This window comes from Bacteroides mucinivorans, assembly GCF_034654355.2.
Taxonomy (GTDB): Bacteria; Bacteroidota; Bacteroidia; order Bacteroidales; family Bacteroidaceae; genus Bacteroides; species Bacteroides nordii.
On record NZ_CP178179.1, the window covers coordinates 4498376 to 4556046 of the forward strand.

A 57671-nucleotide genomic window follows, 5' to 3' on the forward strand; every position below is an offset into this window, starting at 1 on the left:
TTCTTCACGGGTTACTACATTTTCAGTAACACCGCCAAAATTCATTTGTGCCATTTTTGTTTTCAGTTTTAAATGGTGGCATAGCCACCTGTTCATTATTTATAATCTAATTTTTTTCTATTCAAACAGTACTTTAGAACGACAAACGACCTCGTTTCCATTCTTTTTTACCTCTACATGATATTCATTTTCATTCACCTCTTCCTGAAAGAAAGAGAGTTCATCACCGTAATAACTTTCGGCAACATAAGCCATTTCAAAACGGCGAATATGCTTCGTCTTATACAATTCTATCGGAAACAAATCCAGAATATGCTCAATATAACGAATACTGTTTACATGCCCGTTAATATCGATATCACTATATTTAGCTGTAAGCGTAGCCGCAGGTTCTGTAACGGTCACCTTAATACGTGAAGGCTTTTCTATCGGACAAGGTTCATCACAAACATAATCCACAATACTTCCCCCATGTAGCGTAAGCAAGTCGGCCGGTTTACGGGTATTCAGATTTATCATAGCCCATACAGAACGGGCGTATCCGATTTTCTTTCCGTCTTTATTGATTATTGCAAAATTACGATCTGTAAAAAGGCGGTATACATTTTCTACCCATGTCTGAACACCAAATTCCTCATACTGATAAGGCATTTCATCCAATTCAATAGCTAAGCGGGAAAGCACCCAGGTATAATTATCCTCATTTAAAGTTGCGATTCCAAACCCACGGTCACTGGCATGAAAACCTGCACAGTTAAGCAAATGATTCCCCAGCACCCCCATTGTCAGACGCCCGTTAAAATCTACATGAAACGGCTCTGCTATGAATTTATAGCTTCCAATTTTATTATTCTCACTCATTTTCCTGCTGATTCTTACTTAGGTTATATCTTGCCTCCCGATCCGCCAGAAATTCATTTACCCGTTCAAAGCAGCTGGTAGTAATAGCTACACGTCCCGAACGTACAAATTGCAATACACAACCCAATGTACGTAATTCATCATAAAGAGCTGTGATATCTTCTCCCCGTCCATTCTTCTCAACAATAGCAAATACAGGGTTTACCTCCACAATACGTGCATTGTATTTTCTGATTATCCGGGAAGCATCCGGATTGGATTGAAATTCCGGAATAGATACTTTATACAAAGCAATCTCATGAAAATATATCTCATCATCAGTAAAATAATGTGCCTGCAGCACATCTATCTTCTTTTCAATCTGCTTGACTACCTTCTCTATTGTATCCTTATCCGTCCAAGCGGTAATCGTATACTTATGTACCCCTTTAATGGAAGAAGCAGAGACATTTAAACTCTCGATATTAATCTGACGGCGTGTAAATACAGCCGTTATCTGATTCAACAAACCGGCAATATTCTCCGAATGAACAATCAGTGTATATAATGTCTTATCACTCATAATCTTATTTAGTTAATTGAAAGTTGAAAATTGAAAGTTGAAAGTTTTTAATTAAAAGTGAGATTACGCTATCAGACTGCATAGCCATTTTCAACTTTCAATTTTCAACTAATTCAGCACTCCAACAGCATCTGATTCACCGAACCACCCGGAGGGGTCATTGGCAATACATTTCCCTCTTCAATCACACAAGCTTCCAGCAGATACGGTCCATCGGTTGCAATCATTTCTTCGATAGCCTCTGCCAGTTCTTCACGCGTCATTACCCGCCGGGATGGAATATCATAAGCGGAAGCAATTTTCATATAGTCCGGATTCAACATCGGCGTAAAAGAGTATTTACGGTTGAAAAACATCGCCTGCCATTGACGTACATTTCCCAAAAAGTTATTGTTCAATACGATAATCTTTACCGGTGCCTTCTGTTCCATGATAGTACCCAACTCCTGAATATTCATTTGAAGACCACCATCTCCCATAAAAACACAAACCGTACGGTCCGGACGTCCAAAGGTAGCACCAATAGCTGCCGGAAGGCCAAATCCCATCGTTCCCAATCCTCCGGAAGTAATAATACTACGATCTTTCGTATATTTAAAATACCGGGCAGACATCATTTGATTCTGGCCAACATCGGTTACAAGGATCGCTTCATTATTAGTAGCTTCGCTCACAGCACGTACCACTTCACCCATAGAGAGTGTGTCATTCATAGGATGAAGTTCCGGACGAATAACTTTTTCCTCTTCCATCCGTTCATAATCCGTGAAGCTTTCCAGCCATTCAGTGTGTGTATTGGGCTGAAGTAGTTCTGTTACTGCAACCAACGTTTCTTTGCAATCGCCTAACACAGCTACATCTGCATATACATTTTTATTAACTTCAGCCGGATCAATATCAAAATGAATCACTTTTGCCTGTTTGGCATAGGTAGCAAGATTACCTGTTACGCGGTCGTCAAAACGCATGCCCACGGCAATAAGCACATCGCATTTATTTGTATTAATATTAGGCCCCAAATTTCCATGCATCCCCAACATCCCTTTATTCAGAGGATGTTCAGTAGGTAAAGCAGACAATCCGAGCAACGTACATCCAGCAGGTATTCCAGCCTTTTCGATAAAAGTGCGCAATTCCTGTTGAGCATTTCCTAGCTCCACACCCTGCCCAACAAGCACCAACGGACGTTCTGCCTTATTAATCAAATCGGCAGCCATCTTCACAGATTCCGGATCGGTATCAGGTACAGGAACATAACTACGAATATAATCCAGTTTAGCAGGAGCATATTCAGCTTTTTCTACCTGTGCATTTTTTGCAAAGTCAAGAACAACAGGACCGGGACGTCCACTTTTTGCAATATAGAAAGCACGTGCCACAGCCCATGGGACATCCTCTGCACGACGAATCTGATAACTCCATTTGGTTATAGGTTGGGTAATACCAACAAGATCTACCTCCTGAAAAGCATCTGTCCCCAAAAATGCAGTTCCTACCTGACCAGCTATCACAACAACAGGAGTACTGTCAATCATGGCATCAGCAATACCTGTTATAGTATTAGTAGCACCAGGACCACTGGTTACCAGGCAGACCCCTACTTCACCCGACGAGCGTGCAAAACCCTGTGCTGCATGAGCAGCCCCCTGTTCGTGTCGAACCAAAATATGGTTCAATGTTTCTCTATGATCATACAGAGCGTCGAACACCGGCATAATAGAACCTCCCGGATAACCAAAAATGGTTTTCACTCCCTGATACTCAAGAGAACGCATCAATGCCTCTGAGCCTGATATTAGTTCTTTCATCTATATATTTACGATTAGACAATTTACTATTTACGATTGAAATTACTTCAACTCTCAATCCTAAATCCTAAATCTAAATTCATACTTCTAAATCATTCTTACAGCTCCCTTATCAGCGGAGCTTACCATACTGGCATAAGCCTTCAAACTTTTCGGAACATTACGTTCGCGGGTCACAGGAGTCATGGGACGAGCAGCCAACTCTTCATCGGTCAGTTTCACATTAATGGTACGTTCCGGGATATTGATTTCAATAATATCTCCATCCTGAATTTTTCCGATATTCCCGCCGGCTGCAGCTTCGGGAGAGATATGCCCGATACTCAGTCCGGATGTACCACCACTAAAACGACCATCCGTAATCAAAGCACATTCTTTTCCAAGATGACGGGATTTAATATAAGAAGTAGGATACAGCATTTCCTGCATACCTGGACCACCTTTGGGACCTTCATTCGTAATAACCACCACATCACCACTCACCACCTTGCCTCCGAGGATACCCTCACAAGCTGCCTCTTGCGAATCAAACACTTTAGCCGGTCCCGAAAACTTCCAGATACTTGCATCCACGCCTGCTGTTTTCACTACACAACCATCCTGAGCTATATTTCCTTTCAGTACTGCCAGACCACCATCTTTGCTATAAGCATGTTCCAAGTCACGGATACACCCTTCGGCACGATCCGTATCAAGCTCTTTATAAGATGCATGCTGAGACCCAAGTACAAGATTAAATTTGCCGGCTGCAGCACTTGAATATTTTTTTATCGCTTCATCACAAACGTCAGAACTGGTTATACTGTATTTATCAATAGCCTCAGCCAATGTCATTCCATCTACACGCAGAACGGTTGTGTCTACCAATCCGCCCTTAGCCAATTCATCCATTATAGCAATGATACCTCCGGCGCGATTCACATCCTGTATATGATATTTCTGTGTATTAGGAGCTACCTTACAAAGACATGGACTCTTACGGGACAACATATCAATATCATCCATCTTAAAATCCACCTCTGCCTCATGGGCAACAGCAAGCAGATGGAGTATTGTATTAGTAGAACCACCCATAGCAATATCCAGCGTCATTGCATTCAAAAAAGCTTCACGCGTTGCTATACTTCGCGGCAATACACTTTCGTCGCCTTCTTCATAATATTTAAAAGCATTCTCTACTATCAATTTTGCTGCATCTTTAAAGAGTTGCTTACGATTCTCATGTGTAGCCACAATGGTACCATTGCCGGGAAGTGCCAAACCAATCGCCTCATTCAGACAGTTCATTGAATTGGCCGTAAACATACCCGAACAACAACCACAGGTAGGACAAGCATGTTGTTCTATTTTAGCAACTTCATTATCGCTCACACTCTCGTCGGCCGATTTAATCATAGCATCAATCAAGTCAAGATGCTGGCCATCCCATTCACCGGCTTCCATCGGACCACCCGATACAAAAACAGTAGGAATATTCAATCGCATAGCAGCCATAAGCATACCTGGAGTGATTTTGTCACAATTACTAATACAAATCATTGCATCTGCCTTGTGAGCATTCACCATATACTCAACACTATCAGCTATAATATCACGGGAAGGAAGTGAATAAAGCATACCATCATGTCCCATTGCTATACCATCATCAATAGCAATTGTGTTGAATTCCGCTGCAAAGCATCCCAACTTCTCTATTTCAGTTTTCACCTGTTGCCCTATCTCATGCAAGTGTACATGTCCCGGAACAAATTGTGTAAACGAATTGACAATAGCTATAATGGGTTTTCCCATTTGTTCTTTCTTCATGCCATTGGCTGCCCATAAAGCGCGGGCACCCGCCATACGGCGGCCTTGTGTACTGGATGAACTGCGTAACTGCTTTTTCATTTCCTGTTTTCCTTTTAATTAAAGAGCCTTCCTCACTGTTGTGAGAAAGGCTCTAATATTATCTTTTATGATACGAATACATACACAACCTTCCTCACGCTCTTGATGGAACCACCACGACGCGAATAATATGCAGGACTGTTAGGTTTATAGATGTATGGATATTCATATCTTAATTTTCTCTGTTTATTGTGCTGCAAAGGTAAGGGCTTTTTTATTATCTCCAAACAAATTGAAGAAAAAAATCATCTAAAAACGAACAATCGTAAGAAAACAAAGGAATAATATCCTTTTTTATCACTTAAATAACACTTTTCACCACAGAGTAACACTGAGTTTCACAGAGAATTAACCATTAAATTCATCTATAAACAATAAACTCTGTGAAACTCTATGCTACTCTGTAGTGAAATTCGTATCTTTGCAGCTACGCGGATTATGCGTAAGTACTAACTATATACAAAAAACAAATGGAAACAGTAGAAAACAAGTACATCACTGTAGCGTACAAGCTGTACACAATAGAAGATGGAGAAAAAGATTTAGTAGAAGAAGCAAAAGCAGAAAATCCATTCCAGTTCATTTCCGGTTTGGGTACTACGCTCGAAGCTTTCGAAAGCCAGATAGCCTCACTCAACAAAGGAGATAAATTTGAATTCATCATCCCGTCACAAGAAGCTTACGGCGAATACAACGAAGAACATGTACTGGATTTGCCGAGACACATCTTTGAGATTGATGGTAAATTCGACAGCGAACGTATCTACGAAGGTAGTGTAGTACCTTTGATGGACGCCGAAGGTCATCGTATGAACGGAACTGTAGTAGAAGTGAAACCCGATACAGTAGTAGTTGACATGAACCACCCGTTGGCAGGAGCTGATTTAAACTTCGTAGGTGAAGTTACAGAAAGCCGCCCGGCTACAAACGAAGAAATACAGGAAGTCGTAAATATGATGGGCGGTGGCGGCTGTAGCTGCGGTTGTGGAGACTGTGGCAGTGACTGTGGTGACCATGAATGCGGAGATGGCTGCGGATGCCATTAATTTAGTTGAAAATTGAAAGTTGAAAATTGAAAGTTAGCTGCGCTATAACACTGCATAGTAATTTTCAATTTTCAACTTTCAATTCCCTAACAGTTCTTATGTGTCATTATGTCCAATACCACTCTATCCGTTTCATTCATTCCCTGCGAACCAATACGGGTTAGGTTACGAATACTTTGATCCACATCTTTGTCTATAATACCCTCTACAGATGTAACACAGCGATTCTCCATTGCCATTACAGCAGATAAAACAGCAGTAGAAACTCCCGTTGTCACTTTTAATGCACAACTGGGTTTTGCACCATCGCAAATCATTCCGGTTAAGTTAGCAATCATATTTTGTACAGCGAAAGCAACTTGTTCATAGCTTCCTCCCATCAGCCATGTTATACCACAACTGGACCCCGTTGCAGCTACTACACAACCACAAAGAGCTGATAAACGCCCCAGACTTTGCTTTATATAGATCACCGTGAGATGACTCATCATCAAGGCTCTGATTAATTCCTCTTCTGATTTTCCATTCTCTTCAGCAAAGACAAGTACAGGTAAAGTAGCCGAAATACCCTGATTACCACTTCCCGAATTACTCATTACAGGAATCATAGCCCCTGCCATACGGGCATCACAAGCTGCCGAAGTATAAGAAAGAATGTGAGAAAACACACTATCGCCCATAATCTGATGTTCATACCTCCCCCGGAGCATTCTTCCCAATGCATGTCCATACTCTCCATGAAAAGATTGCTCGGCAGCAGCCTTATTTAGACGGGCAGTCTCAAGGATAAAGCGAATTTCATCCAAGGGAGCTTCCAAAGCAAAATCATACACCTTTCTCAGATTTAGTTCCAAAGGTTCTTGTTCGTCTTCCTCTGTTCCGGATTGTTGTTTATCAAGCAATACTTCTTCACCACGCGCTATATATATAAAGGTAGTATGCCCCCCGGCAATAATTGCTGTAGCAGTTTTATCTCCCGCCTCACAAATTACTTCAATATAAAGTTTCTCCGCAATATCCTCTTTTAATGAAATACAAATACGTTTTTCATCAATAAATCGCTTACCTTGCTCCACAGCTTCCGGTGTACTATCTCTCAACACTTCAAGCTGGTATTCTGATTTTCCGATAATAGCACCCAAAGCCACTGCAATAGGAAGCCCGATCATACCTGTTCCCGGAATACCCACCCCCATTGCATTCTTTAAAATATTAGCACTCAAAAGAACTTTTATATTTTGGGGGATTGCGCCAAGTGTTTCTGCTGCTTTCGATACACATAATGCTACCGCAATGGGCTCCGTACAACCAATAGCCGGAATAACTTCGCGTTGTACTAAATCTATTATCTGTTTCCTTTCTGACTCAATCATGAATTTTCTCTTTTTTAAAATTTCTACAAAAGTAAAGAATATACTTATAAACATGAATTATATTTTCAAGTTTTACACAAAATATCGAGATATTATATACCTATACCAAAGCCCCCTTAATTTCTTTTTTATTCAACTGCTTTCTTGCTAACAATGAAAGGCTATAACATACAAAATAAACTTAGGTATTTAACTATACGTTAAATACCTAATTAACAAGCTATTAAATACGTACTTTTACATACATAAAGTACGTACTTTTGTAAAACACTATAGTACAAATACATACATAATATTTTATATCTTTTGTGCCTATACATCTTTTAGTATACTCACATATATTATCCCCGATCATTTACTATAATAAATTCGAGGTTATTTTAGGATTAGACCACAAAATCAAAAGAATAGACCTGCATTTAATCCGATTCACAGGCATTATTTTAAGGAATAGTACAAAAAGAACATAAAATAAGGAAAGCAAGATTTGATATATGAAATTTTAAACTTAACTTTGCACCAAAGTTTTCTCAAAATAGTCTATATTATAAATTTATAATCAATAATTTAACGGAATGAGATTTAGAACTATAATAATAAGTATGTGCATTTGTCTAAGTTTTAGCTCTTGCATACGTGAAGAAGCGGCTAACACTGAAGCTGATATCGAATCTTGTACAGTTTCCGATCCCTCAGTGTTGAAAATGCAGCCAATTATTACTAATAATACGGTAATAATCATGGCACAATCAACCATTGACATCACGCACTTTGCTCCTGAATTCACATTAACAAAAGGGGCCACTATTGAACCGCCCAGCGGAACAGTAAGAGATTTCTCAAATCCACAAACTTATATAGTAACATCGGAAGACAGACAGTGGAAAAAGGAATATACTGTCTACGTTGATATTTCTGATATTAAATTGGATTTTAATTTTGAGCATTGGGAAATAATAGAAGGAGCCAGAGGTAAACAATGGCACGGCTTTTATGAAATCTCAGAACAGGAGCAGAAACAGTTTATTTGGGCAACAGCTAACAGTGGATATGCCCTGACTGGTTATGTTACTCCCGAAGGAGAAAAACTCACTAATCCTCTTATTTACCCAACTACCTCCTATGAAGCCGGACATTCCGGAAAAGGGGTGAAACTTGAAACCAAACCGACCGGTGCATTCGGTGATATGGTAAGAATGCCGTTAGCTGCCGGAAATTTATTTATAGGTTCCTTTGATGCCACAGTAGCAGGTCAAGGTCCTGAAGAGGCATTAAAGTCAACATTATTCGGACTTCCTATCGCTTACAGTCCTAATAAAAAACCTAAAGCTTTTAATGTATGGTATAAGTATACTCCCGGAGAAGTATTCAGAAATGAACAAAAAGAAGAAGTACCAGGTAAGGAAGATATATTCGATATGTATTCAATTCTTTATGAGCCAACCGATGGTAAAATCCTGGATGGTTCTATTCAGTTCGATGATCCTTGCATTATAGCTATCGCCCGTATTAAAAATGCCAAACCCGCTTCTGACTACACATACCGATCAATACCTTTTGAATACCGTAAAGAAATTGATCCATCCAAACTCGTAACAGGCAAGTATTATACAGCAATTGTATTTTCGTCCAGTCTGGAAGGAGCATATTTCAGAGGTGCTATCGGAAGTACCCTTATCATTGATGAGGCTACAATTGAACTCGAAGACATAGAAAACATAGAAGATCATCTTAATTAAAACTATCAATGAACAAGAAAATAACCTTTATACTTCTGTGCCTAATTGTAGCTAATATTGCTCAAGCTCAGGAAGATCGTAACAAGAATATTCTTAAATCACTGACAATAGGACTTGAATATCGTTTAAAAGCCGGATTTAACATAGGTGGGACATCTCCTATCCCCCTACCTGTTGAAATAAGAAAAATCAATAGTTATAAGCCTACAACAGCCTTCTCTATAGAAGGAGATGTAGTAAAAACGTTCGATAATAAGTGGGGAGTTAGCGCAGGGATCCGTTTAGAGACAAAAGGTATGGAAACGGATGCTACTGTGAAAAACTATCACATGAAAATGATTGCCAGTGACGGCGGCGAAATGGAAGGACAATGGACAGGAGGTGTAACAACGACCGTTAAACAATCACTGTTAACTGTCCCAGTTTTAGCTCTTTATAAAGTGAGTAAGCGTTGGGAATTAGAGTTAGGACCCTGGTTTTCTTACGTTCTATCAGGTGAGTTCTTTGGAGAAGCCTACGACGGTTATCTCAGAGACGGTGATCCGACAGGAGAAAAAGCAAATGTAAGTTCTGCTACCTACAACTTTAATGATGATTTAAGACGTTTCCAATGTGGTATGCAATTAGGTGCGCAATGGAGAGCCTTTTCTCATCTAAATGTAACCGCCAGCCTTACCTGGGGGGTAGTACCTATTTTCAAAAAAGATTTTGATACCGTTACATTTAATATGTTTCCTATTTACGGAAACATTGGTTTCGGTTATGTGTTCTAAAGAATAAACGATAAAAGAAAAAATTATGAAGAAAAAATTACTTACAGCAATTATTGCGTTCATAGCAATCACAATGTCCTCATCGGCTTACGCACAAGTAAGTCAGACAGCAGCAGGAACTTACGCAGGTACATTAGAAGTCTATATGATGGAACCTAATAAGATTCCTTTGGGAAGCAGTGCAGAGAATATATATCTGACTTCTACAGATGCTAATCATGTTACATTAGAAATCAGGAATTTCTCATTCCCATTAGTGGGAGAATTAGGAGATATAGTTATCCCGGATGTAGCTTTAGAAGAAGAAGGAGATGTTATTAATATTCTTCCCAAAACAGTAAAAATTACTCTAAAAGTAGTAGGTGAAGTTAATGTGATCTTGAATAAATCAACCATTAAAAATAAAGAGATAACATTGTCTCTTAATGTAGAAACAACACCTCCTTATCCGGATATGTATATTTATGTAGACTTCAAAGGAACAATGAATGCAACTGGTATCTCAGACGTAACTATAAATAAACCTACAGTTTATTATAATCCTTCAATAGATGCTTTAATGGTGCAAGGTGCAGAAAATCAAAAGTATGATATATATAATGTCACTGGTATGCAAATCCTATCAGGAGTTTTAAATACAGAAGAAGTTAGTGTATCTACTCTATCCAGAGGTTTGTATCTTATAAAGATTGGTAATACTACGGTAAAGTTTATAAAAAAATAAACTCAAAATATCCCTAAAATAAAAGCTCCCTACAGATTTAGAAAAATAATCTGTAGGGAGCTTTTATTTTGGTTCATTACTTCTCATTGCGTTAACACCGTTAACGAAGTTTTTAACATTCAAATTCTTACCTTACAAGATTGTACACTTTAATACCACAAGAATGTACAACCTTATATGTTAAAAGTGTACATTTAACACTAACATAAATGTACACTCTTACAAGTCTGAAAGCAGGAGCTTATTGCCCTCTGAAAAACAAGACATTAAGTATTCAATCAACAAATATATTCTATTCCGGATTTTCTTCCTATCAATGTCTATAATTGCTTTTTGAACAACTATTCATATATCGAAGAAATTAGAATGCCCCCTTCTTTCACTATCTGCTTTAGATAAAACTACGGTATTACACAAAAAACACAAGTTATATAGAATAGCGTAGTTCTTTTATTTATTCGAACCACCGCACTACACTATATAACTTGTGCCAAAGTAAGATAGCAGCCAGCTCTTTTATCGCGCCAGCTGCTATTTCAATTATCTAACAACTATTTTAGCTACATAAGATCCAACACGTACCACATACATAACATCTTTATCGATATTAGTAGAAATCACGTTATCTGTTCCTTCGTAAACCTTCACACCTTGTGTTGTATACACTTCAATTGTTTCAGTAGCTTCATTATTAGCTACACAAATCGCTCCGTTTTCACTATATACGCGAACATCAGAAAGCGAATTGTTATCAATTCCGGTAGGAGCCGTTATCTTCAGTACACCATTTACATAAGTAACTTCATAATTGGCAGCTGTACCTTTGGTTATAGCAATTGCAAACTCGTCACCAACTTTCGCATCAGATGGAATTTCCTTTTCAAGAGCAGCAACAGGAACTTTTGTACCAAATGCTTTTGCTACATCTTCATCGTAAACAAATCCATCGTATGTCAACTCAAAGGTTTCAGGTGCCGGACTTCCAATAAGTAAAGCCACATCTTTAGCTGTAACTGTAAGCGGAGCTTTAGCAATAGGAATGTCTACACGTTTTGACAGAGCCATATATTCATCATTAGCAGCAACCTTAATGGTTACATAAGTAGATGCATATGCAGATTTAATAGTCAAAGTTTTACCAGACACAGTAAGTCGGCTGGTACTTGAAGGAGTAATGGTATAATCAACAGATTCACCCTTATCATTCTTCACGATAAAAGGAGCTTCAAAAGGAGCATCACCATATACTTTCTCTATCTTTTCCGCGTTTTCTACTGTATATGCCTTTAAAGCTTTTACAGTCAATCCTGTATAAGTCTTGAATTCATAATTATCCAATACCTTTTGAGGGAATTTCACTGTCAGAGGAACAACTTCTCCAACTGCTGCAGTTTTAGGTGCTTTGTCAAATACTACATTAACCGTATCATTACCTAATGCTTCCATCACAGCAGCATCCTCTTTATATACAAATCCACTATAAGTAATTCTATAGTCAATATCAGACCCATATACGAAAAGCCCCTGAGCATCATTCTTGTTCAAATTAACTTTCGTACCATCCAAGTCATAATAAGGATAGACTGTCAGGAATGTTTTCCGGATTTCGGCACCATTATTGACAAAAGTTACATTATAGTTATTAGTTGAAACGGTTGTCAATGGATCACTTGAACCGGTAAATGAGAAGACAATGGGACGATAGTTTCCTATAACCTCATCCGTTGCCTCTTTTCCGGCAGCACCACTTGATATATAAATATTCTTTGTATCAAATATCTTATGTACCACATCGACTATCGTACCCTCACCATCATCATTTTTCAGTCCTTCATATTCAAATTCAACCCCATAGTCCGTACCATTGGCAGCTACTGACGAAGAAGTATTGAAGCTTATCGTCTTACCACGCTGACACCATGCCTTCAAAGTCATAGTCAATGATGCTTTTTCAATGGTCACCGTCACTGGGTCAGAAACAGCAGGTAATGCACCTTCTTTCTCCTGATGTGCCACTACAGTAGTAGTACCTGCACCAATAGCATAGAATTTCTTCGTTTCGGAATCATACTTCAGCACTTTGTCACTTCCAATTGTATAAGTGAACGGCACCTCTGTATTGGTTGATGTAAATGGTATTTCAAACCCATCACCATATACTTGAGACATATCAGCAGGAGCGGTTATATCGCCCACATAACTTCCTTTAAAGGTCAACGTATAGACATACGTCTTATTCACATCAGAAGTAGCATTGTCAGCACAAGTCACAGTCAGAGTCTTTATTACTTCATTAGCATCTTCCTTTGTTGTAGCTTCAGTTACCACTGCATCTTTACCAAAGGCTTTAGCTACAATCGCTTTATTGTGCTCGTTATAAGCCAGGTTATATTCAAACTTATCCGGATCGAATCCCGTAAGTTCTTCGCCACCCAACGTTACCGAACTCAATTTAGCATTATAAACAAGTGCAGCATCGTCTACCCACAATGTATTTTCTTTACCGATATCAGCACGTACCCAATAGTTACCTCCTGAGAATACTATATTCATCTTTTCAGGAACCAATTTTCCGTTTTCACCCTCTACATAGTTGACCGGAATAGAAAGACGTACCCAACCGTCTCCTTCAGTTTCTTTAGTAATGGTGTATTCAGTACTGGCAATCAAGACACCATCACCTTTTGTTTCGGCAGGGATAATTTCCTTTCCTAATATAGCCCGATCCTGATCGTCCACCTCTACATAGGTAACATCATTACCACTATGAGAATTAATTATTTTAGATTTAAAAGTTCCCTTCCACAGGTATACCAATACCTTAGCTGTCTCATTGGGCTTTTCTGTTCCTAATTTACGTTTATAATACACAGTCAGAGAATCCGGACGATAAGTGAAATCAATACCACCGTTTACTCCACCATTACTCATATCATTCCCCCCCAGCATACCGGACATATCAGCAAAAACCCACATTTTGCCTAAAGTGACAAAAGCAGGAGCATTAGCACCCAGTGTTCCAAAACCAACAAAATCATTCATAATTTTAGCACCGGTTCCTGTACGGCCTGCATCAGGAAATACAAACTCCTTACCTACTATAATCTGGTATACATTTGAAGCGGTCCACCCTACAGGTTGTTTACCTACCAGCTTTCCCTCAGCAGGATAGCAATCTTCCCACTCTTCAAAATCTCCTTTAATTTGCTGTGCCAACGCACTTCCTGCGTACAACACAACACACATCATTAAAGTAATAAATTTCTTCATACACTTCTCTTTTTAATATAAATACAATCTTTCGTGAACCATAAACCGGAAATCCCCTATTGATTCACATCATTCATAAAAACGTTGCAAAGTAACAACCGTTTTTGTTTTCAGTCAAGGTCTATTTCTGTAATCTTATATCCTATTACTAAGGTATTTTATCATTTTACCCTATAAATCACTAAAATAAAGGTGTCTATTACCACTTTTTTATGTCCTATAACTAAAATAAAAATACCTATTCATAAAATACTTGTATCTTTGGACTGTAAAAAAGAGAATAGACATGAAAAAAGAGTTACCCAAAATAGATATTAATGAAGATTTTGTAATAGGTAGTAATGCCGATATAGATCCTAATATACTAAATCTCTACACCAGCTATCCATGCCGACTTAAAGCCGAAGTCTTTGTACTTTGCATGGGCGGGAGTATTGAAGCCAGTATAAACCTTTCGGACTATACCATAAAGAAACATGATTTCGTAACGCTCTCTCCAGCAAGTATCATTCAGATTAACAAGATAGAAGGTGATTTAAAACTCTATTTCATGGTATTTTCTTCCGATTTTATTAACGGGATAAGTAAAACCAAAGCTATTATTGACCTTATTTATATAACTAAAAATCACCCGGTATTATCTCTGCCTCAGGAGTTTGCCAATATTTATGAAGAGTTCTTTCTACTCATGATGAAAGTATATTATAAGAAGCGGTCCCCTTATAACCCGGAGATACTAAAATGTATGTTGTTATCTATTCTATACAGGCTGAGTGATATGTATCATGAACGCCCTGTTCGGAACGAAAGCAGTTTAAACAGAAGTGAAGATATATGTAAAGCATTTGGAAATCTGGTAATTCAACACTACACACAGGAAAGAAATATTTCATATTATGCACAACAACTAAACATAACACCTTCCCATCTGAGCAATACCGTAAAACATGTCACAGGGAAGACCGTTATGGATATCATTTCAGAAGTGGTCATTGTTGATGCACAAGCACAGCTAAAGTCAACCAATACACCTATACACGAAATTGCAGATTCATTAAACTTTCCGAATGTATCTTTCTTTGGGAAGTATTTCAAACGACTCACAGGAATGAGTCCTCAGCAGTACCGAAACAGCGATAAATAGAGACTATATCCCCAAAAGAACAAATACATACGGTTTATAAATAACAACAGAGAGTAAAGTTAACTTTACTCTCTGTTGTTATAAACAAATGATATTGATCAACTTAATTACTCTGCAATCAATTTAGCCACATAAGAGCCGATACGTACTACATACATGGTTCCCTTTTCGATATTTGCAGTAATCACGTTATCTGTCCCTTTATACACCTGCACTCCCTGAGTTGTATATACTTCAACTATATCAGTAGCTACATTATTAATTACACAAATAGCCCCGTTCTTACTATATACACGAACATCAGACAGAGAATTAGTAGTAATACCTACATTAGTAGTAATTGCAAGAATGCCATTTACTGCCACTAAATCGTAATTATCCGATTTACCCGGATCAACAACAATTGAAAACTCATCACCTACTTTTACATCTGACGGAATTTCTGTTCCAAGAACTGCTGATGGTGCCGTAGTAAAGACTTTGGCCGAATCATCCTCATTGACAAACCCCGTAAATTCAAGCTCAAATGTCTTTGGAGTTTCTTCTCCTAAAGGTAAACTTACGTTTTTAGCTTTAACAGTAAATGGAGCTTTTGCTATATCTATATTCACAATTTGCTCTTTTCCAGCCAACGTTTCCGTAGGTGTTACATATAGAATAAGCGTTTCTTTTCCGGCTTTTGTCATCGTAACAGTTCCCTCGTTATCAACTGCCGTTGAATTATAAGTTCTCTCAATACTATATTCAACTTCCTCGTCTTTTGTAACAGTCAGCTTTCTTTTTTCTCCATAAGTAGCATTCAAATCCTTCTCTGTTACAGAGAAATTCGGTGCAGGAGCTGTTTTTACAATTCCACCTTCTGTCAAATCACTCACCAATTCATGATTTGGGAACGTACTTTCATCAGGCAGAGTTACCGTCAATGATGAAGTAGTACCCGCCGGTGAGTTCTTCGTAATGTCAGGACATTGGAAAACTGGCAGATTTGATTCAACAATAGTCGCATTTTCACCTGATAAGAATCCTGAGAAATAAGGACGAATACAGCTTGCATCTTCACCTACAGGAATTACTATTTCCTTTGCTCCGGAACTGGCCCATATAAACTTACCTGCATATTTTGCAGCTACTTTCACCAATGTTTTTTTGATTAGCATCTTCTGGTCCGATAGAAATTCCATGTCATAATGAGCGGTTGTATTTCCACCAGATCCCGTTAGTTTCAACGTTGCAGCACGATATCCCCCTACCACTTCAGCTTTTCCGGTAGGTGCACTCACACTGATATTACGATCACCCAAAGCAGCGCTCAAATCATCCCCGTTTTTTAAACCCTTTATAGAGAATTCGGCATCACAGCTATTTCTTTTCAGCCTCTCTGCCGGATCCGCATACCATGTAGCATATTGTCCACGACGACACCAAGCTGTTCCTTCTTTAAACGACACTGTGAGTTTTGCTTTAGAAATAGTTACATTAAAAGGTTCCGAAGTAGCGGGAGCAAAGTTTGCATCAGCAACCTGCTTAGCCACAATCGTTGCACTACCTACCCCAATCATTTTAAACTTCTTGGTATCACTATCATATTTTAAAACGCTTTCATCTGAAATTTCATAACTCATCTCTGCCGGATTGTTAGAAGTAAAGTTTAACAATGCCTCATCTCCATATACATATTCATGCGAAACCTCTGTTGGAAGACCGATAATAGCCTGAGCTCCCTGGAAAGTAACTGTATAAACATATGTTTTCGTAACATCCTTTGTAGTATTGTCCGTTACTGTAATTTCCTTTACAACCTTTGTGGCTGTTTTCTCTTTTTCAACAATTGATACTTCTGCATCCTTGCCCCAAGATAATACCTCAAATCCCTTAGAAGCTTCAGCATAAGGCAGTACGTAATTATACACATCAGACTTAAACCCTGTGATCGAAGTTCCGCCAACAGTGATATCCTTCAATTGAGCATTATACACCAAAGCAGCATCATCTACCCACAGAGTATTGCCAGCACCAATTTCCGAACGAATCCAATAGTTGCACCCCGAAAATACAATATTCATTTTTTCCGGAATATCTTCCGTAATATAAGTAATAGGAATAGAAAGACGAACCCATTCGCTTTGAGCACCTTCAATCGTATATTCTGCACTTCCGATCAACACTCCATTACTACCCCCTAATATTTCAGCACCTCCTTTTCCCAAAACAGCTCTATCCTGATCAACAACCTCTTTATAAGTTGGCTCCTCAAAACCTGTCTGATCTTCCTTTAGTACATGTCCAGCAATAACCTTAGATTTAAAAGTACCTTTCCACAAATAAATCAAAATCTTAGCTGATTCATTAGGGTTTTCGGTTCCTAAAGCACGTTTATAATATACAGTAAGCGAATCTGGTCTATTAGTAAAAGAAATGCCACCTGTAACCCCTCCATCACTCAAATCTTTTGCATCAGGATAAGCTTCAGGATTCAGACTCGCCATCATTCCTTGCACATCAGGAAATACCCATGTATTTCCTAAAGTAATAAAAGCAGGAGCATTGGCTCCCAAGAAACCTGGTATACCAACAAACTCGTTTGTAATCTTAGGGGCAGAACCCATATGTCCTGCGGCATCGATTGTCACAAACTCTTTGGTCATTCCCATCTGAGAAACGTTTGAAGCCGTCCAGCCTTGCGGTTGCTTTCCTACAGTGGCCCAATCAGGACCGTAAGCACCAACAGCATCCCATGCAATACAATCTTCCCAAGCTTCGAAATCACCCTTAATTTGCGGACCCTTCATAACTTCTCCGGTAGGAGCAAATTTCAATATATAAGTATGCTGGTTCTCTCCACCATCATTACCAGTAACAATAATATTAATATTGTTACCATTTGCTTGAATTTCTACTTTAGCTCCCTTACCATCAGATACAGCTACGATGTCACTTATAGCAGGTACTTCGCCCCGAATTCCATAGGTATATGTATTTTTATCAAAACCGGCCAAAGCCACTCCATTAATGGTAATTGATTCAAGCTTGGAGTTATAAATCATTTGAATATCATCTACACTTAAAGCATCACCGGCTGTACCCACTCCAGGAGTCTTATTGGTAGAAAAAGAGGTTAACATATACTTCTGATCTGTATATGTTTTATATAAGTCATTATCATTATATTCAAAAGGTATTGTGTACTGAGTCCACTCAACATTAGGAACAATTTCAGAATACGCTTTGGCAATGCGAGCAGCTTTCTCAGCATCTTCACCCATAATAGTCGAAGGATCCTTATATTCTGTACCCGTGTGTAATATCATACTAACAGAAGCATTTCCTTTAGATGTATCTTTGGACTCAAACTTCAACCAGACCTTTACAGAATCTGGCATACCAGCAAACTTACAATGCCCGTTCTCATTATCCATTTCTGAATAATTATAATTACTTTTATCTGATGCCGTAGTAGACCCCATATTTACAATACCAGTAGTAAGATTACCATTAGAAATAGTACCTATAAAATTCTTTCTACCAATAATTTGGGCTGCATATCCTACTCCATCTCTCCCAGCAATCTGATCCAGTTTACCTGTTTGATCTGCAAGCACAAAAGCGGCACCAACAACATCGCCCTTAGCATCATAAAATGAATGCCAAAAATCAGGTGTCATTTCTGTATACATAACCTTTCCAAGCCTATTTTTTTTCTCATTCTTAGTCCAATTGGCTTCAAAATCAGAATTTGGAATCTGATAGTTCTGTGCCATAACAGATCCACCAAACACCAATGCACAAATACATGCAGTAATTGTTCTCTTCATTCTTTTTTTTGTTTTTTAAATTAACTGTTTCAATTCCATTTTTATCTCAAAAAAAACATTGCAAAATACGGTATTTCTGAATATCCCTACAAGGTCTATTCCTTCTAATTTATGTCCCATTACTTAATTCTTTTATTTACCTCTCTATATATTACACAAATACAATAAATATATCCTTTTTTCATGTTCTATAACTTAAATACCTGTACCTATTCATAAATTATTTCTATATTTGAGCGCACATTAAACAAATTAAATAATTATGGAAAAGATATTGCCCAAAATAGATATAACCGAAGACTTCGTAATTGGGAATAATGCAGACATAGATAATAGTATATTGAGTCTTTATACCCAATATCCTTGCCGGCTTAAAGCTGAAATTTTTGTGCTTTGTATGGGAGGAAGTCTGGAAGCTACCATCAACTTAACAGATTATACTATCCGGGAAAATGATTTTATCACACTTTCTCCGGGAAGCATCATCCAGATAAATAAGATTGAAGGCAAATTAAAGCTTTATTTCATGGTATTCTCTTCCAAATTTATTGAAGGAATAAGCAAAACAAAATCAATTATTGACCTTATCTATATAACCAAAAACCATCCGATACTATCGTTACCAAAGGAATTCGCCTGCATTTATGAGGAATTTTTCACACTCATGATGAAAATATATTATAAAGAACATTCTCCTTACAACCCCGAAATATTGAAGTGTATGCTTCTTTCAATTCTATACAGACTGAGCGATATGTATCACGAACGTCCCATACGGAGTGAAACAGCATTAAGTAGAAGCGAAGAGATATGTAAAACATTCAGTCATCTGGTAATTCAACATTATACCACAGAAAGAAATATCTTATATTATGCAAAGCAGATGAATATAACACCTACTCATCTGAGTAACACTGTAAAACATGTTACCGGAAAGACTGTCATGGATATTATATCAGAGGTTGTAATAGTAGATGCCAAAGCACAACTAAAATCAACCAATATACCCATACATGAAATTTCAGACTCCCTGAACTTCCCTAATGTGTCTTTCTTTGGAAAATATTTTAAGCGCCTTACCGGTATGAGCCCTCAACAATATCGAAACAGCGATAAATAAAAGTAAAGTTATCAACTATAGTGTTAGATAAATTGTTATATTTGCAATATACAATCTCTTAAATTACACAACATCATGTTCAATTCATTCGGAAACATATTCAGACTCACCAGCTTTGGAGAATCTCACGGGAAAGGCATCGGAGGCGTTATTGACGGCTTTCCGGCAGGTATCAGGATTGACGAAGAGTTCGTCCAAAAAGAACTCAGTCGTCGTCGTCCGGGACAATCGGCCATTACCACCTCACGCAAAGAAGAAGATAAAGTAGAGTTTCTTTCAGGGATCTTCGAAGGGAAATCTACCGGTTGCCCTATCGGATTTATTGTATGGAATCAGAATCAGCATTCCAACGATTACAATAATTTGGAGTATGTATATCGTCCATCGCATGCCGATTATACTTATAAAGTAAAATATGGCATTCGCGATCATCGTGGTGGCGGACGATCTTCTGCACGAGAAACTATTTCACGTGTTGTTGCAGGTGCATTAGCTAAATTAGCATTAAAGCAATTGGGCATTCATATCACAGCTTATACATCACAAGTGGGCCCCATCAAGCTGGAAGGAAATTATACTGATTATGATCTGGATCTGATTGAAAGTAATCCCGTACGTTGTCCTGACCCGGAAAAAGCAAAAGAGATGCAAGACCTTATATACAAGATAAAGGGAGAAGGGGATACCATTGGCGGAGTATTGACTTGTGTAATCAAGGGCTGTCCCATCGGATTGGGACAACCGGTATTCGGAAAGCTACATGCTGCACTTGGAAACGCCATGCTGAGTATCAATGCTGCCAAAGCTTTTGAATACGGTGATGGATTTAAAGGCCTAAAGCAAAAAGGTTCGGAACAGAATGATGTGTTTTACAATAACAACGGACGTATTGAGACACGTACGAACCATTCGGGAGGTATCCAGGGTGGTATCAGTAACGGACAGGATATTTTCTTCCGCGTTGCGTTCAAACCGGTAGCGACAGTATTGATGCAGCAGGAAACCGTGAATATAGACGGTATCGATACTACTTTAAAGGCACGCGGACGCCATGATCCTTGTGTATTACCCCGTGCAGTACCTATCGTAGAAGCAATGGCTGCTATGACAATACTCGACTATTATTTACTGGATAGAATGACACAGTTATAGTTTAGCAGTTAGAATAAGAAGTTAGAAGTTAGTAGTTAGTAGTTAGAATCCTTTCGGCATATCAACACTTACATGCTGCATAGATTCTATCTACTAACTACTAACTTCCAACTTCTTATTCTAACTACTGACTACTAAATTCCAACTCCTTATTCTATCTACTAACTACTAAATTCTAACTTCTTATTCATATGAGTTATATTAAAGACTATATTGCGGCTAATGAATCGAAAATGATGGAAGATTTGTTCAGCCTCATCCGTATCCCAAGTATCAGCGCTTTGCCGGAACATCATGATGATATGTTGGCCTGTGCACAACGCTGGAGTCAACTATTGCTGGAAGCCGGGGCAGACGAAGCTATCGTTATGCCTTCAAAAGGAAATCCAATGGTATTCGGACAGAAAATTGTAGATCCGAATGCCAAAACAGTACTTGTGTATGCGCACTACGACGTAATGCCTGCTGAGCCACTGGAGCTTTGGAAGAGTGCTCCCTTTGAACCGGAAATACGTGACGGTCACATCTGGGCAAGAGGTGCAGACGATGACAAAGGACAAGCATTCATTCAGGTGAAAGCCTTCGAGTATCTGGTCAAAAATGAGTTATTGAAAACGAATGTAAAATTCATTTTTGAAGGAGAAGAAGAGATTGGTTCACCAAGCCTTGAAGCATTCTGTGAAGAGCATAAGGAGCTATTGAAAGCAGACGTCATATTGGTATCCGACACCAGCATGTTAGGAGCTGATCTGCCTTCACTTACTACCGGATTAAGAGGCCTTGCTTACTGGGAAATAGAGGTGACAGGCCCCAATCGTGACCTCCATTCCGGACACTTTGGGGGTGCGGTAGCCAACCCTGTCAATGTACTTTGTGGCATGATCAGTAAAGTAATAGATGCCGACGGACGTATCACAATCCCAGGTTTCTATGATGATGTGGAAGAGGTACCTCAAGCCGAACGGGAAATGATTGCACATATTCCATTTGATGAAGAAAAATATAAAGCAGCTATCGGCGTAAAAGAATTATCCGGCGAAAAAGGATACAGCACGTTGGAACGCAACAGTTGTCGTCCTTCATTCGATGTTTGTGGTATATGGGGAGGTTATACTGGCGAAGGTTCAAAAACTGTTCTTCCTTCAAAAGCATTTGCCAAAGTATCCTGCCGACTGGTTCCACACCAGGATCATCATAAAATATCAGAACTATTTGCCAATTACATCCGTGCTACCGCTCCGGATACTGTTCAGGTGAAAGTAACCCCCATGCATGGCGGACAGGGATACGTATGTCCCATCTCTCTCCCTGCTTATAAAGCTGCCGAAAAAGGATTTGAAATCGCATTTGGGAAAAAACCACTTGCAGTACGCCGCGGAGGAAGTATCCCCATTATCTCTACATTTGAACAAGTGCTTGGCATCAAAACAGTACTGATGGGATTCGGACTGGAATCGGACGCTATTCATTCTCCCAATGAAAACTTCTCACTGGATATCTTTAGAAAAGGTATTGAAGCAGTGGTGGAGTTTTATAAGGAATATGGGAAATAGTGATTAGTGATTAGTGATAAGTGATTAGTGATAAGTGATTAGTACCATGCGGAGTATGGCGCAGCCATTAATCACTTATCACTACCCCGTTAATCACTATTTCTCACGGCAATCTGAACAGGAAGGTAAATGACTTACCATTCTGGAAATCTTTATAAGCATCTCCTGCATAAATCTCTCCATTGGTCAATGACAATTTCTTCACACTTGCTTTCGGACTAAAATCTACTTTCTTCAAGTCTACCCAGAAAAGATTGGGAGTCAAGGTTGATTCAAAGTAATATACTTTATCTTTCTGATCGGATACAGAACGCCAGCGGGTAGAAGAAATATGAGGTTTATCCGGGGTAGAAATACCAAAAGGAACAGATACATTTCTCATTATGCTTAATACACTGGGAACGGCAATTTTCGGATCAGCTGTTTGAGGAATGGCATGTACGTAGAATGAGGCACGTACAAAACGATCACTCGAACGATTTGTACCGGGTAACATCTGCAGCCCTCCCACTTCTTTCCAGTAATCATTGACAGCTAACTGAAGATCATAACGTGGAGAATTCGTCATCACCTGATATTCTTTACCTTCGTGAATGATAAGATTCCCATCAATATATTCCAACACAGCACTATTTCCGGTTTCATCCGTAATAGCCATATGCAAAGTAGAAGCTGAGCCATTGGGCAGATTAGGTGCATCAATACGGAAGGTTTCTTTCTTTAACTCTTCCACAGCTTCACGTACGGTAGCAAAGTTATCAAGTATATATTGTGTCCAGATGGCAATTCCCATTACCGGACGGGTATCATTCGGGCGAATGTAGTTAGATTCCGGCAAAAATAACAAGCTGGCTACAAGCCCCTTCTCATTCATTCCATCACAGGCACCCATATCATAGGCAGAGGCAACGATGCTTCCATATTTGGAGGTCCAATTCAAAGCCTCTCCCCTATCATAGCTCACCCGCTTAATGCCACGAGGAAACAGATAAAGATTGGACATTATATCCTCCTTCCAATCCATTGTTCGCCCGGTCACAACCATATTTTCCGGACCGATATATACAGCACGGGTACAAGCTTCGGACTTCTGCATTCCTATTGAGAACGCAGCAACAAGTGCCGTCAAGGCAACCATTTTCTTTGTTACTTTCATCATTATTATCTTATTAAAAAGTTATAAGCCGGATATAAAGTCGCTTTATTTCTGTACGGTATTTCACCACAGAGTAGCACAGAGTTTCACAGAGTTTTAAATCTTTATCGAAACGCAGATGAACGCAGATTTTCGCAAAGGGAAACAAATGTATGATAAAGAACTACAGCCTTTTAATCTGCGTTTCATCAGATAAATAAAACTCTGTGCCCTCTGTGTCCTCTGTGGTGAACTCAATCTTATATCTACTTCTTCAATAAGAACAATCAATAAGAAGAACTGGTTTATCAAAAGACAGGTTTATTTATACAATCCGTAGGTAGTACGCAATACCTGGAATTCGGTACGGCGATTGATAGCATTACAAATTTCCTGCTGCTCCGGAGTAAGAGTCTTTATGAATTCCTCTGTCAGCACATTACCTTCTTTAAGGAAAGGAGCCGATTTCATAACTGATTTATTCACCACTTTCGGCTTGCTCTCTCCATATCCTTTCGCAGTAAGTCGGTCTGTAGAAATTCCTCCCTTAATTAAATAACGGACAACAGACTCCGCCCGACGCTGAGAAAGGCGCTCGTTATAAGCATCATTTCCTTTATAATCACAGTGAGCAGCCAATTCAATAGTCACATTCGGATTATCATTCAGCAGACGAATCAGTTCATCAAGTGCAGTTGCTGATGCAGGAGTAAGATCGGCACGGTCAAATTCATAAAAGATATTTTCGATAAGTACCGGGCGGGTAATAGAAGCCAATGGAAATTCAACTTCATAACTGCGGTCTACCTGAGCAGTATCTGTGATAAGTTCCTGTTTACCATTCAAGTATCCACGGCAAGAAGCTAACATTACATAGCGTTGTCCCGGATTAAGGCGTTGGACAAACGAACCGTTTTTCTTCACATCTATTTTCAGATACGTACCATCGTCACCCACCAGTGTTACTACTGCTTCGGGCAATGCATCCCCCTCCTTGTCATACACCCATCCGGTGAGGGTATGATTAACTTCAGGGAGCTCAAAACTATAGATATGATCCCAACCACGGGCATCTCCACGATTGGAAGAGAAAAAGCCCCGCTGACGTCCCGGTTCAAAGGTCATACCAAAATCATCTCCCATGGAATTAACCGGGAAACGCATATTTTCTACTTTCCACCTACCGGATACAGAATCCAGATCGGCACGGAAAATATCAAGTCCTCCCATACCGGGATGACCATTAGAAGAGAAATACAACTCTCCTTTAGGGCCAAATGTAGGAAACATCTCGTCACCCGCTGTATTAATATCAGGTCCCAGATTGTCTACATACCCGAAACCGTCCTTAACTACATTGATCCGCCACAAATCGAGTCCGCCGTATCCTCCCGGCATATCAGAAACAAAATAAAGAAAATCTCCCTGCGGAGACATAGCAGGATGGGCCACAGAAGAAAGCGAATCATTCAGGATGGCACATTTAGTAGGCGTTCCCCAATTGGCTCCGGTTCGTGAAGAGGCATATATCTCAGCATATACCGGTGCCTCTGGCGATGTGCGGCAACGAGTAAGATACATGGTTTTACCATCCGCAGAGAAGGAGCAGGCACCGTCTTCAAATTCACTGTTTACTTCTGATTCCAACGGTTCCGGCTTCTGCCAGTTCTTTTTTTCATCCTGTTTAGAATAGAATATATCTGCGCTTTTCATGCCGGTGATTCCATTCAAATCATTTCCCTTTGCTTCGTTTCGGGTAGAAGTAAAATAGACAACATCGGCATCTTCACCCGCATACATGGGAGAATAGTCACTACGCCGGGAGAAAAAGATGGGTTCCCGCTTTACGATGTGCCGCGTAGGATGCTCTTTCCACTCTTGTGCCTGTTGGCAAGAAAAAAGTCCGTTCAACGCCAATGTGTCATTGGGCTGATATTGAAGATAAGTTTCATAAGAAGAAACAGCAGGTTTATACTCTCCATTCTTACGCTGACTTTCAGCAAGATAAAAGAAAGTAACTGAATCCGGATAATGATAACGGATTGCATTCATATAAGCTCCCTTTGCCCGGACATTATAGTTTATCAGACGATAACAGCCTGCCATCTTATAAGCGATCTCGCCTCGGAGTTTTCGTTGTTTGGGAGGAGTACCGGCATAAGCTTTCCGATAATATTTAGCTGCATCAAAATATTCGCCACGAGCATAACTCTGCTCGGCTTTCTTCAAGCTACGCCCTGCTCCACAGGAAGCAAGCAAGAAAAGGGCAAGTATATAGATGAGTTTACGGTACATAGACATTATATATAAACAGAATAAAGGGAGAAATATTGTATTAGTGATGAGTGATTAGTGATAAGTGATTAGTACCATGCGGTATATAGCACCGCCGCTAATCACTTATCACTAATCACTCATCACTAATCACTCATCACTTATCACTAATCACTCATCACTAATCACTCATCACTAATCACTTATCACTAATCACTCATCACTATTCCTTAATCACTACCCTATATCCACATCCATTCTTCCATTCAGAACATCCGTAAGCTGTCTTACCTTTTATAATTGTTCCTTTGCCACAAAGAGGACAAGGCTGACCGATCAAAGAATCATTGTTTGCAACATTACCGGGAGTGACTGCCGGAGTTGAAGGAACATCTGTAGACACAACGGACGGTTGTTGCACGGATGACGCCCCGGTATTTGAAACCGCTTTCGGTTTCTTTTCTTTAGGAGCAGCAGGCTTACGTTCTCTTTTCTTTGGCTCTTTCTTTTTAGCCGCCTCCTCTATCTGAACCGCTTCCTGAATGGTAATACGCCGATTGGTATTGTCAGACAGCACACTCGTCACAATCTCCGAAACCATCTGTTTCAGTTCCTCCAGAAACTGGCGGGCATCATAAGTCTTTTTTTCTATCTCACGAAGTTTCTTCTCCCAAATTCCGGTTAGTTCAGCCGATTTGAGAAGTTCCTCATGAATAATCTGTATCAATTCTACACCTGTAGGCGTAGCTATCAGATTCTTCTTTTCCTTACGGATATAGTTACGTTTGAACAATGTCTCAATGATAGCAGCACGGGTAGACGGACGTCCGATGCCATTCTCTTTCAATGCATCCCGAAGTTCGTCGTTATCTACCAATTTACCAGCCGTCTCCATGGCACGAAGCAGAGTAGCTTCGGTGTAAGGACGAGGGGGTTGAGTCCATTTCTCATTCAAATCAGGGATATGAGGGCCATTCTCACCTTTTACAAAGGCTGGAAGTACATTCTCCTCTTCTCCTTCTTTCTCTTCGGTAGGGTCTTTCACATCTTTGGCAAAAACAACCCGCCATCCAGGTTCCAGAATCTGTTTACCGGTTACCTTAAATTCAATTCCGTCTACTTCACCCATTACGGTGGTAGTAGATATTTTACAATCGGGATAAAACACAGCAATAAATCGACGTGCTATCAGATCGAACACCCGGCGTTCCATATCCGTCAGGTTCTGTGGAGGTACCCCGGTCGGGATAATAGCATGGTGATCAGTCACTTTCGAGCTATCAAACACCTTCTTAGATTTGGGTAAAGTAACACCAGCCAAAGGAGCGGTCAGCAACTCATAGTCACGAAGCCCTTTTAGAATGTTAGGACACTTCGGATAAATATCATCACTCAAAAAAGTAGTGTCTACACGCGGATAGGTGGTCACTTTCTTCTCATAAAGTGATTGAATCAGTTTCAATGTTTCGTCAGCCGAATAAGCAAATTTCTTGTTACACTCTACCTGCAACGAGGTCAGGTCGAAAAGACGGGGAGCATACTCTTTACCATCTTTTTTGACTACGGAAGTCACTGTGAAAGGCAGATTTTTAATACGTTCTACCAAGGCTTCCCCCTCTTCGCGATTGGCAATGGGATCAATGCCCGGATTCTCTGTCCGCTTTACTTTCCCTCCTGATTTTTCTTCTTCTGCTGCCAGTTCTTCATCACTTTTCCGGATAAGAGCCGAAAAAACAGTATCCCGATAAGTTGTTTTCAGTTCCCAATACTGTTTAGACTGGAAGTTCTCGATCTCCAATTGCCGATTCACAATCAGTGCCAGTGTAGGTGTCTGTACGCGTCCTATAGATAATACTTGCTTGTTCTGACCATACTTGATCGTGTACAGGCGGGTAGCATTCATGCCCAGAAGCCAGTCGCCTATAGCACGGGACATTCCGGCTTCATAGAGCGATTGAAACTCCGACTGATCCTTTAATTTAGCAAATCCCTCTTTTATGGCCTCCTCCGTCAATGAGGAAATCCAAAGACGCTTCACCGGGCAACGGGCTCCTGCTTTTTGCATCACCCAGCGCTGAATAAGTTCTCCTTCTTGTCCGGCATCACCGCAGTTTATGATTTCATCTGCGCTTTGCATCAGCCATTCAACTGTACGAAACTGCTTTTCATAGGTAGGATTACTTATCAGTTTTATTCCAAAACGCGGTGGAATCATCGGAAGACTACCCAGACTCCATGATTTCCAGTTAGGCGTATATTCATGTGGTTCTTTCAGTGTACAAAGATGACCAAAGGTCCATGTCACCTGATATCCGTTTCCTTCTATGTATCCGTCTTTCCGTTCTCTGGCACCCAAAATATCAGCTATATCACGTGCCACTGAGGGCTTTTCGGCAATGCAAACTATCATCCTTTTATCTTTTTTAGTGATGCAAAGGTAGACAAATTTAAGGTATAGCCCAAAAGAGTGTACACTTTTGTCTGATGAGAGTGTATACTGAAAAAATTTATTTTTTACTAGGGACATCTTTATCTTATCTGCTTTACTAAAAGACGAGGAGTAGCTTTACTTATTCTCCAACCGTCTATTATTAAAGACAACCTTTTCTTAAAAACCACCCGTACCATGAAGAATATCCTTTTATTCACTCTATTATTGTGTTGTGTTACACTCAGGCCACAAACGTATAGCATCTATCCTATCCCACAAAAAACAACCATGAATGGCAATAGTATAGAAATGACCCGGGAAGTAAATCTTATTAAGGAATCCGGAATAAATGAAATTATCAGTAATCGTATTCAAGAGGTTCTGACTAATGCCGGAATCAATTTTACGATCAGTGATGTACTTACTGATGATAAAACAAATATTCTTATAGGAATCAACGGTTCTAAAGAAACTGCAGACAATTATGCATCTACCCATTCACTCTCTGAAGATGTTTTCAACGTTACATCCAATAAATTCGATCCTTATCTGTTGCAGATAAATAAGAACCATAGTAAAGGCGATATACTCATTCTGGGTGATAATAACGGATCAGCCTATTATGGTCTGGCCACATTGGAACAAATACTGGAACAAGCCGATAACAACCACTTATCAGCCGCCACTTTTGAGGATTATGCCCATACCCAATACCGGGGTATTGTTGAGGGTTTCTACGGACATCCATATAGCGTGGAAAGCAGACTCAGCCTGTTGGATTACTGCAAACGATATAAAATGAATATGTTTGTCTATGGTCCTAAAGCAGATCCTTATCATGCAGGAAAGTGGCGGGAAGACTATCCATTAACCCTGACAGATCAGCAACGCTATATGGGATTGGTCACACAAGATGATTTACGCAGACTGGCTGCCAAAGCCAAAGCCTGCAATGTGGATTTCGTATGGTCTATTCATCCGGCATTGGAAGGTGGAGGTATAAATTTCAGTAATTTAGATCCTGGAATCGAAGACATTATACACAAATTTGATGCTTTGTATAAGTTAGGAATACGACACTTCGGTGTATCTATCGATGACATGAGCGGCCATCCGTACAATCAATCGGAATTGGCAGATAAGACTCAGACAAAACTATATGAGAAGTTCAACAAAACCGGAGTCACTGAAGACGACAAAGTGGGGCCTTTATTATTTGTTCCCACCCAATATGCATTGAATTACGGTACCGGAACACTTTCGGCCTTCAAAAACATACATAAAGATGTGGTGGTAGCCTTCACTGGTTACGACTGTTTTTCTAATATCCGGGGCAGTGCTTGCGATCGGATGGCAGATCTGATAGGACGCAACCCGGTCATGTGGTGGAACAATCCGGTAAACGATGATTATGACGAATTTCTTTATATGCACGGACTCACTGCACGCTGGAGCATAGAGGATAAAAGCCCGGTCTCTTCTCTGCAAGGACTGATATTAAACCCCATGAATCAGGGACAAGCTTCTAAAATAGCCTTATTCGGTGCAGCAGATTACTCATGGAATCCTTCAAAATTCAACGGATCCGATAATTGGGAAGCTTCGCTTGCTTCTATAGTGAAAGAACCGGAACTGCAAGATGCACTTAAAACCTTTATTAATATAATAAGCGCATATACCACTCATGATACGCGAACACCGGAAGGCGAAAAGTTCGCACCTCTTTATACAGCCTTTCAATCATCTTATTCCAAAGGCAATGTACCTGACGCTACGGAACTAATAAATGAGATGAAAAAAGCGAATGCTGCCTGCAAACTATTAGCATCATTAAAAGAGAGTGAAAACCAGGAGTATAACCTGTTTTATGAAGATATAAAAAGTTGGCTTGCCAAGGTGGAATCAATGACAGATATTGTTGTCAAGTCAATCAGTTTTATGAAAAACGATGCAGGGCTTTCTGCATGGACAGACTTTGCTGAGATTCAGGCAAAAGCACAAAAGATACACACTGATTCTGCCTTTCTGTTGAGTGTGTTTGAAGGTAAAGGTACCAGCACATACGAGGTGTTTAAAGAGGTTCAGCCAACTCCCAAATATCTGGACCCGTTTGTAGATTTCCTGGCTGATAAAATAAAGGATTATGCTCCGCGACTTCCGGACAGATCACGCGAGATGGAAATTATCACCAATATCTACAATTTATCGGGGGTATCCATTGAAACGAATGACATGACAAGATTATCCGGTCTGAACACTGTTACATTAAAACCGGAAGAATACGTAGGCATCTATTTTAATGCAATCAAAGAAGTGGCAGTCGAGTTTCTGCCCACAAATCTTACAAGTACGCTATCTACAGAGTATTCTATGAATGGAAAAGAGTGGAGTACTTTTATACCGGACCATAGCATTGCTCAGGAAATGGCTTATTTCCGCATCAAAAACAAAAGTAAATCCACACATGCTATTCCAATAAATGAAATCTCATTCAGAATGCCAGCCTCAGAAAGTTCAGTTCCTATAAACGTAACAACGAATATGGGAACTTACCAAACATACAATATAAAGAATGTAATAGACGGAAATTACTCCACAAAATTCTGGAGTGATAAGGCACAAAAGGCAGGTGAATATATCCAACTGGACTTTGGTTCGTCCGCAGCCCGTTATCAGATCACCCTGCATTTTACTGAAGGAGATACGCCTACAGGAGAAGCACAGATTCAGATCTCTGATGATGCACAAAGCTGGACAACTATAAAAGCATTCACTTCTTCGGATATTTCAGATAAGATATATACTTGTAATGCCAATGGCCGGTTTGCCAGATACGTTCGCTTGTATCTGCAATCTGTGGGAGGAGGAGACTGGTTTCAATTAGCAGAATTTGAAGTGACAGGTGCCCGTATCACTCCTGTCGCGGAAGACAATGAAGGAAATCCGGTGGCTTTACTGGACGACCGTAACCTTTCGTCGGGTTATAAAGGCAGAGGAGAAGGGCATATTATCTATCGTTTTATTGAGAACCTTGCGATAGATGAAATTCAAATCTTTCATAACAGCATGTTCACGTCCGCAAGCACTAAGCCTACCATAATGATATATGCCAATGGAAAATGGATTGCCAAAGGAGAACTGGATGCTCCCTGTACTTCCGTTCCAGTCTCCGATTTGAAGAATATCTTGCAACTAAAGATTAGTTGGAATAAAGACAATATACCGGTTCTTTATGAAATAATGCCTATCGGAGAACCGTATGTGGAAGAAGTATCCCCTCCTACCGGTATCCTTTCTGAAACAGGTTCTGCAAATGCTTCAATTTTCATTGAAGGAAATCATGTACGGATAGCATCCCGGATATTAATAAAAAGGATCATTATTACAGATCTATCAGGACAAAAAATAAAAGATATAAGCGTAAATCAGAACTCCATAGAAATTCCTATACATGAACAACAGGTTTTGATAGTAAACGTATATCTCAATAATAATGAGACGGTAACAGCCAAAGTAGCACGATAAAGCACTTTTATTGATAAACTTTTATCAAAGATATAGTCTTTATGCGAATCAGTAGTTGAAATTCTATTTTAACCCAATCAGCATTGAGCTTAATAACCTCTGCTGTTACCATCAGGCTCTTACACCGTATCAATAAAGTCCTGTCTTATAGAGTATCGTAGGAAGCCTCGGTGTGTAACATTGTTTTAGATGTACATGTAAAGCAGTACGACATGCACATGTGGGACAGCACGACATGTACATGTAAAACAAGGCTGCTCACCAGGGAAAGGAACGTTCCTTCCTGAGAAAGCCAAAGTACAACACCGAGCGGTGATGTGCTTCCCGCACGGGGAGGTACGCCAGGCAATGGTTTATAGAAACGCAGATGAGCGCAAATTCACGCAAAGCATATCATCGCTCAAATATAGTACAGCCATTTAATCTGCGAAAATCTGCGATCATTTGCGTTTCAATAAAACGCTGTCACATAGTATGAACTAAATTTGAAGTACTGCTTAGAAAAGATACACACTGTTAATTTATCGTTTTCAGTCAGGTATTTTCATCTGAATATAATATTTGTAATCACCGTAGCTCCCACCTTTTGATTCAGATTACGGACTAATAATTCACGTCCCATCATCAATTCCTGACGGAGTGCAGCAGAGGTAAGATGTACATAAAGTATTTGATTACGAATGTATAACTCTTTTGTATAAGAAGCGATTGCCGGCCCCAATATCTGTGGCCAGGCATCCAATAACCGTTGTTCATTCAGAGGAGACTCCAGACTTTCCTGGCGGAGAAACTGCTGAATCAGTTTTCCGATTGGCTCGGCATTATTTCTTTTCATACTTCCCTGTCTTTCATTTCACTGATTTCACCTTGCTCTACCCGGAACATTTTATAATCACTGCCTACTTTATATAATATACGATCCAGATGTTCCCGGTTCGTATCCGTTATAAATATTTGTCCAAAACTGTCTCCTGCCACCAATTTTACAATCTGCTCTACGCGTGATGCATCCAGCTTATCAAAGATATCATCCAGCAACAACAAAGGAACAGTGCTACCGGTACGTTTCAAAAAATCAAACTGCGCCAGCTTCAATGCCACAAGATACGTTTTGTTCTGTCCCTGAGAGCCTTCTCTTTTTATAGGAAAATCGCCCAATAACATATTAAGTTCATCTTTATGAATGCCACGCAAAGAATATCCCATAATCCGATCACGCACCCGGCTCTCTTTCAATACTTCCAGCAAAGAGGCATCACGCGCATGAGAATCATATGACAATCCTACCTTCTCCTTATCCTGTGAAATATAAGAATAAAAAGACTGGAAAATCGGGATAAACTCCCGGATAAACTCTTCCCGCTTGCGATACACTACCTCACCTGCCTGCGCCATCATCTCTTCCCACACCAGAAACAATTCCTCTTCTACCGGAAGTTCGCTTTTCAATAGTGTGTTACGTTGTGCCAATGCTTTATTATAACGGATCAATGCTTCCAGATATTCCTTATCATATTGAGAGATAACCACATCCATAAAACGACGACGTTCATCACTCCCTCCCGCAATAAGTTCCGAATCAGCAGGCGAAACCATCACCAAAGGCAAAAAGCCAATATGATCGGACAAACGGCTATATTCCTTTTTATTACGTTTAAACTGCTTTTTAGCACGGCGCTTCATACCACAGTAAATCTCTTCAGGCGTACCATCCGGTGCCTCATAAAATCCCTGTATTACGAAAAAGTCCTGTTCATGCCGTATGTTTTGCGAATCAATCGGATTGCCGGCACTCTTACAGAAAGAAAGAAAATAAACAGCATCCAGCAGGTTTGTTTTCCCCATTCCGTTTTGTCCGAAAAAGCAATTCAGCTTAGCAGAGAAATTCAGTTCTACCTGCTCCAGATTCTTATAATTCAGTATGGATATACGTTTCAGTATCATGTTTACACATTAAGTTGGTTACAAAAGTAGAAAGATTTTCGTGGTTTTAGGGTGTAAAACAAAAAAAGATGCCTCTAAATTTCGTTTGTAGATATAAAAAAACTACTTTTGCGAGTCGAAATATCAAAGTCAGAATAATAACAAAAAAGAATCATATAAAAATGGCAGAACAAAAGCACCACAATGAACAAATGAATGTGGAAGATGCACTGACACAGTCGGAAGCATTTCTTATCAAAAACAAAAAAGCAATCATCGGCGGAGTTGTTGCCGTGATTATTATCGTAGCAGGTTTCATCATGTACAAACACCTTTATGCCGAACCTCGTGAAGAGAAAGCACAAGCTGCTCTTTTCAAAGGTCAAGAACTGTTTGAACAGGATAATTTCGAGCAAGCATTAAATGGTGACAGTATCGGTTACACCGGTTTTCTGAAAGTTGCCAGTGATTTCAGCGGAACCAAAGCTGCCAACCTGGCTAAAGCCTATGCAGGTATCTGCTATGCACATATGGGCAAATATGATGAGGCAATTAAATATCTGAATGATTTTGACGGAACAGATCAAATGGTGGGTCCTGCTGTTCTTGCTGCTGCCGGTAATTGCTACGCACAACTGGATCAGCTTGACAAAGCAGTTTCTTCTTTATTGAAAGCTGCCGACAAAGCAGATAGCAACACATTGAGTCCTATCTACTTGTTGCAAGCCGGAGAAATCCTGGTAAAACAGGGAAAAGCAGAAGAAGCGATCAAAGCATATACAACCATTAAGGATAAATACTTCCAGTCTTATCAAGCAATGGATATCGATAAATATATCGAGCAGGCTAAATTGCTGAAAAAGTAAATAAAGTATCAACCAATAGTGAAGAGTGAAAAGTACTCTGTAGCCTTGTAGCGCAGTAGCTTTTCACTCTTTATTTTTAACTTATAATGATTATGGCTACAGCTTATCACAATTTATCAGACTATGATTTCAATTCTGTTCCTAATGCAGAAGAGATGAAATTTGGTATTGTTGTTTCTGAATGGAACGATAAAATTACAGGTGCATTGTTGGATGGTGCAGTAAATACATTAAAGAAACATGGTGCAAAAACTGAAAATATTCTGGTAAAGACAGTACCCGGAAGTTTTGAACTTACTTTCGGAGCTAACCAGATGATGGAAAATTGCGACGTGGATGCAATTATAATAATCGGTTGCGTAATAAAAGGAGATACCCCACATTTTGATTATGTTTGTATGGGAGTAACACAAGGAGTTGCCCAATTAAATGCAACAGGCGATATACCAGTTATTTACGGACTTATTACTACCAATACAATGGAGCAAGCAGAAGATAGAGCCGGTGGTAAGCTGGGTAATAAAGGAGATGAATGTGCAATTACTGCAATAAAAATGATCGATTTTGTTTGGAGTTTAAATAAATAGTTGTATCTTTGCACCGCAATTGAGAAACAAACCTGCTTAAGTGAAAGTAAAAGGTGCTCAAAAGCAAAAAAGGGCAAATACCAGAGTGGCCAAATGGGGCAGACTGTAAATCTGCTGTCTTTCGACTTCGGTGGTTCGAATCCATCTTTGCCCACAAAAATTGCGGAAGTAGCTCAGTTGATAGAGCATTAGCCTTCCAAGCTGAGGGTCGCGGGTTTGAGCCCCGTCTTCCGCTCTCAAGAAAAGAGAATCTGAGATATCAGGTTCTCTTTTTTATTTAACTTCTTTCAGCATGAACACACGCACTCCAAAATCATGTACTTCAACCGGCGCATCCACCCCTATTGTCTGACTCAGCTTTACAGGTTTAGACAACAGAGGTATATTATCTCAAACGTTATCTACAGATTGAAGAAACAGAGATCAAGGCTCTTTACGAACACAGAGTAGGAAATCCGGTCATAAGTGAAAAGCTCATACTAAATGGTAGTTCACCAGTAGAGCTTCCCTACTTCACACGAGATAACCGGCAAAAATTAGGGAAACTCACTTTTGCAAAATAAGTATTACTCTTCTTCTTATAGTCCCAAATACAATGCAGTCTCTTCCGAGAGAAAAATTACAGAACATAAAAGGTATAGCGCGTAGCCAATCAACCACATTAGTACATTTCCCACATTGGTAGATTGGCACATTATCACATTGGCAATTACCCCCCATTTTCTCAAATTCCCGTTATTTTGTCTTAAAAGAGCAGAGAAAAAACCGTGTATAGATTTGTAACTTCCTATATTTGTAAGCATATTCATTATTTATATTGTTTCAAAAGAAATACATGGAAAACATGAAAAAGAAACTGTACTACCCCCTTGCGGGTATTCTTTTTGGTATCTGTAGCATGCTATCTTCCAACTTGCAAGCAACGGAAATTAACCCTGACAAACCGTACTGGCAAGATGTACAAGTAGTATCTGTGAACAAGGAATATCCTCGCTCATCATTTATGACTTATGACAATCGCGCGGATGCACTTACCGGTAAATTCGAAAACAGTCGCTACTACCAATTGCTCAATGGTACATGGAAGTTCTTTTTTGTAGATTCCTATAAAGATTTACCAGCCAACATCACCTCACCGGAAACAAGTACCACTTCGTGGAATGATATACAAGTGCCCGGTAACTGGGAAGTACAGGGACATGGTGTAGCTATCTATACCAATCACGGATATGAGTTCAAAGCACGTAACCCGCAACCTCCATTGTTACCGGAGGCCAACCCGGTGGGTGTTTATCGCCGGGATATCGAAATCCCTGCCGATTGGAACGGACGGGATATCTACCTGCACATAGCCGGAGCAAAATCCGGAGTCTATGTTTACATCAACGGAAAGGAAGTAGGATATAGCGAAGATTCCAAAAACCCGGCAGAGTTTCTAATCAACAACTACGTGCATCCGGGCAAGAATGTACTTACTCTGAAAATATTCCGCTGGAGTACCGGTTCTTATTTGGAATGTCAGGACTTTTGGCGTATCAGTGGTATCGAACGCGATGTATTCCTGTATTCGCAACCCAAAGCGGCGCTCAAAGACTTCCGTATAAAATCAACTCTGGACGATACATATAAGAACGGTATCTTTGCATTAAGTACTGATCTGCGTAACCATCGCCCGGAAGGTAGCAACCTATCGGTAATATACGAACTACTGGATGCTAACGGAAAAGTGATCGCAACGGAAGAAAAAACAGCCTATGTACCTGAAGGCGAATTCCGCACTGTAAACTTTACCCGGACACTGCCGGATATACGTACCTGGACATCAGAGCAACCTAATCTGTACAAATTATTAATGACCGTAAAAGAGAACGGAAAAGTAAATGAAATTATTCCTTTTAATGTAGGCTTCCGCCGAATAGAAATAAAGCAGAGCGAACAACTTGCCGGAAATGGCAAGCCCTATACTTTGCTATATATCAACGGGCAACCTCTGAAACTGAAAGGAGTCAATATTCATGAGCACAATCCCAAAACAGGACATTATGTAACGGAAGAATTGATGCGTCGTGACTTCGAACTGATGAAGCAGAATAATCTGAATACAGTCCGCCTTTGCCACTATCCTCAAAGCCGCCGTTTTTATGAACTCTGTGACGAATATGGAATTTATGTATATGACGAAGCAAATATTGAAAGCCACGGTATGTATTATGACCTGCGCAAAGGAGGATCATTAGGCAATAACCCCGAATGGCTAAAACCCCATATGGACCGGACTATCAACATGTTCGAACGTAACAAAAACTATCCTTCACTTACTTTCTGGTCATTGGGTAACGAGGCGGGAAACGGTTACAACTTCTATCAGACGTATCTGTGGGTGAAAAATGCAGATAAGGAGCTGATGAATCGCCCGGTCAATTATGAACGTGCACAGTGGGAATGGAACTCTGATATGTATGTTCCACAATATCCGGGAGCAGAATGGTTGGCTAAGATAGGCAAACAAGGAAGTGACCGTCCGGTAGTTCCCTCCGAATATTCCCACGCTATGGGTAACTCCAACGGAAATTTATGGGATCAATGGAAAGAAATATATAAATACCCTAACTTACAAGGGGGATACATCTGGGACTGGGTAGATCAGGGTATTTTAGAAACTGATAAGAACGGACGGGAATACTGGACATATGGTGGCGATTATGGTGTGAATGCCCCGAGTGACGGTAACTTCTTGTGCAACGGACTTGTTAACCCTGACCGTGCTCCCCATCCTACTATGGCAGAGGTAAAATATGTTCATCAAAATGTAGGTTTTGAACCAATCGATTTAAACAGTGGTAAAATTCTGGTAAAGAATCGTTTCTACTTCACTAACCTGAAAAAGTACATGATATCCTATACTATATCTGCGAACGGAAAAATTGTAAAAGGCGGTAAAGTATCATTAGACATTGAACCGCAAGCCTCCAAAGAGCTGAGTATTCCAGTTAGCGGTCTGAAAGCCAAACCGGGAACGGAATATTTCGTAAACTTCGTAGTAACCACTACCCAACCGGAACCTCTTATTCCCGCAGGGCATGACATCGCCTACGAACAATTCCGCCTCCCTATCGAGCCTCTGCCCCGGGAAGCATTTGCCACAAATGGTCCGGCACTGAAAACAGAAACTGAAGGCGAAAATCTAATAGTAAGTTCTTCTAAAGTTAATTTCGTCTTTGATAAAGCAACCGGGCTTGTCACTTCATATAAGATAAATGGCACAGAATACTTTAAAGACGGGTTTGGAATTCAGCCTAACTTCTGGCGGGCTCCAAATGATAATGATTATGGCAATGGTGCTCCTAAACGCCTCCAGATATGGAAACAATCAAGTAAGAACTTCAAGGTAGCGGATGCAAGCATAGCTATGGATAACAAAGTCGCTGTACTAACAGCCAACTATCTATTGGCCGCCGGTAATCTTTATATAGTAACCTATAAAATCTATCCTTCAGGGGTTGTCAAAGTTAATGCACGTTTCACTTCTGCCGATATGCAAGTTGCAGAGTCAGAAGTATCCGAAGCTACCCGTACAGCTACTTTCACTCCCGGCAACGATGCTGCACGTAAGGCAGCAGCCAAGTTGAATGTTCCCCGTATCGGTGTTCGTTTCCGTCTTCCGGCCGAAATGAATGTAGTTGAGTATTTCGGACGTGGACCGGAAGAAAACTATATAGACCGGAACGCAGGTACTCTCATCGGGCTCTACAAAACTACAGCCGACAAGATGTACTATAATTATGTTCGCCCGCAAGAGAACGGTCATCATACAGATACCCGCTGGCTGTCTCTTAGCAAAAAGGGAGGTAAAGGACTAACGATTGTAGCCGATAGCATTATCGGATTCAACGCTTTACGCAATTCTATTGAAGACTTTGACTCAGAAGAAGCCCTTCCTCATCCACGTCAATGGAATAACTTCTCTCCGGAAGAAATTGCCAATCACGATGAAGAAGCAGCCCGGAATGTATTAAGAAGAATGCATCATGTGAATGACATTACTCCACGTGATTTCGTAGAAGTATGCGTAGATATGAAACAACAAGGAGTAGCAGGATACAATAGTTGGGGAGCCCGTCCGGAGCCCGGCTATATAATTCCTGCCAATCAGGAATACAACTGGGGATTTACACTGATCCCTGGTAAATAATTTACCAATGTGCTAATATGCCAATGTGCCAATGCCTTTCGGCGATACAGCGCAGCACATTGTTATATTGGCAAATTAGCACATTGACAAATTAGCACATTGCCACATTATTAAATTGGCACATTGGCACATTATCAAATTGGCACATTATTAAAAATTCATCAACTTTAAAAATAAAAATCATGAAAAATCTATTCGACATCGTTTCGCATTTCGAAACCAAAGGCACTATCAGCGAAATAAAACCGCTGGGTGCCGGACTTATTAACGACACATACAAAGTGAGTACTGCTGAAGCTGACGCACCGGACTATGTACTCCAACGTATCAACCATGCCATCTTCCAGAATGTGGAGATGCTGCAAAACAATATAGCAGCTGTAACCAGTCATATCCGCCGAAAACTGCAAGAACAGGGAGAAACAGATATCGATCGTAAAGTCCTGACTTTTGTAAAAGCCGACGGAGGTAAAACATATTGGTATGATGGCGAAAACTACTGGCGTATCATGGTTTTCATCCCTCGGGCAAAAACCTATGAAACAGTTAATCCGGAATATTCTTATTATGCCGGAGTGGCTTTCGGTGATTTCCAGGCAAAATTAGCTGATATTCCGGAAACATTGGGAGAAACTATTCCCGATTTTCACAATATGGAGTTCCGGTTGAAACAGCTTCGTGATGCCGTAGCTGCCAATGCAGCCGGCAGATTGACTGAGGTTCAATATTATATCGACGAAATAGAAAAGCGTGCCGATGAAATGTGCAAAGCAGAACGCATGTACCGTGAAGGAACCCTTCCTAAACGTGTATGCCACTGTGATACCAAAGTAAACAACATGATGTTTGATGAAGACGGAAAAGTACTCTGCGTCATCGACCTGGATACAGTAATGCCGAGTTTTATCTTCTCCGATTATGGAGATTTTCTACGCACAGGAGCCAATACCGGTGATGAAGATGATAAAGACCTGAATCGCGTGAACTTCAACATGGAAATTTTCAAAGCATTTACCAAAGGGTATCTGGAAGGAGCACATTCATTCCTGACTCCGGTAGAGATAGAAAATTTACCTTACGCAGCCGCTTTGTTCCCCTATATGCAATGTGTACGTTTCCTTGCCGATTACATCAACGGAGATACTTACTACAAAATCAAATATCCCGAACATAATCTGGTACGCACCAAAGCCCAATTCAAGCTATTGCAAAGCGTAGAGGAACACACTCCGGAAATGGTAGCATTTATTCGCGAATGCTTAAAGAGTTGAAAGTTGAAAATGGAAAGTTGAAAGTTACTATGCAGCGCAACTTATTGTTCACTGTCAATTGTCAATTATCAACTGTCAATTGAAAAACCTCCTTCTTTCCAAATATAAACAATAGGACGGCGGATAAACGGTTTCAGTTTTTCCGCTGTTTCTTTTTCCATGTATTCAGGAGTGGCCAATGTGAAAGTAAGCGTATGATCCGTTGCCGACAAATCGGCTTTCATAAGCAACATATCAGCCTGCAAACGAGCCTCGCTGTATTCATAAGATGAAGCCGAATCAGGGGTATTTAGAAAATCATCCATTACTGGTAGTCCCGTAATAAAATCAGATAAAGGAAGCTCTTTCCAGTCGGTGGTGTAGAACTGAATGCTGCTATCACATGCCGGAGCACAAGCAGTAGACACCGTACAGATAACCTGTGTAGAATCGTTAACAGCCAACAGTTTCATTTGCCAGGTACTTTGCGGAGACATCTGAATACGAATATAATCTTTGTTCAGCTCAGTCATCTCTGACTCACCCCCGAAACGATTCTCTACCTTTGCTTTCATTTTACTCTCCAGAAAATCAATAAAATCAGCACGATTCACTGCCGTAAGCAGTGGAGAAAGAGAATCAGGCATACTGACAAATACTGCCTTAGCCTCCTGCTGCGCCCGAAGCGGAGCAAACAAAAACAAACCCAAGCCTAAAAGAATCATTCCTAAACTGACTTCTTTTTTACCAAAGCCCCATCTTCTATCTATCTTTTTCATCCGTCACCATCTATTAAATTTAATTTTAAACCATCGCCTATCGTACCTCCCCGTGCGGGAAGCACCTATTTCGTTCCCAAATATAGGAAGAACATTCCAATCAGCACCAGGATAAGGTCAATTGCTTTACTTTTTAAATTCTTTTCACGGAAGAACAATGCTCCGAAAAGGAAAGACACAACAACACTACCACGGCGAACCATAGAAACAATAGAAATCATGGAATCTTCATAACTCAGTGCATAGAAATATACAAAATCGGCAGCACATAGAAAAACAGAAATCAAGATGATCGTCCAGTCCCAGCGGAAAGGCGTGGTAGTTTTACGCTTCGGCCACCAAAGCAATGCCAGAATAGGACACATGATAAACACTTGATATACATTGTACCACGACTGTACTAACATCGGATTGAGATGTTTCATCAGGTATTTGTCATACAAACCACTAATGGCACCCATCACAGCAGCCAGAACAATAAAAAAGATCCACTTATCGTGTTTAAAGTCAATACCTTCTTTTTTCCCGGACCGGCTCAGCATAAAAAAAGAGATAACAGCCATTAGCACTCCAATCCATTGATAGAGGTTCAGACGTTCTCCGAATATCAGCATCGCTCCTACCAATACCATCACCGGACGGGTGGCGTTAATAGGTCCCACAATGGTCAATGGCAAGTGTTTCATTCCGAAATAACCGAATATCCACGAAGAAAGAACAATAAACGACTTTATTACAATATACTTGTGCACATCCCAGCCGGCAACAGGAACTTCGAACATTGTCCCACCCAATACACCAGGAGTATATACAGACAAGAGTATAAAAGGCAAAAAGATCAGACTCGAGAAAATCGTATTCAAAAACAACACCGGAAGTACAGCATTGTCTTTGAGAGACTGCTTCTTGAACACATCATAAAATCCCAGTAAAGCAGCTGAGAGGAAGGCAAGTAATAACCACATGAATTTATTTACAATTAAACGGTTTACAATTTACGATTGAGGCAGCTTTTCTCATAAGAGGAAAAGGTCCTGAGGATATTCTACGTCAACAAGAAAGAGTGCATTACCGGGAGCAGAAGTACCCGCTTTGCAACGGTCTTGCTGTTCGATGATCTGGCAGAAACCTTCAACAGTAAGTTTACCACGACCCACTTCAAGCAGAGTACCTACTATCGCGCGCACCATGTTACGCAAAAAACGATCTGCCCGGATAGTAAATACCCAGGTGGTATCATCTTCCTGTGTCCATTCTGCATGCATAATCCTGCAAAGGTTAGTTTTCACATCCGTATGAAGTTTACTGAAGCTTGTGAAATCCGAATAGTCAAACAAGGTTGCAGCCGCTTTATTCATCAGCTCAAAATCCAATGCACCATAGACGCGGCAACGATACTGCCGATTGAAAGGATATTTGGTGGTAGTGACGTAATACTTATAGGTACGTGCCGTTGCATCAAAACGTGCATGTGCATCGTTCTTCACCCTGCAAACTTTGAAAACCGAAATATCCGGAGGTAACAAACGATTCAGTTTATCGGCAACAATCAGGGTATCGAGTTCTTCTTCATTATCAAAATGCGCCACCATCAATGAGGCATGTACACCTGCATCGGTTCTCCCGGCTCCTATCACTTCTACTTCTCTTCTAAGAAAAGTAGACAATGCTTTCATCAGACACTCCTGCACACTGCTTCCATTGGGTTGAATCTGCCAACCGTGGTAGTTGGTTCCGTCGTAAGCCAAATAAATGAAATATCTTTGCACGCTCTTATCCGGTTATTGGTTTTCGCGTGCAAAGGTAATTATTTTAATCGAGAATCAGGAATTATCCGTTGAATTCGCATAAGTAGAGGGTGTCGAACCAAATGTATCCACAAAGTGCTTACGGAAGGTAGGTATGTCATTATACCCTACCATCTCGGCCACTTCCTGAACAGCATACACCTTCTGTTTCAGCAGTCCAGCCGCTTTTTTCATACGTACCCCTCTTATCAGTTCTATAATCGTAAAATCGGTACTCTGCTTTACTTTTCGATATAACGTAGGTTGGCTCATATTCATATCCGATGCCAGTCGCTTTACATTAAAATCTGCTTCACGAATATTCTCTTCGATAATTTTCACTAACGAAGCAATAAACGGATCTTCCATCTTCATCTCCTCTGCCCCTTCGTCAGTTTCATTATTATTACCATTTTCCGGCAACACCAGCAGTTTGGTATACATCTGCTTCAGGTTTACACGCCCATTTATCAAATTCCGAACTTTAGCTTTCAATATGCTCGGAGTAAAAGGTTTCAAAATATAATCATCCGCACCCAATTCAAGCCCTTTGACAATGTCTTCATCTTCCACCTTTGCCGTCAACATGATAAACGGAATATGACAAGTATCCAATCCTTCTTTCACCTCCTTACAACATTCAAATCCATCCTTTATGGGCATCATCACATCACAAAGAATCAGATCCGGCTGCTCTTTGATAGCCATGTCCACACCTTCCTGTCCATTGGTAGCCATCATTATATTATAATCCTTCCCGAAAAGAACTTTCAGATAGAGGCGGATATCTTTATGATCTTCTACAATCAACAGATTCTTTTTCGCCCGTGTGACAGCAGGGGTTTCAACAGGTATATGTACTACAGTCTCTTCCGGTCTGGGCACTTCCCGAGGTTTTTCAGTCTCAACTACAGGTTTTACAGTCTCCACTACTTCCTCCGGTTCATCCTCTTCCACAAACAAAATATTCGGATCATTTTCCAGTACCTCTTTTCCAATAGGGATGTTTACAACAACCTCCGTCCCCTTCCCTTCTTCACTATTCAAGCTTATTGATCCGTGGTGAAACAGGATAACTTGTTCCATCACATCGTATCCCAGTTCAATCCCTGCCAGATCTGTCTGAAGCTCTTCATCCACTGTCTGCCTGACCTCCTTCACCTGGCTTTTTCCATTATCCGAAACAGTAATTGTACAATAAGCCACCCCATCGTTCACCGTCTCCTGCATTGATAAATGTACCGAGCCCGATAATCGTACATGGTTGAATGCATTAGAAAGCAAATTATGCAACACAAACCGGATTCTATTACTGTCCACCCAGATTTCAAGTTCTTTTTTGGTCTTCTTATCATAATGGAAGTCAATCTGATTCATACGTACCAGTTCGCTCACTGTAAATACTACTTTATCTATAATCTTATCAGCAGTATTACGAGATACTTCCAACTTTTCCGCCAAAGGTCGTTGAGTATAAATTGCCAGTAACTGATTACATGCATCCAGCATCCCAAGAGAGTTTCTGTATGCCACACGTACCTTCGACAGAAGCCTGGCCGATAAGTCGTTTTCCTGCGACATTTCCTTCAATGGTGCAATAATCAGTGAAAGTGGCGTACGCAGTTCCTGCACAAACAGAGTGAGCAACTGATTACGCATCGTTTCTATTTCTTGTTTTTGCTCTTGTTTCATCTTTGCAAGATTTAGTGTTTCTTTCAGCTCCATCTCACGAGCTCTGTGTATTTCACGTTTTTTCCCTTTACGTTCCATAAAATAATACACGGTGAAGAGTATTCCGAAAAACAGAGCCATATATCCCAAGTAGGCCCAACCTGTTTTCCACCAATGCGTATTCACACGAATAGACATTTCAATCATTTCACCTTCACTGGCATCCGGATAGATCAGTTTCACTTGCAGTGTATAGTCTCCTACAGGTAGACGTCTGTACGAAATACCATTTTCCAAGGTTCCTATTTTCCACGCCTCATCCGGCAATAACCGATAAGCTATTTTCCGTTGCATCATGCCAAACTGCAAATCAGAAAAATAAAAAGTGAAATCATTATTATCTGCATCAAATACAAACTTCTGCTGTAAATTGGGCGAAGTAGTCAGCAATACCTGCCCGTTCCTTTTCTCTCCTACTGACACAGACTCACCATTCACCCATAATTCCGATACGACCAACCGGCTTTTGTTCCGGGTACTCTTAGCCATCAACGGGTCAAAGTAAATCAGTTCTCCTGAATTCCCCCACAATAATCGGCCATCCCGAAGACGACATACTTTATCACAATCTCCAAACAAAGCATAGTTGTAAAATGTAGTCCGGTCATTTCTTATTGTCATAATACCCGAATTACTTCCCAACCAGGTATTTCCATTCTGATCATCAACCATACAGAAAATGTGCCCGCTACTCAAACCATTCATCAGAGTAAATGCACTTTCTACCTTATCCTTTTCACGCCCATCTATACGAAGTATTTTATCGGAGTAAGAAGCAAATATCTGATTGTAACTATTAACATAGATAAAATTGACTGGTGCCACATTCAATCCGGCATCCCGTTCATAGTTTCCAAACAAAGTGATATCGGTTCCCTGTACATCGATACGCTTCAATCCAAGATTCGTACCCACCCATATATTTCCTTCTTTATCTTCTGCGATGGCACGTACATCTTTCACTTTCACGCCTTTATCTTCCAACTGCATCAGTCGGCTGGTATTCTCTTTGTTATCAAAAAGAATCAGTCCCTCTGCTGTTGCAATCCACAAACGATTTCTGGAATCCAGACAGAACTGACGTATAGAAGCCGCAAAATCAGTTGTACCTACAGGAGCCAGCTTATAAGATCTCACCTCTTCAGTTACCGGATCAATATACAAAACTCCGGCATGCTCATCCCCCAGCCATAAACATCCGTTTCTATCTTTGTAAATCCTGTAGTTCTCGTTTTCTTTTATTCCTTTTGTCCATAACACAAAAGAAGTATTCTCTGAAAGAACAGTGGAGGAACTTCTCCATACCTGTCCCTTATTAGTAGCTATCCACACGCAGCCTTTCATATCTTCTTCGATAGCTGTGACCTCTGCATTAAACCGCTGTTCCAGCCGATTACATGCATCCTTGGTAAAATCAACTTTTAGTGCCCCACCCCCAAAGGTACCTACCCACAGCATCTTCTGCGAATCATCCCACAGTAAGCTCGTCACTTTTTTTACTATCTTAAAATTATATGGTCGCTCCACATAATCCATTTTGCAAGTAGCTTTACTCAAATCCGCAGAATCAAATTCCAGGCGAAACAACCCAGTCCAGGCAGCTATATAATAAGTATTTTCATCGAGGCAGATAACATCTGTCACATATGTATCCTGTAATGGCGAATGCCCTCCTGCATCATGTATGATATGAGATGTTTGCCGTTTGAAATCATAGCATTCAATGTTTGTCCGCGATGAGCATATCCACAGATAATCTCCATAACAATGAAGTGCTGTTATTTTACCATATCCCGTTTTAGGTATCTCTGTCTTTCCGGAAATAACATCATAAATCGCCACCTTTGTATTGTCCACACAGGCAAAAAGAGTCTCGCTGCCAATTCCACACAGTTCTGAAATACTTCCGGACATAACAGGCTCAGCGGACAGACTAACCGTAATACACTCCTCTCCCTCCTTTTCTGAACGAACTACTTTTCCTACATAGAGCCCATTACTGGTTCCTATACAAATAAAATCTTTATTTACTATATATAAAGAGGTGATACTTTTCGTATCAAGTGACGAATTAAAGTTTACAGGCAGATAAATTTCTTTATTCGTATCAAAGCAAACAATCCCTCGCAAAAGACGAAGATAAAGTAAGCCGTCAGTATCTTCCGAAATAGAATATACAGCATCCAACACCGGTTGTGAAAGAGAATCATAACGAGAAGTCAAAGGGTAATTCAGTAATCGAAAACCATCATAACGACTGAGACCCATATCTGTAGCAAACCAGACAAATCCTCTCTTTCCATTATGGATATCATAAATAGTATTGTTATTCAACCCATTATTCATCGTAACAGGAAGCATGTTACCATAAAATGAGAAAGAATAAGAAAAGTACGGAGCCCCAAAAAGGCAGAGTATTAGCAATGAAAGTTTAATCAAATGCTGTTTCATCTGTGCCAAAATAGTGATAACTACATTATTATTTATTCGTATCAAGACACAAATATATCTATAATTTACCAAATACGAAACAAATGATAAATAAACTTATATTTATTACCCCTATCAAAACATTCAATCAAAGACACAAGATCACATTATCATAATAAGATCCCCTGCAGACTGAAGTCTGCAAGGGATTAGTTTGTTCTTGTTTTCGGTGTTCCTCAGCTATTTATGCAAAATAGTCAATTGTTTGTTTTAGTGCTCCCCACCTTATTATTTTTTTATCGTACAATAAATAATTACTTACTATATTTTAATAGTTGAAAACTATATGTTCCTTCTTCTGTCAGAAAGTTGTAATTGCCTTTGAATACTACCGGCACTTTCACCAACACATTACCTTCATCTTTTACTTTGAAATACAGGTAGCTTTCTGATTCAAATCCATAAGTATTACCATCACCACCCTTCACCGGAGAAAGTGACAAACCTTGTGCACGCCAATCGAATAAATTGGAAGAGAAAGAGTAATCAGTACCCCAGTAATATACCTTATTATTATCAAAGCTGAATTTTAGCTCAACGCTCAGTGCAAATCCTTCATTCACGCTGCTACGAGTAGAAGCCTGATAGTTGCCGGACATGATCACTTTTTCATAACCATTCTCTGAGGTACGTATACAATTGTGTTGAGTATTACTGTTCTGACGCAAAGCCTCAAGAACATTACGCATATCTTCTGTTGAAACTGATGGAATATTATCAGCACCTGTAATACTATATGTAACGTTTTCTACGCCATAAGCACTCCTTACTGATTCAAAAAGAGAAGTTTGTTCTACTATATCATTGTCTGCACTTGTGCAGGAAGTAAAACCAAATACTAATGCAATTACGATAAAAGAATAAATAGTCTTCATAATGGGTCCTCCATTTTTTTTATTACCAATGCTTGTTTGTTATCACCAAAGTTTGTTTTGTTTGTATTCCTCGTGGGGACCTTCATTTGTTTGTTTCTGATGCAAACATAAAGACTTTATTTGATTAAAAAAACTTTTCTGAAGAAAAAATGAATGATTTACCCATCTTTTTTGAATGATATACACCCCATGCAAGCACTTGAACAGAATATACAACTTATTAAACACCCACTACCTCTGAATTAAACACAAACGATAACAAAAACACCACCTATAAAAATATGAATTATATACCTATTAATAAGATTAAAACACACGCTATACAAAATCATCCCTCCGAAATGATATATCAATTGCAAGAATCACCTCCGAACAAAGATGAATATGCCAATTAATGGATAAAAGGAATCGAGCTACCTTTGCACTAAAACAAAACAAAACCTACCACGCATAATGGAAAATAAAAGAAAACTGTTTTTATTCGTTTATTTGTTCGCTTCCACCTTATTATATGGGCAGGTAGTGGGTATAAAAACAAATGTGTTAATGGACATCACCAAAACCATCAATCTCGGAGCCGAAATCGGCTTGAGTAAAAAATCTACCCTGGACCTGTATGCCAACTACAACCCCTGGGAAGCCAGTAACAACAAAATGTTCAAGATGCTTGCATTCCAACCGGAATACCGTTATTGGTTCTGCGACCGTTTTAACGGGCATTTTATCGGTATACACGCACACGGAGGCATTTATCAGGTAGCCGGTATTGATATGCCCTGGGGAATCTGGAAGGGTCTGAAAGATCACCGTTACAAAGGACATTTTTATGGAGCCGGTATTTCTTATGGCTACCAATGGATCATGAGTAAACACTGGAATATCGAAGCCAACATCGGTGTGGGTTATGCCCGTGTCAAATATGAGCAGTTCTCCTGTGTAGAGTGTGGCGGTAAACTTGGTGAAGGCTACAAGAATTATTTCGGCCCAACCAAAGCTTCGCTCAGCTTAATCTATTTATTTTAAACAAACGCTGCAAACGATATGAAAAAAATAATATACCTCTTATTATTAGTAATATTGCCGGGGTTGAGTACCCAGGCACAAACTGTGTACAAAGATCAGGTACGTGTTGAGAATCAATCCATCACCCGGAGTGACGACAATCGCCTTACGATTGCTATGGATATCATCATGCAGACAAACATGAAGATTTCATCCAACCGTTCTGCCACCCTCACCCCGATACTGGAAGCCAACGGTCACACAAAGACACTTTCTCCGATTGTAATTTACGGACGCCGTCGTGCGCTTGTCAACGAACGTGGTAATACAGTCCCTAAAGACGCTTTCGTTATTCTACGTCGTAAACGCAAAACAGAGCAACGGGTCAGTTACCTCGTACAGCTTCCCTACGAAGCTTGGATGCAAAAGGCCAATCTTGTAATGGATGCCGATCTTTGCGGTTGCCGCAATATCGTTGAAGCCAATACACTCGATCCGATTGCCACATTAAATATTGAACGCATCAAATTGCAACCGGCCATCGCGTACATCACACCCAAAGCCGAAGAGGTTAAACACCGTGCTGTGGAAGGTAGTGCTTTCCTCGACTTCCCGGTCAACAAAACAATAATCTATCCGGAATACCGTCGCAATCAGGCAGAACTGGCCAAGATACGCGCCACTATTGATACCATTCGCAACGATAAGAACATCTCCATCACAGGGATTCGCCTCGAAGGATATGCCTCCCCCGAAGGTAGCTACGCCAACAATGATCGTCTGGCAAAAGGCCGTACCGCCGCTCTGCTGAATTATGTCCGCAATTACTATGATTTCCCGGAAGGGCTACTCACCATGGCTTCTACTCCTGAAGACTGGACAGGATTCCGCAAATTTATAACAAACTCTGTATTGCCACAAAAAGAAGAGATTCTACAGATGATTGATTTGGACGAAAAAGACATGGATGCCAAAGAGAAACGTATCGCCCGTCTTGTAGGCCCCGAAACATACCGCTTTTTGCTAAACGAATGCTATCCGGCTCTACGCCACTCAGACTATACAGTGGCATACACCGTACGCGGATTCAATCTTGATGAAGCAAAAGAGATTATCAATACCCATCCGCAACAGCTGAGTCTACAAGAGATATTCAATGTAGCACAAACCTACGAACAGGGTAGCGAAGAGTTCAACCATGCCTTCCAGGTAGCAGTACTTATGTTCCCGAATGACCCGACAGCTAATCTGAACGCAGCAGCTATGGAGATTCAGCGTGGTGGTGATCTTACTATCGCCAAAAAATATCTCACTAAAGCCGATGCTAACGAAGGAGCTACTCAAAACAATTTAGGCGTAATAGCGCTGATAGAGGGTGATCTTGATACAGCACAACAATATTTCACTCGTGCCAAAGAAGCAGGAGTATCAGAGGCAGAAGCCAATTTACAGGAAGTAGCCAAACAACGCAACTTCCCGGTAGAATAAAGAATACTTTTCTCTCTTAATTTCTTATATTTTAATACACGTCGGATGAATACCTCCCCCAAGGTATTTATCCGACGTTTTTTTATCCCTATTCTTTCTTAACAGGATAAACAGGATTAACATTATTAACTCATATCTTTAACATTACATTTCAAGTATGCAAGATTGCACACTTTTGCATTACAAAAATGTACATCTTTGCATAGCAAGAATGTACATTCTTGTCACACAAGAGTGTACAATCTTGCATATATGAAAACAAGGATTCATTAATCACTGTTTATCAACAGTTTACAGATCAACCATCAACAGTATCCGATCCACCATCTTGATTCCCCTGTTATTTATAATTGTTCTTTTGACAAGGATCTATTTATCGGATCAGTACATTAGTACTATTTTACCACAGAGTAATACTAAGTTTCACAGAGTACTATTTATTATCTGATTTCTGATGACAACACCACTTTGTAAAACATTATAACTTTTTACATCTTTGCTCTACGAGCTTCGTCCCGTTTCTCGTAGAAGATCACCCCGATCGTCGTAGAGAAACAGCCGATTTCTCGTAGAGAAAAAACGAGTCTACATATAACACTGATAATCAACAATTTGAAAAACAACTTATTTGTAATATTTTTTCACATTTCACATATCAGCTTTTTCCTTCTTAAATTGTTTCTCTATTTCAAAACAGCAAAAAAACATTCATGAAATTGATCCAACATAGATCCGCTATCAGATATCCAACAAAGATATAATCTAATCCCGCGATATATAAAATCTTCCCCCCACATACCATGTTAAATTCATCATCAAGTTCTCATTGAATCCAAACAAAAAAAACAGATATAATTCAGCAAAAAAGAATCTGTTTTAGATGAAAAACATGAGTGAGAAATGCGTGAAAACGCCCCTGTGTCATGAGAATTAAGTCGTATTTCATTCATTTTTGACTGAAATACATACCATAAGAACCCTACTTTACATTTTGCAGAAAACATCGCACATTTTTGAAAAAAACACCAATGAGCGGACTCATGACTTCCCTCTATCTTTGCAATGTCGAAAGACAAAAAGGATATGCCTCTCCTTAAAATATAAAAGCACGAAACTTCTCTTCCTTATACATAGAAGCTTCTGCAAAACAAAAAAGAGCATAGTTAAAGAACAAAACAATAGTAAACAATAAAACAAACAAAAAACATTTCAAAGAAAAAAGAAACTTTTATTCGGAAGCTCTCTCCTTATTAGATAAGACACTTCCAAATCTACAGAACTCCACACATGAACAGAACCCACATTATTATATTAAGTAATAATGTCACTCTCTCTCAAAAAAGTAAGGACCGCACTCCTCGAAAGTGCACAATCAAAAACAAGAATCAAAAAGTATTAATATTTAATTTTATAGATTATGAAACTAAGAAGTTTATTTTTAGCAGGATTAGCAGTAATGGCTATGGCATCTTGCAGCAATGAAGATGATGCAATCGTTAATGGTGGCGAGAACGCAACAAAAGATGCAATATTCAATTTCGGTATTGCATTTCCTACAAGCTCTAACACAAGAGGAACTACTGTAAAACCTGATGAAGACAGTGAAGGAACTGCCCTTGAATCTAATGTCAACGATATTACATTAGTATTGACTTACGCAAATGGAGCACCTACATTTACCAAAACTTACGATGTAAGTGATTTTACAAAAGTAGGCAATAAATACACACTAACGAACCATGAATTAGTTGCTCCCGGTATGGTAAATGTAAAGGTATATGTTAATAGCAACGGAGTACCTGCTGACGTACTTGAATCTAAGAGTGCATTCGACTTAGGAGACTATGCTTCTACTGCCAACAAAGGAAACTTCTTCATGTCTGGCGAACAAAAAAGCCTCGATATAATAGCCAAGAGTGACAATAATGAAGCAAAAGTATCTGTAGATCGTGTTGCAGCTAAACTAACAGAAGCTACTACACAAGATGATTACACTTTTACTGCTACAGCATCCAGCATAACAAACGCTCAAACATTGTCAGTAAAACTAACAGATTACACTTTTGCTAATTTAAATAAAAAATCTAATGCCTTAGCATTAACAACCACATACTTCGACGCCAACGATTTCTGGAATAAGTTTACTACTGACGGAGAGGAAGATTTATGGAGCATATTCGGACAAGACACTAAGGCAATGAACGGTATTGACAAAGATACATACTGCTTCGAAAACAACAACTCTAACGTTACTACTAAGATTTATTATAAAGCCATCGTTTCTGTAGATGGAGTAACAACTAAAGATGTCAACTTCTACGTTTATAAAAATGTGCTATATAAAAATTATGCTGAATTAAATAAAGTATTCAACGGTAGCTTAGAACCATCATTTGGCTTAACAGATGGTAGTACAAACTCTGATTTTATGACTAAGGTTGGTGTAACCAAATATACTAAAGGCGTTTGCTACTACGCAGCCGATATCAAAACAGCTGCTATCGAGGCCAATATTCTTCGGAATAACTCCTACCTGCTGACTGTTAAGTCTATCAAAGATTTAGGCCTTCCTGAAATTGACACACCAACTCCTGGAGATCCTACATTATTAAGCTTAGATGTTACAGTTAAAAATTGGACAGTTAATCTAAACGACATCGAACTCTAATTGCATCACACATAAACAAACTCCAAGCGGGGGAACAGAGGGTCCCTCCTCCCCCCGCTTCTCTTTTTCTCTCAGGGTTTGACACCCAACAAAGATCTCAAACAAGACAATAAGCTCATAGCAAAAAATAAAGAAAGCATGAAACGAATACTCACTACCATACAAAAAGAAGCAAACAAAATACTGCTACTAACAGTATTGGCTGGTGCAATGGCATCCTGTGATTCTATCCTGGACTTCGAAGAAGGCGATTGCAGCATCGAATACCGCGTAAAGTTTGTGTATGACAGAAACATGGCTTTTGAAGATGCTTTCGCAAAAGAAGTAAAAACCGTAACACTATATGCCTTCGACGACGAAGGAAAATTTGTCTATCAGAAAACAGAAGAAGGTGAAGACAGATTAGGAACCGGAGAATACACGATGTCTGTAGACATCGAGCCGGGCGACTATCACCTCGTAACCTGGGCCGGACTGGATGACCAGTCTTTCGCCGTCCCTTTGATGACTGCCAACTCCAGAATTGAAGACCTCACCGCATTGACTTTACGTAACAAAGAATCTCAAACTCGTGCTGACGGCGAAGAAGGAAAATACATCGTAAAAGATCCGCTCTCACCCCTCTGGCACGGAGAAGTTACCAAGCAATCATTCACTCGTAGCGGCAGACAGAACATCGTTACCGTTCCTTTGACAAAAAACACCAATACCATACGTGTTGTGATTGCACAAGTCAATCAAAATCCTGATAAACCTATCACCCGTGCCAATGCTATCAGCAAAGAGCGGTTTTCATATACCCTCTATGATGACAATGGCTGGATGAACTACGATAATACACTGCTGAAAGACAACCTGCTTACCTATCTCCCCTATGTCACAGAAGATACAAGCATTAGCACACGTGCTTTCAGTGCAGATGGTACTACAGAAAGTGAATATCCTGCAGCTGTAGCCGAAATTAGTGTAGGACGTCTGCTCAAAACCCAAAAGCCGGAACTGAGAATTGTAGACCAGCAAACAAACAAGAATTTACTTGCCAATGGTTCACTGATCGGATATCTGAGCCTACTGCAACCAAGCCAACTCAATATGCCTCTCGAAGAATATCTGGATCGCGAAGATAATTTCGGAATGATTTTCTTCGTCGACGAGAACATGACACTGATCAGTACCAAAATTCAGATCAATGACTGGATCGTGAACATAAACGACTTCGAACTCTAAAAAGAACAAAGCAATGAGATATTCAAAACTAACATATTGTCTGTTGGCATTCCTCTGCCTGGCTACTACATCCTGTATACAGAATGAGCTGATAGAAGAATACCCTATAGAACAAGAGAATCCGGTTCAGGTTCATCTCACGTTGAATATGCCACAGGCTACTTCAACTGACATTCAAGCCGGTACAGCAGGCGAACAGTATATAAATGATGTACATGTATATGTTTTCAGTCAAAATGGTTCTTTTATAGAAAAAGCCAGCAAAGTATATATTAGCGGAACGGATGGAGATGCTACCCGTACCATCATTGGAGTACTGGAAAGTGATTACCAAGATCAGACTAACATAGAAATAATAGTACTTACTAATTTGACAGCAAGAAATATAACGGCTCCGACTTCGGTAGTAAACAAAAATACCTTATACGACCAATTAAGATATACATATACCCCTGGTCAGGATTGGATATTTCCGACACAGAGCAATAAAAAGTATATCCCGATGTGGGGTACTTGTTCCCTCGCTGCCATTCGGGAAAAGGATATCAATCAAGCAAGCTTATCACTCATACGAGCCATCGCAAGAGTAGACGTAACACTGAATGGTGGAACTGGGTTTGATCACTTTAAATTAAACACAGTCAAAGTATGTAGCTATAATACACAAGGATACTGTATCCCTGTTAATGACGAAACAATGGCTATTCCTTCCATACCTGAAAATGTTTTAACGAAGAAGAATATAACATTTACAGCAACCACCGGTGAGCAAAAAGCTGGCATACAAAATAAAATCTACATCCCCGAGTATAAGAATAAAGGTGTAAGCGACAACCAAGTTTCCTATCTTGAGATAACAGGTGAACTGACTACATCACTCTCGGAAACAATACAGAAAACCTACAGAATAGATTTTAAGGTAAACGGCAAAGGAGATACCTTTGATATACTTCGAAACAATTGGTATAAATTCAATATCACAAGTATAAGCCAGGATGTTGATGTAGAGACTCAATGTAGCTACGAAGTAGAAAGATGGGACTATATTAATGTAGATGTACCACCATTTAATTAATTAAAGGAGAATTTACGCATGAAAAAGCAAAACAATATATTTGCATACGCAAAACAGACATTCAGCCTTATACTGGCAATTCTTTTCTGTATAGCCTGTACAGACGAAACCTATCAAGACGAAAAACAGGTAGAAGAAGGGATACCGGTAGAAGTTGATTTCAATTTCCAGACATCCAATATTGATAAGATCAATACACGTTTAAGTGATGCCGGCGAATTTCAGGTAAATGATTTATACCTGCTTATCTTTGATTCGAATGGAAATATTAAGAACCGTTACTATTATGATGGAGATGCATTGACACATACCAACGGTAACCAAAAAAATCCAACTAATGGTACAATAACCGGAATAAAAACCACCAGTGGAAAAAGTTATATTTATGGCATAGCCAATGTGGGCGACAATGAATTGGACAGAAAAGGCGAATTGAAAAGTAAATTGGATAGAGTTAATTCTGTTAGTGATTTAAAAGATTTAACGACAACTCTGAATAATGATGGTAACATAGCTCGTTCTTCTGCATCTTTACTGATGAGCGGTAAGTTCCAGGCAACAGGTGCAAGTACTTCAGATAAAGAAGAAGGTATTTGCAACATACCCACCACCAATAAGGCACTAAGTGGAACATTACTTTTGCGTCGTTCCGATTCCCACATTACGTTTAATATTAATTTGGGAGAAAAAATAGAAAGTTTTGAACTTAAAAGCTGGCAGGTATTCAATGTGCCTATAAGTTCATACCTAATAGATCAAAGCAAGCAATATGTAGCTTCAGAATATAAAGATAGTGAATTACAAGCAACTTATAATAATGAAGGTAAACTTTATGCTTTTAACTTCTACATGCAGGAGAACCTGAAAGAGGCTATTATGGAAGCAAGAGATCATACTACTCTCACTGCCTACAAAGACAGGGAAAAAGAATATAAGAATCCGGATGGTACTAACACCGGAGAATATAAGTTCGTAGAAAATAATGCCACGTATGTAGAGATTAAAGCGAGGATGAATATTGAAACAGAGTCTGAAGATGGAATAAGAACAGCCGATGTAAGATATATTATCCACTTAGGGGGAGGTGCTAATGAATTCACAAACTTCAAAAGCGAACGCAACAAGAAATACATCTACAACGTCACAATTAATGATGTAGAAAGCATCATCGTAGAAGTAGAAGATGGTGAAGATGATCCAAATGCCCGTCCCGGAGTTGAAGGTGATGTGGTAGATGCTACCACCAGCGTATATACGTTGGATGCACATTACAATTGTTTCAATATAGGATTCACTTATGAGGATGTTGTAGAAAACCTGTCCTTCATCATTCAGTCGCCTTTCGCAGCGGATGCTGTATACAGTGTAAAAGGAAAAATCGGAGCTTTGGATAATACTCCGCAAGAAAATGGCGATTATAAATGGATACAACTTCAGAGAACGACGGGAGAAAAAGTTTTGTCTCAATATAACTCTGAAGAGAAGAATCGTCCTTTTAACTTGTATCAATTGGTAGATGATATGAAAGATCGAGGTAAACCA

General features: G+C 39.8%; 37 protein-coding genes and 2 tRNA genes (2 of these 39 running past the window's edge). 21 read left to right on the top strand and 18 right to left on the bottom strand.

Features of this window, described 5'->3' with window-relative positions; translation table 11 throughout:
* The 5 genes from ilvC to ilvD all read right to left on the bottom strand — a co-directional run.
* Positions 1–54, bottom strand: partial view of a ketol-acid reductoisomerase gene (ilvC, locus tag VCM39_RS17350; RefSeq protein WP_002559445.1) — the beginning only. The gene continues 993 nt to the left of window position 1, outside the view; 54 of the gene's 1047 nt are visible here — the first part of the coding sequence; the start codon lies at positions 52–54; the stop codon falls past the left edge of the window.
* Between the two features lie 63 nt (positions 55–117).
* Positions 118–861, bottom strand: coding sequence for an acyl-[acyl-carrier-protein] thioesterase (locus VCM39_RS17355; RefSeq protein ID WP_221651363.1), 744 nt, complete (start codon positions 859–861; stop codon positions 118–120).
* Positions 854–1423, bottom strand: coding sequence for an acetolactate synthase small subunit (gene ilvN / locus VCM39_RS17360; protein ID WP_221651362.1), 570 nt, complete (start codon positions 1421–1423; stop codon positions 854–856). The genes VCM39_RS17355 and ilvN overlap by 8 nt, the downstream gene beginning before the upstream one ends.
* A gap of 113 nt (positions 1424–1536) precedes the next feature.
* On the bottom strand, positions 1537–3231 hold the full coding sequence (ilvB, locus tag VCM39_RS17365) for a biosynthetic-type acetolactate synthase large subunit (protein WP_221651361.1): 1695 nt from the start codon (positions 3229–3231) through the stop codon (positions 1537–1539).
* Positions 3232–3318: 87 nt separating this feature from the next.
* Positions 3319–5118 carry a dihydroxy-acid dehydratase gene (gene ilvD, locus VCM39_RS17370; protein ID WP_221651360.1) on the bottom strand — a complete coding sequence of 600 codons (1800 nt, stop codon included), beginning with the start codon at positions 5116–5118 and terminating at the stop codon, positions 3319–3321.
* Positions 5119–5588: 470 nt separating this feature from the next.
* Here ilvD and VCM39_RS17375 point away from each other — a divergent pair, with 470 nt between their 5' ends.
* Complete coding sequence (locus tag VCM39_RS17375) at positions 5589–6164, top strand: FKBP-type peptidyl-prolyl cis-trans isomerase (protein ID WP_007484244.1); 576 nt, start codon at positions 5589–5591, stop codon at positions 6162–6164.
* An 86-nt stretch (positions 6165–6250) separates the two neighbouring features.
* On the opposite strand, the gene VCM39_RS17380 is transcribed toward VCM39_RS17375, so the two are convergent.
* Positions 6251–7537, bottom strand: a complete 1287-nt coding sequence (locus VCM39_RS17380; RefSeq protein WP_322932769.1) for a serine dehydratase subunit alpha family protein — start codon at positions 7535–7537, stop codon at positions 6251–6253.
* A gap of 740 nt (positions 7538–8277) precedes the next feature.
* Here VCM39_RS17380 and VCM39_RS17385 point away from each other — a divergent pair.
* From VCM39_RS17385 to VCM39_RS17395, 3 genes are read left to right on the top strand one after another with little or no spacing between them, the layout of a single operon-like run.
* Positions 8278–9276: a PCMD domain-containing protein gene (locus VCM39_RS17385; protein ID WP_255586306.1), complete on the top strand. Its 999-nt coding sequence runs from the start codon at positions 8278–8280 to the stop codon at positions 9274–9276.
* Between the two features lie 8 nt (positions 9277–9284).
* Positions 9285–10049, top strand: coding sequence for a porin family protein (locus VCM39_RS17390; protein ID WP_221651356.1), 765 nt, complete (start codon positions 9285–9287; stop codon positions 10047–10049).
* A 25-nt stretch (positions 10050–10074) separates the two neighbouring features.
* On the top strand, positions 10075–10773 hold the full coding sequence (locus VCM39_RS17395) for a calycin-like domain-containing protein (protein WP_221651355.1): 699 nt from the start codon (positions 10075–10077) through the stop codon (positions 10771–10773).
* Between the two features lie 540 nt (positions 10774–11313).
* Here the strand turns inward: VCM39_RS17395 and VCM39_RS17400 are convergent.
* Complete coding sequence (locus VCM39_RS17400) at positions 11314–14043, bottom strand: MBG domain-containing protein (RefSeq protein WP_322932770.1); 2730 nt, start codon at positions 14041–14043, stop codon at positions 11314–11316.
* A gap of 286 nt (positions 14044–14329) precedes the next feature.
* Here VCM39_RS17400 and VCM39_RS17405 point away from each other — a divergent pair, with 286 nt between their 5' ends.
* Positions 14330–15187: a helix-turn-helix domain-containing protein gene (locus VCM39_RS17405; protein WP_221649341.1), complete on the top strand. Its 858-nt coding sequence runs from the start codon at positions 14330–14332 to the stop codon at positions 15185–15187.
* 107 nt (positions 15188–15294) lie between these two features.
* Here VCM39_RS17405 and VCM39_RS17410 read toward each other — a convergent pair whose 3' ends face one another.
* Positions 15295–18999: an MBG domain-containing protein gene (locus tag VCM39_RS17410; protein ID WP_322932771.1), complete on the bottom strand. Its 3705-nt coding sequence runs from the start codon at positions 18997–18999 to the stop codon at positions 15295–15297.
* 262 nt (positions 19000–19261) lie between these two features.
* Between VCM39_RS17410 and VCM39_RS17415 the strand changes: the two genes are divergently transcribed.
* From VCM39_RS17415 to VCM39_RS17425, 3 genes are all read left to right on the top strand, one after another.
* On the top strand, positions 19262–20119 hold the full coding sequence (locus tag VCM39_RS17415; protein ID WP_322932772.1) for a helix-turn-helix domain-containing protein: 858 nt from the start codon (positions 19262–19264) through the stop codon (positions 20117–20119).
* A gap of 75 nt (positions 20120–20194) precedes the next feature.
* Positions 20195–21271, top strand: a complete 1077-nt coding sequence (aroC, locus tag VCM39_RS17420) for a chorismate synthase (protein ID WP_002559432.1) — start codon at positions 20195–20197, stop codon at positions 21269–21271.
* Positions 21272–21462: 191 nt separating this feature from the next.
* Complete coding sequence (locus tag VCM39_RS17425) at positions 21463–22824, top strand: dipeptidase (RefSeq protein WP_007484232.1); 1362 nt, start codon at positions 21463–21465, stop codon at positions 22822–22824.
* Positions 22825–22927: 103 nt separating this feature from the next.
* Here the strand turns inward: VCM39_RS17425 and VCM39_RS17430 are convergent, their stop codons facing one another.
* The 3 genes from VCM39_RS17430 to VCM39_RS17440 all read right to left on the bottom strand — a co-directional run bounded on the left by VCM39_RS17430 (position 22928) and on the right by VCM39_RS17440 (position 28643).
* On the bottom strand, positions 22928–23962 hold the full coding sequence (locus VCM39_RS17430; RefSeq protein ID WP_221649346.1) for a linear amide C-N hydrolase: 1035 nt from the start codon (positions 23960–23962) through the stop codon (positions 22928–22930).
* A gap of 318 nt (positions 23963–24280) precedes the next feature.
* Entirely contained in the window at positions 24281–26254 is a 1974-nt protein-coding gene (locus VCM39_RS17435) for an OmpA family protein (RefSeq protein WP_322932774.1), read from the bottom strand.
* A 202-nt stretch (positions 26255–26456) separates the two neighbouring features.
* Positions 26457–28643 carry a DNA topoisomerase 3 gene (locus VCM39_RS17440; RefSeq protein ID WP_322932775.1) on the bottom strand — a complete coding sequence of 729 codons (2187 nt, stop codon included), beginning with the start codon at positions 28641–28643 and terminating at the stop codon, positions 26457–26459.
* A 216-nt stretch (positions 28644–28859) separates the two neighbouring features.
* Between VCM39_RS17440 and VCM39_RS17445 the strand changes: the two genes are divergently transcribed.
* Complete coding sequence (locus VCM39_RS17445; RefSeq protein WP_322932776.1) at positions 28860–32189, top strand: beta-N-acetylglucosaminidase domain-containing protein; 3330 nt, start codon at positions 28860–28862, stop codon at positions 32187–32189.
* Between the two features lie 544 nt (positions 32190–32733).
* Here the strand turns inward: VCM39_RS17445 and VCM39_RS17450 are convergent.
* Together VCM39_RS17450 and recF are read right to left on the bottom strand one after the other, a co-directional pair.
* On the bottom strand, positions 32734–33024 hold the full coding sequence (locus tag VCM39_RS17450; protein WP_002559425.1) for a DUF721 domain-containing protein: 291 nt from the start codon (positions 33022–33024) through the stop codon (positions 32734–32736).
* Positions 33021–34133 (bottom strand): DNA replication/repair protein RecF, encoded by a 1113-nt coding sequence (gene recF, locus VCM39_RS17455; RefSeq protein ID WP_221649335.1) that lies wholly within the window; start codon positions 34131–34133, stop codon positions 33021–33023. The genes VCM39_RS17450 and recF overlap by 4 nt, the downstream gene beginning before the upstream one ends.
* Positions 34134–34294: 161 nt before the next feature.
* On the opposite strand from recF, the gene VCM39_RS17460 reads away from it, so the two are divergent.
* From VCM39_RS17460 to VCM39_RS17485, 6 genes are all read left to right on the top strand, one after another.
* Complete coding sequence (locus VCM39_RS17460) at positions 34295–34978, top strand: tetratricopeptide repeat protein (RefSeq protein ID WP_221649334.1); 684 nt, start codon at positions 34295–34297, stop codon at positions 34976–34978.
* A gap of 92 nt (positions 34979–35070) precedes the next feature.
* Positions 35071–35565, top strand: a complete 495-nt coding sequence (gene ribH, locus VCM39_RS17465; protein WP_002559422.1) for a 6,7-dimethyl-8-ribityllumazine synthase — start codon at positions 35071–35073, stop codon at positions 35563–35565.
* A 71-nt stretch (positions 35566–35636) separates the two neighbouring features.
* Positions 35637–35719: transfer RNA gene (locus VCM39_RS17470), tRNA-Tyr, on the top strand.
* A gap of 8 nt (positions 35720–35727) precedes the next feature.
* Positions 35728–35800, top strand: a tRNA-Gly gene (locus VCM39_RS17475).
* A gap of 663 nt (positions 35801–36463) precedes the next feature.
* Entirely contained in the window at positions 36464–39757 is a 3294-nt protein-coding gene (locus VCM39_RS17480) for a glycoside hydrolase family 2 TIM barrel-domain containing protein (RefSeq protein WP_407934698.1), read from the top strand.
* Between the two features lie 182 nt (positions 39758–39939).
* On the top strand, positions 39940–41028 hold the full coding sequence (locus VCM39_RS17485; protein WP_195349138.1) for a phosphotransferase enzyme family protein: 1089 nt from the start codon (positions 39940–39942) through the stop codon (positions 41026–41028).
* A 68-nt stretch (positions 41029–41096) separates the two neighbouring features.
* On the opposite strand, the gene VCM39_RS17490 is transcribed toward VCM39_RS17485, so the two are convergent.
* From VCM39_RS17490 to VCM39_RS17510, 5 genes are all read right to left on the bottom strand, one after another.
* Entirely contained in the window at positions 41097–41732 is a 636-nt protein-coding gene (locus VCM39_RS17490; protein ID WP_221649345.1) for a DUF3256 family protein, read from the bottom strand.
* Positions 41733–41851: 119 nt separating this feature from the next.
* Positions 41852–42751, bottom strand: a complete 900-nt coding sequence (locus VCM39_RS17495; protein WP_221649315.1) for a DMT family transporter — start codon at positions 42749–42751, stop codon at positions 41852–41854.
* Positions 42752–42802: 51 nt separating this feature from the next.
* Positions 42803–43555 (bottom strand): tRNA pseudouridine(38-40) synthase TruA, encoded by a 753-nt coding sequence (gene truA / locus VCM39_RS17500; RefSeq protein WP_221649314.1) that lies wholly within the window; start codon positions 43553–43555, stop codon positions 42803–42805.
* Between the two features lie 54 nt (positions 43556–43609).
* On the bottom strand, positions 43610–47755 hold the full coding sequence (locus VCM39_RS17505) for a two-component regulator propeller domain-containing protein (protein ID WP_289293260.1): 4146 nt from the start codon (positions 47753–47755) through the stop codon (positions 43610–43612).
* A gap of 293 nt (positions 47756–48048) precedes the next feature.
* A complete protein-coding gene (locus VCM39_RS17510) occupies positions 48049–48669 on the bottom strand; it encodes a DUF5033 domain-containing protein (protein WP_221649313.1) in 621 nt (206 codons plus the stop codon).
* A 453-nt stretch (positions 48670–49122) separates the two neighbouring features.
* On the opposite strand from VCM39_RS17510, the gene VCM39_RS17515 reads away from it, so the two are divergent.
* The 6 genes from VCM39_RS17515 to VCM39_RS17540 form a co-directional block, all read left to right on the top strand.
* A complete protein-coding gene (locus VCM39_RS17515; RefSeq protein ID WP_289293238.1) occupies positions 49123–49692 on the top strand; it encodes a DUF3575 domain-containing protein in 570 nt (189 codons plus the stop codon).
* Between the two features lie 18 nt (positions 49693–49710).
* Positions 49711–51159, top strand: a complete 1449-nt coding sequence (locus VCM39_RS17520) for a DUF3868 domain-containing protein (RefSeq protein ID WP_289293237.1) — start codon at positions 49711–49713, stop codon at positions 51157–51159.
* Between the two features lie 1417 nt (positions 51160–52576).
* Positions 52577–53827 carry an Mfa1 family fimbria major subunit gene (locus tag VCM39_RS17525; protein ID WP_322932779.1) on the top strand — a complete coding sequence of 417 codons (1251 nt, stop codon included), beginning with the start codon at positions 52577–52579 and terminating at the stop codon, positions 53825–53827.
* Positions 53828–53965: 138 nt separating this feature from the next.
* The gene (locus tag VCM39_RS17530; RefSeq protein ID WP_195660855.1) at positions 53966–55054 is read left to right on the top strand and encodes a FimB/Mfa2 family fimbrial subunit; all 1089 of its coding nucleotides are present in this window, start codon (positions 53966–53968) and stop codon (positions 55052–55054) included.
* A 13-nt stretch (positions 55055–55067) separates the two neighbouring features.
* The gene (locus VCM39_RS17535) at positions 55068–56129 is read left to right on the top strand and encodes a FimB/Mfa2 family fimbrial subunit (RefSeq protein WP_322932780.1); all 1062 of its coding nucleotides are present in this window, start codon (positions 55068–55070) and stop codon (positions 56127–56129) included.
* A gap of 18 nt (positions 56130–56147) precedes the next feature.
* Positions 56148–57671: the 5' portion of a fimbrial protein gene (locus VCM39_RS17540; RefSeq protein WP_322932781.1), read on the top strand. Its footprint extends 1290 nt past the window's final position; only the first 1524 of its 2814 coding nucleotides appear in the window; the start codon lies at positions 56148–56150; its stop codon lies off the right edge, out of view.

Excerpts from the sequence above, each read along its gene's own strand:
- VCM39_RS17355 (WP_221651363.1), bottom strand. The coding sequence starts at position 861 with ATGAGTGAGAATAATAAAATTGGAAGCTATAAATTCATAGCAGAGCCG.
- ilvN (WP_221651362.1), bottom strand. The coding sequence starts at position 1,423 with ATGAGTGATAAGACATTATATACACTGATTGTTCATTCGGAGAATATT.
- ilvB (WP_221651361.1), bottom strand. The coding sequence starts at position 3,231 with ATGAAAGAACTAATATCAGGCTCAGAGGCATTGATGCGTTCTCTTGAG.
- ilvD (WP_221651360.1), bottom strand. The coding sequence starts at position 5,118 with ATGAAAAAGCAGTTACGCAGTTCATCCAGTACACAAGGCCGCCGTATG.
- VCM39_RS17375 (WP_007484244.1), top strand. The coding sequence starts at position 5,589 with ATGGAAACAGTAGAAAACAAGTACATCACTGTAGCGTACAAGCTGTAC.
- VCM39_RS17380 (WP_322932769.1), bottom strand. The coding sequence starts at position 7,537 with ATGATTGAGTCAGAAAGGAAACAGATAATAGATTTAGTACAACGCGAA.
- VCM39_RS17385 (WP_255586306.1), top strand. The coding sequence starts at position 8,278 with ATGGCACAATCAACCATTGACATCACGCACTTTGCTCCTGAATTCACA.
- VCM39_RS17390 (WP_221651356.1), top strand. The coding sequence starts at position 9,285 with ATGAACAAGAAAATAACCTTTATACTTCTGTGCCTAATTGTAGCTAAT.
- VCM39_RS17395 (WP_221651355.1), top strand. The coding sequence starts at position 10,075 with ATGAAGAAAAAATTACTTACAGCAATTATTGCGTTCATAGCAATCACA.
- VCM39_RS17400 (WP_322932770.1), bottom strand. The coding sequence starts at position 14,043 with ATGAAGAAATTTATTACTTTAATGATGTGTGTTGTGTTGTACGCAGGA.
- VCM39_RS17405 (WP_221649341.1), top strand. The coding sequence starts at position 14,330 with ATGAAAAAAGAGTTACCCAAAATAGATATTAATGAAGATTTTGTAATA.
- VCM39_RS17410 (WP_322932771.1), bottom strand. The coding sequence starts at position 18,999 with ATGAAGAGAACAATTACTGCATGTATTTGTGCATTGGTGTTTGGTGGA.
- VCM39_RS17415 (WP_322932772.1), top strand. The coding sequence starts at position 19,262 with ATGGAAAAGATATTGCCCAAAATAGATATAACCGAAGACTTCGTAATT.
- aroC (WP_002559432.1), top strand. The coding sequence starts at position 20,195 with ATGTTCAATTCATTCGGAAACATATTCAGACTCACCAGCTTTGGAGAA.
- VCM39_RS17425 (WP_007484232.1), top strand. The coding sequence starts at position 21,463 with ATGAGTTATATTAAAGACTATATTGCGGCTAATGAATCGAAAATGATG.
- VCM39_RS17430 (WP_221649346.1), bottom strand. The coding sequence starts at position 23,962 with ATGGTTGCCTTGACGGCACTTGTTGCTGCGTTCTCAATAGGAATGCAG.
- VCM39_RS17435 (WP_322932774.1), bottom strand. The coding sequence starts at position 26,254 with ATGTACCGTAAACTCATCTATATACTTGCCCTTTTCTTGCTTGCTTCC.
- VCM39_RS17440 (WP_322932775.1), bottom strand. The coding sequence starts at position 28,643 with ATGATAGTTTGCATTGCCGAAAAGCCCTCAGTGGCACGTGATATAGCT.
- VCM39_RS17445 (WP_322932776.1), top strand. The coding sequence starts at position 28,860 with ATGAAGAATATCCTTTTATTCACTCTATTATTGTGTTGTGTTACACTC.
- VCM39_RS17450 (WP_002559425.1), bottom strand. The coding sequence starts at position 33,024 with ATGAAAAGAAATAATGCCGAGCCAATCGGAAAACTGATTCAGCAGTTT.
- recF (WP_221649335.1), bottom strand. The coding sequence starts at position 34,133 with ATGATACTGAAACGTATATCCATACTGAATTATAAGAATCTGGAGCAG.
- VCM39_RS17460 (WP_221649334.1), top strand. The coding sequence starts at position 34,295 with ATGGCAGAACAAAAGCACCACAATGAACAAATGAATGTGGAAGATGCA.
- ribH (WP_002559422.1), top strand. The coding sequence starts at position 35,071 with ATGGCTACAGCTTATCACAATTTATCAGACTATGATTTCAATTCTGTT.
- VCM39_RS17480 (WP_407934698.1), top strand. The coding sequence starts at position 36,464 with ATGCTATCTTCCAACTTGCAAGCAACGGAAATTAACCCTGACAAACCG.
- VCM39_RS17485 (WP_195349138.1), top strand. The coding sequence starts at position 39,940 with ATGAAAAATCTATTCGACATCGTTTCGCATTTCGAAACCAAAGGCACT.
- VCM39_RS17490 (WP_221649345.1), bottom strand. The coding sequence starts at position 41,732 with ATGATTCTTTTAGGCTTGGGTTTGTTTTTGTTTGCTCCGCTTCGGGCG.
- VCM39_RS17495 (WP_221649315.1), bottom strand. The coding sequence starts at position 42,751 with ATGTGGTTATTACTTGCCTTCCTCTCAGCTGCTTTACTGGGATTTTAT.
- VCM39_RS17505 (WP_289293260.1), bottom strand. The coding sequence starts at position 47,755 with ATGAAACAGCATTTGATTAAACTTTCATTGCTAATACTCTGCCTTTTT.
- VCM39_RS17510 (WP_221649313.1), bottom strand. The coding sequence starts at position 48,669 with ATGAAGACTATTTATTCTTTTATCGTAATTGCATTAGTATTTGGTTTT.
- VCM39_RS17515 (WP_289293238.1), top strand. The coding sequence starts at position 49,123 with ATGGAAAATAAAAGAAAACTGTTTTTATTCGTTTATTTGTTCGCTTCC.
- VCM39_RS17520 (WP_289293237.1), top strand. The coding sequence starts at position 49,711 with ATGAAAAAAATAATATACCTCTTATTATTAGTAATATTGCCGGGGTTG.
- VCM39_RS17525 (WP_322932779.1), top strand. The coding sequence starts at position 52,577 with ATGAAACTAAGAAGTTTATTTTTAGCAGGATTAGCAGTAATGGCTATG.
- VCM39_RS17530 (WP_195660855.1), top strand. The coding sequence starts at position 53,966 with ATGAAACGAATACTCACTACCATACAAAAAGAAGCAAACAAAATACTG.
- VCM39_RS17535 (WP_322932780.1), top strand. The coding sequence starts at position 55,068 with ATGAGATATTCAAAACTAACATATTGTCTGTTGGCATTCCTCTGCCTG.